The sequence below is a fragment of the Methylobacterium sp. 391_Methyba4 genome (genome assembly GCF_029691625.1).
Taxonomy (GTDB): domain Bacteria; phylum Pseudomonadota; class Alphaproteobacteria; order Rhizobiales; family Beijerinckiaceae; genus Methylobacterium; species Methylobacterium fujisawaense.
In genome coordinates this window covers 107,819-164,313 of the sequence record NZ_CP121475.1, presented here as the reverse complement: position 1 = coordinate 164,313, position 56,495 = coordinate 107,819, and the positions used below count along the sequence as shown (strand labels likewise).

The window sequence follows — 56,495 nt, the reverse complement described above, 5'->3', positions numbered from 1 at the left end:
ACACCCGGGGAGGATGGGACGCCATCCTCCCCTTCGTCGTCTTGAGGCGGTGTCCCGGAGCCGGGAACGCCGCCCTGCGAGGGCACGATGTTCCCCGATCTGACCCGTGATGACGTTTTCCGGATCGAGACGCGGCGGCTGTGGCTGCGCTGGCCGACCGCCAAGGACAGGGACGCGATCCTGAAGCTGGCCGGTGATCCGTCTGTCGCCGCGATGCTGGCGCGGGTGCCGCACCCGCTTCCGGCCCCGGTGGTGGATGCGTTCCTGCTGCAGGCGCGCGCGCAGAACACCGCCGGGTCGGCCCTCACGCTCGCCCTCGCGCCGCGGGCGGCGCCCGGCAGCCTCATCGGTGTGATCAGCATCGAGGGGCGGACCGAGGGGCCGCCGGAACTCGGCTACTGGCTCGGGCAGCCCTATTGGGGCAGCGGCCTGATGGCCGAGGCCGTGACGGCTCTGTGCCACGCCTTCTTCGCCTATACCGGCGGGACGGAACTGGCTGCGTCGGCCCGCACGGTCAACCCGGCGTCCCGGCACGTTCTGGAGACCTGTGGCTTCGTGCAGGCCGGCAGCGCGACCCGGCCCTTCCCGGCGCGCGGCGCGGATCTGCCGGTCGATCTCTTCAGCCTCGACCGGCGGCGCTGGCAGAACCCGCCGTCGGAGCCGGCGATGACGCGGGCCGCCTGAGGCGGCCTTTCGGCGCCGGGGCTGGCCGGCCGCCGTCGACAGGGTGATGGTGCGGGTCGCGAATCCGCACCCGACAAAGGATTCAGGTCGTGAAATTCCTCGACGAAGCCAAGGTCTATGTCCGCTCCGGTGACGGCGGTCCCGGCTGCGTCTCGTTCCGGCGGGAGAAGTTCATCGAGTTCGGCGGGCCGAACGGCGGCGACGGCGGCCGGGGCGGCGATGTCTGGGTGGAGTGCGTCGAGGGGCTCAACACCCTCATCGACTACCGCTACCAGCAGCACTTCAAGGCCAAGAAGGGCGAGCACGGCATGGGCTCGAACTGCCACGGCGCCAACGGCGCCGACACGGTCCTGAAGGTCCCGGCCGGCACACAGATCTTCGCCGAGGACGGCGAGACGCTGCTCGCCGACCTGACCGAGGTCGGCCAGAGGATCCGCCTCGCGAAGGGCGGCAATGGCGGCTTCGGCAACGCCTATTTCACGACGTCCACCAACCGCGCCCCGAAGCACGCCAATCCCGGCCTGGAAGGCCAGGAGATGTGGATCTGGCTCCGGCTCAAGCTGATCGCCGATGCCGGCCTCGTCGGCCTGCCGAATGCCGGCAAGTCGACCTTCCTGGCGAGCGTCACCGCCGCGAAGCCGAAGATCGCCGACTACCCGTTCACCACCCTGCATCCCGGCCTCGGCGTGGTGCGCTCGGACGGGCGCGAATTCGTGCTCGCCGACATCCCGGGCCTGATCGAGGGCGCGCATGAGGGCGTCGGCCTCGGCGACAAGTTCCTCGCCCATGTCGAGCGCTGCCGGGTGCTGCTGCACCTCGTCGACGGCACGAGCGAGCATGCCGGCAAGACCTACAAGCTGGTGCGCGGCGAGATCGAGGCCTACGGCAACGGCCTCGCGGAGAAGCCCGAGATCGTGGCGCTCTCGAAGGCCGACGCCCTCGACGCCGACACGCTCAAGAGCCAGGTGGCCAAGCTGAAGCGCGCCGCCGGCCGCGCGCCGCTGGTCCTGTCCTCGGCGAGCCGAAAGGGCGTCCCCGAGGCGCTGCGGGCGCTCCAGTCCGAGATCGATGCCAGCGCCGAGGCCGAACGGAAGCCGGTGGACGCCTGGCAGCCATAGCCGTCGACCGGTTGTCCCGAGGACGCGGCGGCCGGGACCGACAGGACCGGGTCTGAGCCCTGTCGGTCCGGATCGAGCGTCGTCTCAGCCCTGCTTCAGCTTCGCGAGCGTGTCGGCGGGGACGCCGGTGAAGTTGTTGGCGAGGAGATAGTTCGGGCTCGCCTTGATCCAGGCATCGAGGTCGATTTCCTCGAACTTGCCGTTGTCCCAGGTCTGGACGATCTCGAGATCGTCGTCGCCGACGTTCTTGATCGCGTGGCCGAACCCCATGGGGATGTAGGCGACGTCGCCGGGCTTGAACTCCGCGACCTTGCCGCGGCCGCCCGAGCCGAACAGGGCCACCTGACCCTTGCCCTTCAGGTAATAGTGCCACTCGTTGGCGTTCACGTTCCAGTGGAACTTGCGCATCTGGCCCGGCCGGATCGTCATCACGCCGCCCGACATCGACTTGGACACCGGCCACTCGTCGACTGTGGCGAGGCGGAACGTCCCACCGTCGAAGTCGCGGACCGCGCGCGGATCCTTCAGGAGCCGGAACTTGTGGGTCGATTCCTTCGGCCAGGGCGCGTCGAGCGCCTGGGCGAGCGGGATCACCGGCCCGGCCTGGATGTAGGCCTCGCCCTTCGGGAACGCGTTCAGCGCGGCTGTCGGCAGGCCGAAATCGAGGGCCAGCATGTCCTTCGGCGACACGTCGACCCAATCGGTGATCGAGAACGTGCCGTGCTCCGAGAAGGCGCCGTTGTCGAACGACAGGATGAAGTGGCACGGCTTGTCGCCGATCGTCTGGATCGAGTGGCCGTGCCCCTTGGGGAAGAACCACAGGTCGCCCGGCTCGTAGTTGTTGATCTCGCTCGCCCCCGAGGGATCGAGGACCACGGTCTGGCATCGGCCGTCGATGACGTAAGCCCACTCGGCCGCGATGGCGTGCCAGTGCAGCTCCCGCGACGCGCCGGGATCGAGGAACATGTGTACGCCCGCGATCCCCTTGCTGATGGGGAACTGGTGGACGGTCGCCTCCTTGGCCCAGCCGCCCGACGTGATCTTGGGGACGTTGCCGTCGAGCGAGAAGTGGAAGTCCGGCATGGCGCCGACATCCTTCGGGTCGTGGTAGGCGACCGGAGCGCCGGGGGGCAGCTGCTGAACGTCCCGCCCGAAGCCGCCGGCCCCGGGCGCCCCGTGATCGGTCGCCGCGGCGGCGGCCCCCTGGGTCAGGGCGACGAGACCGCCGGCCCCGAGGGCTGCGGTCCCGAGAAACGCGCGTCGATTCGCGTCCATCTTGTCTGTGTCCTGTGTGCTGAGGTCGAGCGCGCCGGGGCTCGGTGCGGTGCAGCGTCGAACCGGCCGCCGCGCTCCCGCGCCGCAATATCGATCTTTGGCATGCCACATACTCACGACCACGTGAGGGATGAGGCCGCTCGCAGGAACGTGTGCCACGGTCGTGCCGGCCAACGATCTGGACGCGCCGGCGGCCCGAACCGCCCGGGCGCCGCGAGCCATGTCGTCGGACGGCTGTTCAAGAGGCGGGTCTTGCTTCACACCCGGCGCAAACGCGCGTTTTCGCAAGAATCATGATCCCTGCCCTCGAAGAATTCCGCCGTGTGGTCATCAAGGTCGGCTCGGCCCTGCTGGTCGATCGCAGTGCCGGCCGCCTGCGCCACGCCTGGCTCGCGGCGCTGGCCGAGGACATCGCGGAGCTGCACGGGCGCGGCGTCGACGTGCTGGTGGTGTCCTCCGGCAGCATCGCCCTCGGCCGGACAGTGCTGGGCCTTCCACCCGGCGCCCTGCGCCTGGAGGAGAGCCAGGGCGCGGCCTCCGTGGGGCAGATCACGCTGGCCCGCCACTGGGCCGAGGCTCTGGGCCATCACGGCATCGTCGCCGGCCAGATTCTCGTGACGCCCCAGGATACCGAGGAGCGCCGCCGCTACCTCAACGCCCGCGCCACCGTCCTGAAACTCCTGGAGATGCGCGCCGTCCCGGTCGTGAACGAGAACGACACGGTGGCGACGTCCGAGATCCGCTACGGCGACAACGACCGGCTGGCGGCCCGGGTCGCCACCATGATCGATGCCGACGTCCTGGTCCTGTTCTCGGATATCGACGGTCTCTACACCGCGCCGCCCAAGAACGATCCGGAGGCCCGCCACCTCGCCGTCGTCGAGCGCATCACCCCGGAGATCGAAGCCATGGCCGGCGGGCCGGCCTCCGAGCTGTCGCGGGGCGGCATGCGCACCAAGGTCGAGGCCGCCAAGATCGCGGCCTCGGGCGGCACCCACTTGGTCATCGCCGACGGGCGCGGGAAGAACCCGCTCAAGGCGATGATGGAGGGCGCGCGCTGCACATGGTTCCTCTCAGGCTCCACCCCGACGGCCGCCCGCAAGACCTGGATCGCGGGATCCCTGGAGCCGCGCGGCACCCTGACGATCGATTCCGGTGCCGAGCAGGCGCTGCGGAGCGGCGCCAGCCTCCTGCCCGTCGGCGTCCGATCGATCGAGGGCAGCTTCTCCCGCGGCGACGCCGTGTTGATCCGTGATCCGGCGGGACGGATCCTCGGCCGTGGCTTGGTGGCGTATGACAGCGCCGAGGCTGCGCTCATCATCGGTCACCCGAGCGCGCATATCCCGGACTTGCTCAATTATCCGGGCCGCGCCTGGATGGTGCATCGCGATGACTTGGCACTGTTCTAGAAAATGCCGATCTAAACTAATCTATTTACAATTTTCCGCTCCGATCATTGCGCCCAATCACGAGCCGGCACTCTTGTCGGACCGGTGTCGGGTGTGCAAATACGGCGCTTTCCATCGTCTGGCCGTTCCTGCGGCCGTCGCACATCGAGGACGCCAGCGTGCCCGTCCTGAACCTGAGATCGGACTTCGCCGAGGCCGATTCCCTGCCGGAGCAGATGGCGGCCATCGGCCGTCGGGCCCGCGCGGCGGCCCGGCGTATGGCGCTGGCCTCGGCGCGAACCAAGGACGGGGCGCTCAAATCGATCGCCGAGCGGATCCGGGCGAGCCGTGACGAAATCCTGAGCGAGAACGCGCGGGACGTGGCCGCCGCCCGGAGCGCGGGCCAGAGCGCCGCCCTGATCGACCGTCTCACCCTGGATCCCGGGCGGCTCGCCGCCATGGCGGATGCCGTCGAGAAGGTCGGCTCCCTGGCCGATCCGGTCGGACGTCAGCTGGCCGCCATCGAGCGGCCGAACGGCCTGCTGATTGAGCGCATCGCGGTGCCGCTCGGCGTCGTCGGGGTGATCTTCGAGGCGCGCCCGAATGTCACTGCGGACGCGGGTGCGCTCTGCCTCAAGGCCGGCAACGCCGCGATCCTCCGCGCCGGCTCGGACAGCCATCGCACGGCTATGGCGATCGCGCGGGCCATGAGCCGCGGGCTCGCCGATGCCGGCTTGCCGGAGGACGCCATCCAGCTGGTGCCGACCCGCGACCGCGCCGCCGTCGGGCTGATGCTCGCGGGCCTCGACGGTTGCGTCGACGTCATCGTCCCGCGGGGCGGACGTGGCCTCGTGGAGCGCGTCCAGGCCGAGGCGCGCGTTCCGGTCTTCGCCCATCTCGACGGCATCAACCATGTCTACGTCGCCGCAGCGGCCGACCTCGACATGGCCCGCACCGTGCTGCTCAACAGCAAGATGCGCCGCACGAGCGTCTGCGGCGCCGCCGAGACCCTCCTGGTCGACCGCGCCTGTGCCGCGACCCATCTTGCGCCGCTCGTCCACGCGCTGCTCGAGAGCGGCTGCGCGGTCCGCGGCGATGCCGAGACGCGCGCCGTCGATCCGCGGGTGACCGCCGCCTCCGAGGAGGATTGGCATACCGAGTATCTCGACGCGATCATCGCGGTGCGGGTGGTCGACGGGATCGAAGCGGCCATCGAGCACATCGAGACCTACGGCTCGCATCACACCGACGCGATCATCACCGAGGACGACACGGCGGCGACCCGTTTCCTCGCCGAGGTCGATTCGGCCATCGTCACCCACAACGCCTCCACCCAATTTGCCGATGGAGGCGAGTTCGGCTTCGGGGCCGAGATCGGCATCGCCACGGGGCGGATGCACGCGCGTGGGCCGGTGGGTGTCGAGCAGCTGACCACATTCAAGTATCGCGTCCACGGCAACGGCCAGACGCGCCCGTGACCTGCGCTGAAGGTCCGGCGTGCGGCTGACCCTGCCGCCGAGCGCCCCCGGCATGCGGATCGGCCTTTACGGCGGGTCCTTCAACCCCGCCCATCTGGGCCACCGGCACGTGACCCTCGCGGCACTGCGTCGGCTAGGCCTGGATCGGGTCTGGTGGCTGGTGAGCCCGGGGAACCCGCTCAAGAGCCGGAACGCCCTCCCCTCGGTGGAGGTGCGGTGTGCCCAGGCCCACCGCATCGCCCGTCATCCGCGGATCGCCGTGACCGGCATCGAAGCGGCTCTGGGCGTCCGCTTCACGGTCCAGACCCTGCGCTTCCTGAAGCGCCGCTGCCCCGGCGTGCACTTCGTCTGGATCATGGGGGCGGATTCTCTCGGCACCTTTCATCGCTGGAAGGGTTTCGCCGAGATCGCCCGGCTCCTGCCGATCGTCGTCATCGACCGGCCGGGTTTCACCATGACACCGCTCAGCGCCCGGGCTGCGCGGCGCTTGGCCGACGCCCGGATTCCCGAGGAGGCGGCATCGACGCTCGCGCTGCGGCCGCCGCCGGCCTGGGTGTTTCTGCACGGGCCCCGTTCGAGCCTGTCGTCCACGCAGATTCGCGCAAGTACGGGGCCAACGACGTCACGACGGCCGCAAGCGCGGTTGCAATCGACGACCGATACCGCCAATTTCATGTCATCCCGCACGGCATGACGCCGCCGTGTGGCAGAACGAGGAACCAGGACTCTGCCCGAGACCAGCCGCACGGAGATGATCCGCACCCCCGTCCAAGCCCCGGTGGAAGCCGGTCAGGCGCGCTCGGACGACCTTAAGGCCCTTGCGCTCGAATGCCTCGATGACATGAAAGCCGAGGAGACGATCGCAATCGATCTGGCCGGCAAGACGTCGCTCGCCGACACGATGATCATCACCTCTGGGCGCTCGCAGAGGCATGTCGGCTCGATCGCCGACAAGATCGTTCAGGAAATGAAGAACCGCGGCTTCGGCAACGCCCGGGTCGAGGGCCTCCCGGCCTGCGACTGGGTGTTGATCGATGCCGGCGACGTGCTGGTGCACATTTTCCGTCCCGAGGTCCGCGGCTTCTACAACCTCGAGAAGATGTGGGGCGCCGACCGCCCGGTCGGGATCGCGGCCGGCTGATCCGGACCGCGGCCGATGCGCCTGATTCTGGCCGCAGTCGGACGTCTGAAGGCCGGTCCTGAGCGCGAGCTGGCCTCACGATATCGCGACCGCGCCGCGCAACTCGGTCGCGGGCTCGGCTTCGCCACTTGCGACAGCATCGAGATCGCGGAATCCCGTGCCCGTCGCGCCCTCGACCGATGTGCCGAGGAGGCGGCGGCCCTGACGGGCCACATGCCGCCTGGCGGTGTACTGGTCGCCTATGACGAACGGGGTCGTGCCGATATCGGAAGCGAGGCGCTGGCCGAACGCGTCGCCGCTTGGCGCGATGCCGCGCGGCCGGCACTCGTGGTGGCGATCGGGGGGCCGGACGGTCTGGACGCCTCAATTCGGACGAAGGCGGAGTTGATCCTGTCTTTCGGGGCCGCCACCCTGCCCCATGGACTCGTGCGCGTGCTCGCTCTCGAACAGCTCTACCGCAGCCTCACCATCCTGTCGGGGCACCCCTACCATCGCGGTGAGGCGGGCTGACCCCCTATGGCCATCCCTGAGATGACGGCCGGGTCGAAGTCCGCGTCGAGACGCGCGCTGCAGACGCTGACCCTGGTCGCCCTCGTCTCGATCGGCTCGGCCGCGCGGTCCGAGACGCCTCCGGCCACCGACCCCGAAGCCATTCAGCGTGCCAATGAGGAACGTGAGCGCCGGGCCGAGAATCTGAAGCGCGTCCAGGATGCGATCGCGGCCAGTGCCGGCCAGCGTTCGCAGTTCGAGTCGGAGATCGCAGCCATTGGCTCCGACCGGGCGAAGCTCGACGCCGCCCTTCTCGATGCGGGCCGACAGGCGCAGGCGACGGAAGACCGCCTGAGCCGCCTGGAGGAGCGCCTGAAGGCGATGAGCGAGAGCGAGGCAGCGATCCGCCACTCGCTGCAGGGCCGACGCGGCATCGTCGCCGAGATCCTGGCGGCGCTCCAGCGCATGGGGCGCAGGCCGCCGCCGGCCGTTCTGGTGAGCCCTGAAGACGTGCTCGCGGCAATCCGGACCTCGATGCTGCTTGGCGCGGTGGTGCCGGAACTGCGCGGCGAGGTCGACACCCTGGCGGCCGATCTCGCGGAAATGATCAGGCTGCGCGGATTGATCGCGCAGGACAAGGAAGGGCTGTCCAATGACCTTGCCGGATGGGCGCGCGAACAGCAGCGCCTGCAGGCGCTGGTCGCCGCCCGCCGCGCCCGTCAGGCCGAGATCGAGAGCGGCCTCACGGCAGAGCGCCGCAGGGCCGCCGAACTCGGTGCCCAGGCCAAGAACCTGAAGGACCTTCTCGATCGCACGGAGGCAGAGGTCGCAGCGGCGAAGCGCTCCGCCGAGGAGGCCAAGGCAGCGGCCGAGCGGGAGGCGCGCATCACCCAGGAGCGCTTCGCCGCGGCCGGCTTCCGCGACCCCGCCCGATTGGCACCCAAAGTCCACTTCGCCGAGGCGCGGGGCGAAGTGCCGCGGCCGGTGAGCGGACGCGTCGCACGCGGCTTCAACCAGCCCGATGGCAATGGTGGCACCACCCGCGGCGTGTCGTTTACGACCCGTCCCAAGGCGTCCGTCTCGTCCCCGGCCGACGGGTGGGTGCAGTTCGCCGGGCCGTTTCGGTCCTACGGGCAACTCTTGATCATCAACGCTGGCGACGGCTACTATCTTTTGCTAGCGGGGATGGATCAGATCAGCGTCGAGGTCGGTCAGTTCGTGCTCGCGGGCGAGCCGGTCGGCACCATGGGCGAGAAGAGCGCAGGTCCCGGCGGGTCCGAGGGTGATCCCACCCTGTACGTCGAGTTCAAGAAGGACGGCGGCTCCATCGATCCGGAGCCGTGGTGGGCGAAGAGCCCGAACAATACGGTACTTGGCGAGAAGGTTCGCGGCTGATGCGCAAGACTTCCCTGATCATGCTCGGCGCCTTCCTCGGTGCCGGCACCTCCATGGTGGCCACCCAGACCGACTTCCTGTCGGGCCCGCGGGCGGTGGCTGCCTCGGCCGAGACCTATCGCCAGCTCAGCCTGTTCGGCGACGTTTTCGAGAAGGTCCGCACGGACTACGTCGAGAAGCCCGACGAATCGAAGATGATCGAGGCGGCCGTCAACGGCATGCTGACGTCGCTCGACCCGCATTCGAGCTACATGGACGCCAAGGCGTTCCGTGACATGCAGACCACGACGCGCGGCGAGTTCGGCGGTCTCGGCATCGAGGTCACGATGGAGGACGGCCTGATCAAGGTCGTCACGCCGATCGACGATACGCCGGCTGCCAAGGCGGGGCTGCTCGCCAACGACATCATCACGCAGATCGATGACGATCAGGTTCAGGGCCTCACCCTGAATCAGGCGGTCGACAAGATGCGCGGCCCGGTGAATTCGAGCGTCAAGCTCAAGATCACCCGCAAGGAGTCGAAGGATCCGATCGACGTTACGCTCACCCGCGACGTCATCAAGATCAAGCCGGTACGCTCGAAGGTCGAAGGCGGCGACGTCGCCTATATCCGCCTGACCCAGTTCAACGAGCAGACCTTCGACGGCATGCGGGCTGCGATCGACAAGCTGTCGAGCGAGATCGGGGCCGACAAGATCAAGGGCTACATCGTCGACCTGCGCAACAACCCGGGCGGCCTGCTCGATCAGGCCGTGATGGTGTCCGACGCCTTCCTGGATCGCGGCGAGATCGTCTCCACCCGCGGCCGCAATCCGGACGAGACCCAGCGCTTCTCCGCCAAGGCGGGCGACCTGACCAAGGGCAAGCCGATCGTGGTGCTCGTCAACGGCGGCTCGGCCTCGGCCTCCGAGATCGTGGCCGGCGCCCTGCAGGATCACAAGCGCGCGACCATCATGGGTACGCGCTCCTTCGGCAAGGGATCGGTGCAGTCGATCATCCCCCTCGGCGGTTCGGGCGCCCTGCGTCTGACCACGGCGCGCTACTACACGCCGTCGGGTCGCTCGATCCAGGCCAAGGGCATCGAGCCGGATGTCGAGGTCCTGCAGGAGGTCCCGGACGAGCTGAAGGGCAAGGACGAGACCAAGGGTGAGGCAGGGCTGAAGGGTCACCTGAAGCAGAAGGATACCGACGAGCGCGGTGGATCCTCCGCCTACGTTCCGCCGGATCCGGCCAAGGACAAGCAGCTGATCTCGGCGGTCGACTTCCTGCACGGCATCCAGAAGGGCGCCGCCAACGGCACGCCTTCGGCGCAGCAGCAGAAGCCCAGCCTGCCGAACTGACGGCGTTCGGAATGCCCTGACGACCCGATCCCGCCCGGCGCCGCGCCGGGCGGGATTTTCCGTTCCGGGACCGGGCATTAGCGGAACGTTAACCATAACCGCCGGCAATGGACGGAAGGATTGGCGCATTGCCGATCGGCGCAGCAATCGTGATCCCGCATCGAGAGCCGCTTGACCGAGTCCACGGACGATATCCTCACGCGCCCCCTCGGGGTGCCTGAGGCGGTGCCGGCGCAGCCCACGAGCCGGCTCGGGCAGCTGATCGCGGCTGCCCGGCGGCCCCGTATCGCTGCTGCCGCGATCGCGGCCGGCTTTGCAGTGGCAGCCGGCCTTGTCCTCGCCCTCGGGGATCCCGACGGCGGCGAACCGCGCGTGCAGGTCGCGATCGCGATGCGCGAGCCCACGATGCGTCCGGCCACACAGGCGCCTCCCACCCTGCAGCCCCAGGTCCTTGCGACTGCCCCCAGCACGGCCCCGCTTCAGCGCAGCGCCGAGGAGGTTGAGACCGCGTCCGGCGTGACGGTGGTGCGGCCGCCCGGCAGCGGTCCGAGCGATGCGGTGGTGATCCGCGTACCGCCGCCGAATGCACCGCGGCTCGTCCCGGCGCCTGATCCGCGGATCAGCGAGGCCGGACGCCACGGGCTGATGCCGAAGCTCGGCGAGGGGCGCATCCGCCCGCTCGACGTCTATGCCCGCTCCGAGGAACCCGGCACCGGTCCGCGCATCGCCATCGTGGTGACCGGGCTGGGCATCGGCCAAGCCACGACGGCCGTGGCCACCGCTCGCTTGCCCGCCGCCGTCAGCCTTGCCTTCCTCCCCTATGGCGGCGAGGCCGAGCACGCGGCCGCACGTGCGCGGGATGCCGGCCACGAGATCTTCCTGCAGCTGCCGATGGAGCCGTTCGATTACCCCGACAGCGATCCGGGGCCCCAGACTCTGCTGACGGCCCTGAGGGGACCGGAGAATGCCGATCGTCTTGCCTGGGCGATGACGCGCTTCTCGGGCTATGTGGGCCTCGTGAATTTCATGGGCGCCAAGATGATGGCCGATGCGGCCTTCGAGCCGGTGCTGCGCGAGATCGGCGCCCGTGGCCTGGGGTTCCTCGACGACGGAACGGCGCCCAAGGCCGCGACGATGCCCGCCAACAAGGGCAAGACACCGATCGCCCGCGCCGAGATCGTCCTCGACACCACGCCGCGCGCCGACGCCATCGATGCGGCCCTGGCGCAGGCGGAAGCCCGGGCGCGTGCCAATGGCTTCGTCCTCGTCTCGGCGACCGGAACGGCACTGAGCGTCGACCGGATCGCCCGCTGGGCCAAGGACATCGACGCCCGCGGTCTGCGCTTGGTCCCGGCGAGCGTTGCGCTGCGCGGCGTCCGCGACAAGCGGGTCTCGACGGCAGATTGAGGACGCGCGTGATTATAGTCAGCGCAAGTAGATCCACCCCCACCGGGATCGGGAAAGACTTGCGCGGCGTTGCCGCAACGGCCACCCCTGACCTATGGTCGTCTCGATGGTAACGGATTCGGACCTGGGCACCGCCCTGCCCTACCGCCCCTGCGTGGGCATCGCGCTGATTGCGCCATCGGGCGGCGTGTTCGTCGGACGGCGCAAGAAGGGTGCGGGTTCTGAGCATGTGGCCGGCCCGCACATGTGGCAGATGCCTCAGGGCGGCATCGATCCCGGCGAGGATCCCGAGGCCGCCGCGCGCCGCGAACTTTACGAGGAGACGAACGTACCGCCGGAGGCCGTGAAGCTCCTCGCCGAGATCCCCGAATGGCTCGCCTATGACCTGCCCCCGGCCGTGATGAAGCAGGCCTGGAAGGGTCGGTATCGTGGCCAGACGCAGAAATGGTTCGCCTACGGCTTTGTGGGCAGCGAGGACGTGATCGACGTGCTCAATCCCGGGGGCGGCGCCGACAAGCCGGAATTCGATGCCTGGCGCTGGGCGCAGTTCGCCGAACTTCCCGATCTGATCGTCCCCTTCAAGCGGCCGGTCTACGAGGGGGTCGTCGCGGCCTTCTCCGGTCTCGATCGATGGTCGGCGCAGCGTTGACCGCGCGGACGGGGCGCTGAGGCCATGCGCTGGCTCGCGATCCCGCTCGCCCTGGCCGTCGCGTGGCTTGCCTTCACCATGAGCCCGCTGTGGTCGCTCTACGACCTCGCGCAGGCGGTCCGCCGGCACGATGCCGCCTATGTCGAGGGCCATGTGAACTTCAGGACCCTGCGACTTTCGCTGGTCCGGCAGATCACCGCGGCAATGCGCACGGCATCCGAGACCGATCCTGACCTCGAGCCCCGCGACCGCCAGCGCCTCAACGACGCCGCCTACGGCCTGGCGCTTGCACTCTCCGAAACGATGGTGACGCCGGAAACGGTGATGGACCTTCTGGCCAATGGCTGGCCCGACAAGCTCGATGTCGAGCGGCCGGCCGGCGCTCATCCCGAGGGCTTGGCGATCCGCGGTTTGGGGCGGCTCGTGTCATACTATACGGCGTTGGAGATGCGGGGCTTTCGCGCCGTCGTGATCCCGATCCCGCCCGAGGGATCGCGCGCCGAGCGCACGCGCATCCGGCTGCGGCTGCGCGGGTTGAGCTGGCGCCTCGTGGATATCGAGATGGCCGATGTTCTGCGCGAGCAGATCGCCGCCAAGTTGAGCCGGGCTCTGGCCCGCGCCAAGATCGGCGCCAGCGCCGGCGAGGAGCGTTAGACGGCGGGCCCTCGACGCGTCCGGCCGACTTCCGCGCCCGCCTATTCGGGTCGACGCGGAATTGCGCCTGACCCGTGCCGTACGGAGCGGGGCATGGCTACTTCGCCGTCGGGGTGCCGCCGGCAGCCTTGGGCTGGCGCGCCTCGTTCAGATCCTCGGCCTTCTCCTCATCGGTGTCGCCGCTCTGCTCGATGGTCTTGCTCGGGTTGGCGAGGAGCGACCGGACGATGCCGAGAAGCACTTCGCACTCGCCGGGAAACTTGTAGCTCTCGAGGACGATCGCGGCATCGCGCAGGGTCCGCAGGTCGCGCACCAGCTGAGCATTGGCATCCTCGCGCAGCTCGCTCTTCTTGGCGATCGCCTCCTCGATCTGCGCGCCTTTCACGTCGCAGGCGGCTCGGGCCGGCGATGCAGCGATCGCGGCGGCGAAGGCGAAGCCGATTGCGGGAAGGGAGCGCCACATGGCGGATGTCCTCGAAGGTCCAGTTCAGACGGCATGAAGGAGCGCGGCGCGCAGGACGTCCTGCGTCAGCGCCACGAGTTGGCTCGGACGATAGGGCTTCGGCACGAACACCGAGCCTGGAACGGCCTCGCACGGCGGAAGGCAAGCCCGGCCGCCGGAGGTGTAGACGACCGGGAGGTCGGGAGACAGCTCGCGGGCACAACGCGCCAGCGACAGGCCGTTCGTATTGCGGGCGAGGTCGATATCCGTGAAGAGCAGGTCGACGCTCTCGCGAGCCAGGATGGACTCGGCTTCCCAGGCATCCGCAGCGGTGAGCACCCGATACCCTTCCTCGAGCAGCGCCTCGGCGGCCAGTTCGCACACGGTCGGCTCATCCTCGACGATCAGGATCGTGGCGGCCCGGTCCGGGACGGGCATGGACGGGCAGACGAATGCGGCGGCGAACGGAACCATGACGCAACTCCCACTCACCCGGCGGGGGCTCGATGGCCCCGGGCCGGATCGTAAGGGCAACGGCCCCTTCCGACGCGGCGTTCACCGTGTTTGCATCGAATTGCTCGGGTTTGGTGAGCGGCGCGTTAACCGCGGCCCGGCGTCCCTCAACGAAGCCGTCCGAATGGTTAATGGTTCGTTACCGCGCCGTGACGGGGAGGCTTGGTCGTGAGGCGTCCCTGGCAGCTCGGCTCCGGCCTGCTCCTCACGGGCCTCGCCGGTTATGTCGATGCCCTCGGCTTCGTGCGTCTCGGCGGCCTGTACATGTCGTTCATGAGCGGCAACACCACGCAGCTCGCGGTCCTAGGCGCCGGGGCCGAGCTGCATCGCATGATCCTGCCCGCGACCCTGATCGTCGCCTTCCTGGCGGGGTCGGTTCTCGGCAGCGGGCTGGCCATCCTGGTCCCGGCCCGGTGGACGACGCCCGCGGTGCTGGCCTACGAAACCCTGCTGATCCTCGCCGGTCTGGGGCTCGGTCTCGAGTCGCCCGAGCTGGGCCTCGCGGCCTTCTTCGTCGCCTTGGCGATGGGGTCGCAGAACGCCGTCCTGGCGCAGGTCACGGGCTTCCGAGCCGGGACCACCTTCGTGACCGGGGCGCTGTTCAGCCTCGGCCAGAAGATCGCGCAGGCCCTGACCCGCACCGGCGATCCGCTGGGGTGGATCGGCGATGCTCTGGTCTGGATGTCGCTGCTGTTCGGCGCCTTTCTCGGTGCCCACGCCTATCAGCAATTCGGCCTGTACGCGTTGGTCGCCCCGGCGGCCGTCTCGGGCGGCCTGGCGTTGATTACCGCCTTCATGGTCTTGCGCGCCGCGCCGCCGGCCGCAAATGTCCCCCCGACATGAGCAGCGCCATCAGCAATCCCTCCCTCACCAGTCACGTCGCCGCGCTGGAGCCCGGCGAACACGTGCTCGCGACGCATTTCCTCAAGGATGTGCCGGCTCTGGCGCTGAGCGACGGCAACGTCGTCCTGGCGAAGGACGACGGCCTGACCCGCCTCGCGGCCCATCCCGACGGCGGCATCCTCGTGGCTGCCGGTGGCGGCGACCGCCTGCTCACGGGCGGCGACGACGGCCGCGTGGTGGCGATCCGCGCGGATGGGACGATGGAGCCGGTCGGCCTCTCCAAGGGTGGGGCGTGGATCGATGCGCTCGCCGTCCATCCCGACGGCGCCGTGGCATGGTCGGCGGGCCGCACGGTCGTGGCCCGGGACGCGAAGGGGCGCGAGAAGACCTTCGAAGCGCCTTCCTCCGCCCGCGGCCTCGTCTTCGCGCCCAAGGGGTATCGCCTCGGGGTCGCCCACTACAACGGCGTGAGCCTCTGGTACCCGAACCTGGAGACGCCCGCCGAGGTGATCGGCTGGAAGGGTTCGCATATCGACGTGACGTGGTCGCCGGATGGGCGGTTCGTGGTCTCCACCATGCAGGAGAACAGCCTGCACGGCTGGCGGCTCCAGCCGGATCGCGGCCACATGCGGATGTCGGGCTATCCCGGCAAGGTCCGCTCGATGTCCTGGTCGTTCGATGGTCATTGGCTCGCCACGAGCGGCGCCGAGGCGGCGATCATTTGGCCGTTCGACTCCAAGGAGGGACCGACCGGCAAGGCTCCGCGGGAATGCGGCGTCCGTCCGGCCCGCGTGTCCCGGGTGGCGTTCCACCCGAAGGCGCCGGTTCTGGCCATGGGCTACGAGGATGGCTGCATCCTGCTGGTCCGCTTCACCGACGCGGCCGAACTCCTGGTCCGTCCGGCCGTATCGGGCAGCGGCGTGACCGCGCTCGCCTGGGATGGCCGCGGCGGCCGATTGCTGTTCGGCTGTGCCGACGGCAAGGCGGGCTTGCTGACGCTGCCCGGCTGACGCTGCCGGGCTGAAGCCTGTCGCGGCTCCGGCTGGAACCGCGACCATCGGCATGTTCTTTGTCCGGGGTCGATTCCCCCACCAGAGGCCAGACATGTTTCGCGTGTTCCGCACCTTCGGCCTCGCGCTCGGCCTGTTGGGCGGCGTCGTCGCCGCGCAGGCGCCGGAATTCGCTCAGCAATACGCCCAGCGGCTCGGCGGCGCCGCCGACGAGCTGCGTCGCCAGGTGGCCGTGCTCGAATCTGACGCGCAGGCATCCGGCACGACCCGCGACGGCGCCGTCGATCGGCTGCGCGCCAATCCGGATCAGCTGGTCGCCCGCCGCGGCGACGCTGCCCAGGCGGACATCGCGCGTCTCGCCCGCCTGAGCGCCCAGCAGCAGGCCCTGGCCTCGGCGACGAGCCCCCTCGGGCGCGTCGTGGCGATGCTGCGCGATCCCGACCTGCCCGTGGCCGAGGCGGCCTATCGGGACTTCAGCCCGGCCATCCCCACCAGCGCCGACGGCCTCGCCGCGGGCCTGATCGGGTTCTTCGTCGCGTGGGGCGGCTGGCGCGTCGCCTCGGATGTGGGCCGGAGGGCGGTGCGTCGGCGCCCGCGGGAGACTGCAACCGTCGCCTGAGCGCGGTTCACGCGCCCGAGAGTGTGGCGCCACGTCTACAGCAGCTTGCGCGAGCCTTGCGTATCGAGCAGGGATCCGGCCGTCCCGGTCCGGAAGAAGGCGCATGATGCCGCGCGCGTCGACCTCCACCACCATCGATCCGGCGCTCGACGCCGCAGCCTTGCTGCGGCGCATCGGCTTCTTCGGTCTGTTCGTGGTTCTCCCGGTCCTGGCGCAGGTCGCCCGCCGCGCCTCGGTGATCCTCGCACCGATCGCCGTGATCCTGCTGATCATCGCGAGCGTCATCGACCGGCGCCAGCGTCCGGTGCGCCCGGCGACCTACCGCCTCCTGACCGCTCCGGCCTTCCTGGCCGGGATGCTGGTGGTCCTGTGGTCGGCTCTTTCGCTGACGTGGACCCCGTTCCTCGGGCCGGCCCTGGAGCGGCTGGCCAATCTGGGCGCCACGATCGGCCTCGCCCTCCTCGGCTATCTCGCGCTCCCAGACCGGATGCGTTCGGCGAATCTCTACCTCCTGCCCCTCGGCGTCGTGGCAGGCGGGATCGTGGCGATCATGCTCGGGTTGTTCGGCGCCCACATGGCGCCGTCCGGTGTCGAGGATAACGGCGCGCTGGATCGCGGCCTCGTCCTGCTGATCCTTCTGCTCTGGCCCGCGCTCGCATGGCTGCGATCCCGGCGCCGAGACCGGGAGGCGCTCGGCCTCGCGCTGCTGGTCGCCCTCGCCCTGACGGTCCAGCCGGACGGGACCCAGATCGCCGCACTGTCGGTCGGCGCCGTCGCCTTCGCGGTGACGAGCTACCGGCCGCGGTTGGGCGTGATGCTCACCGCCGTCCTCTCGGCGGCTCTCCTCGCGGCTGCGCCGCTTCTGCCCTTCCTGGCGCGGCCGGTGGGCGCCGCCCTCATGGGGCCGCTCGCGCCCGCCGTGCTGTCGCTGAAGAGCTGGCAGAAGGTGGTGGCCGCCGATCCGGTGCGGCTGATCACCGGGCACGGCTTCGAGACGGCCCTGCGCGGCCGCCTGGTCGGCCTCCTGCCGGCCAATGCTCCGACCACGGCGTTGTTCGAGTTCTGGTACGAGCTCGGGATCGTCGGTGCGCTGGCCGCCGCCTTCGCCCTGTATGCATCGATTCGGCGGGCTGGGCGGGACGGGCCGGCCCTGGTGCCGGGGGCGATGGGCTGCTTCGCGGCCGCCTTCACGGTGGCCTGCCTGAGCGTGGGGCTGACGGCGGTGTGGTGGCTGACGACCGTCGCCATCGCCATCGTGGTCTTCGTCGCTGTGGAGCGAGGTCAGTTCCGAACCAGCCGGCCGAAGGTGGCCAAGCTGCCCAGGATCCAGGCCCGCGAGGAGTAAGCGGTCAGGCGCGCAGGAAGCCGTGCAGGCGGATCCAGGCCAGGAACAGGCCGGGCCACGCCGCCACGGGGGTACCGGGCGCACCGAGGCCGAACCCGTGGCCGCCGCGCTCGAACAGGTGCAACTCGGCCGGAACCCGCGCCTTCCGCAGGGCCGAGAACATCAGCAGCGGATGGTCGGCCACGGCGATGGGATCGTCGATGGCCTGAACCAGGAAGGTCGGCGGCGTCTCGGGCCCGACCTGCAGGTCCACCGAGTAGGTCTTCATCTCGTCGGGGGTGACGTCGTCGCCGACCAGGATGCGGCGGGTCGCGGTCCGGTCGAACGGCTTGCGCATGGTGATGACCGGGTAGATCAGCCCGGCCAGCGCCGGCCGGATCGGCAGGGCATCGGCGGTGTCGACGCCCGCGTACAGGTCCCGGGCGCTGCCCACCGCGGTTTCGCCCATCAGGTGGCCGCCCGCCGAGAACCCGAGGACGCCGACCCTGCCGGGATCGATGCCGAACTCCGCGCCGCGCGCCCGGACGAGCCGCAGGGCGCGTTGGGCGTCCTGCCGCGGCGCGTCCGGTCCCGAACCCCAGCCCTCCGCCGGCAGTCGGTAGACGAGGAGGAAGACCGTGATCCCGGCGGCGTTCAGGACCCGTCCGACCGGCACGCCCTCGTTGCCGAGCGAGATGAACTCGTATCCGCCACCCGCGGCGACGATCATGGCGGCGCCGTTCGGATTGGCCGGTCGCATGACCAGCAAACAGGGCCGCGACACCCGGGTGATGTCCCCGAATCGGCCCTCGACGTAGCGGTAACCGTCCGCCTTCGGCCCGTCGCCGCCGCCGGGCGCTTCGCCGGGCCACAGATCGATCACCTGCAGATCCGCGCCGGGCAGGGAGCGCGGAAGCGCCCGGACCGCCTCGTGCGGCGCCGGCTGGGGCGCCGTCTCCCCGGGGACCTCCGCGCGGGCGGTGCGAAGGCCCAGGACGCTTCCGAGGCCCGCGAGCAGGAAACGGCGGTCGAGCCGCAAGGGCATCCCCTCTGATCAAGCCGCGCACGGGGCCGCTCGTCGGCGGTCCCGACTCCCTAAGGAGCGCGGGTCAAACGCCCCGGCAACCGCCGTCGGTTCCGTCATGTCCGCGCGCGTCAGGCCTTGCGCGCGATGATCGCGACATAGAAACCGTCGGTCCCGGTCCGAAGCGGGCTCATCTGGATCCCGTGAGCGGTTCTCCGCACCGCCGCCCGGAGCGAATCCGGTCCTGCCGCCAGCACCTCCTCCGCCGGGACGACGTCGAAGCGACCGCGCCAGCGCGAGAGCAAACCGGACACGGCTGCGTCGTTCTCCGCCGACAGCAGCGAGCAGGTGATGTAGACGATCCGGCCGCCGGGCCTGACGAGCCGCGCCGCCCGGTCCAGGACCTGCGCCTGTTCGGCGGTGCGCAGCGCGAGGCTTCCCGGCCGCAGGCGCCATTTGGCGTCCGGATTCCGGCGCCACGTCCCGGATCCGGTGCAGGGCGCATCGACCACGACCCGATCGACTTTACCGTCGAGATCCTCCAGCATGTCGGCCCGTGCCTTGCCGCTCCGCGGGGTCCGCACCTCGGCCACCGCGCCGGACCGGCGCAGGCGTTCGTGGATCGGCGCGAGCCGGCGTGGATCGCCATCGGTGGCGATCAGTCGGGCCTCGTTCCGGGTCTCGGCCGCCAGGGCCAGGGTCTTGCCGCCACCGCCGGCGCATAGGTCGACGATGATCTCGCCGGCCCGGGGGGCGGCCAGGAGTGCGGCGAGCTGCGATCCTTCGTCCTGGATCTCGTACCAGCCGTCCAGGAACTCCGCCTCCACGTGCAGCGCCGGACCGCGCCCATCGGCACCGATCGGAATGCGCAGACCCGCCGGCGCGTGGGGTGTCGGCGCGGCATCGAAGGCCGCCAGCGCCGGCAACACCGCGTCGCGGTCGCCGCGCAGGGCGTTCACCCGGATATCGAGGGGGGCCCGCCGCGCCAGTGCCTTCAGCTCCGGGACGAGGTCGTCGCCGAGCGTGGCCGCAAGATCCGGAAGCACGAAGGCCGGGGCGTCGCCCGCGACTTCGGGAGGAGCGTCGTGCAGCGTCCCACCGTCGAGGCGCGCGCGCTCGTCGTCGCTGAGGGGTGCGGGCGCGAAACGCTCCCCGGTGAACAACGCCGCCACCGAAGCGGCGGCGAGGCCCTGCTGGAGTCGCAGCGTGCCGATCAGGATGGCGCGCGGCGTCTCCGCGCCCATGATCCAGGCCGCCGAAGCCCGGCGCCGCAGAGCATCGTAGACGAGGCTGGCGATGCCCGCACGGTCACCCGAACCGGCGAAACGATGGGCGAGGCCCCAGTCCTTGAGGGCGTCGGCGGCCGGCCGGCGACGCTCGGCGATATCGGTCAGGACTTCGATGGCGGCGGAGCAGCGAGCGGCGGGAGTCAGGGGTCGGATCCTCCGGAATGAGTCGGCGACGACGCGAAACGGCCACGCTTGGCCCACGATGCCGCCACGATACGGCCGAGCTTCCTGCACCTTCAGGGCGCAGATCGTGCCGCGGTTGGGCCGCCGTGCGGGCCGCCACGTGTCGTATGGCATCCGCCCGTCCCGGACCAGTGTGGTCCGCCGCCGGGCGCATACCGGGAGTACCTCAGCCCATGACGTCCATTGTACGCGTCGCCCTCGCGGCCCTGGTGACCGCCTCCCTCGCCGCCTGCGCGAGCGCCCCCGCCGCACAGCCGGACCTGACGCCGCCGCCGCGTCCACGGGTCGATGCCAAGACGCAGCTGGAATACGGCACGCCGCCCGCGCCGCCCCCCGGCCGCTACTGAGACGTCAGCGCGGGGCGCGGCTCAGGCCGTTTCCCGCACCCGCCGAGCCTCGTAAGCCTTGAGGCCGGTATAGACCGCGGTCAGGACCGGGAACGAAACCTCCGGCGCAAGCCGCTGGCCGCGGGCGATCAGATCGCCGATCACGTGATCCGCCTCGATCCGACCCTTGCTCTCGATGTCGCGCAGCATCGAGGCCGTGAAGGTGGATCCGGCCGCCGTCAGCTGCGCCCGCGCCCGCTCGGCCACGATGGCGCGCGGCTCGAAGCCGCTCGATGCGGCCACGATCGTGCATTCGGCATGGAGCGCTTCGATCAGGGCGGTCCCCTCGGGCGCCGCCACGATGTCGCCGACCGCGGCGCGCATAAGCGTGGTCGCTCCGGCGAGCGTCGCCAGGAACACCCATTTCTCCCACATCTCCTGCAGGATCACGTCGCTCAGGCGCGGCTGGAACTTCAGGCCGCGCATCATGGCGTCGACGGCCTCGATCCGCGCCGAGCGCGACCCGTCCCGCTCGCCGTAGGTGATGCTGCACAATTCGCTCATGTGGCGGATCGCACCGTCCGGCGCGACCGTCGCCGCGATGGCGCAGGAGCCGCCAAGCACGCGCTCGGCGCCGAACCGGGCGTCGAGCGCGTCGAGATGCGACATGCCGTTCAGCACAGGCAGGATCGCCGTGTCCGCCCCCACCGCCGGCGCCAGATCCGAGATGGCGCTGTCGAGGTCGTAGGCCTTGCAGGACAACAGGATCAGGTCGAAACGCCCGGCCTCGACCAGACGGTCGGCCGTCACGGTGGGCGGATCGGGCAGGTGCAGGTCGCCGAGCGGGGAGCGGACGTTCAGGCCGTCCGCGGCGAGCTTCGCCGCCCGGGCCGGCCGGACCAGGAAGGTCACGTCGGCCCCCGCCTCGGCGAGGCGCGCCCCGTAATAGCCGCCGGTCGCGCCGGCCCCGACGATCAGCGTGCGCATCGGTCCCTCAGGTCCGCGACGGATAGTTCGGGCTCTCGCGGGTGATCGTCACGTCGTGGACGTGGCTCTCGCGCAGTCCGGCATTGGTGATGCGGATGAACTGCGCCCGCTCCTGGAACTCGGGGATCGTGGCGCCGCCGACATAGCCCATGGCGGCGCGCAGGCCGCCGGCGAGCTGGTGCAGGACGTTGCCCACGGGGCCCTTGTAGGGGACCTGCCCCTCGATGCCCTCCGGCACGAGCTTGTGGGTGTCGTTCACCTCGGCCTGGAAGTAGCGATCGGCCGAGCCGCGGGCCATGGCGCCCACCGAGCCCATGCCCCGGTACGACTTGTACGAGCGGCCCTGGTAGAGGAACACCTCGCCCGGCGCCTCGTCGGTGCCGGCGAGCAGCGAGCCGAGCATCGCCACAGAGGCACCGGCCGCGATCGCCTTGGCGAGGTCGCCCGAGTACTTGATGCCGCCGTCGGCGATGACCGGAATGCCGGCCTCGCTGGCGGCCTCGACGGCCTCCATCAGGGCGGTGAGCTGCGGCACGCCGACGCCCGCGACGATGCGGGTGGTGCAGATCGAGCCCGGCCCGATGCCGACCTTGATGGCGTCCGCGCCGGCATCGATCAACGCCTTGGCGCCGTCCCGCGTCGCCACGTTGCCGGCGATGACCTGCACGGCGTTCGAGAGCTGCTTCACCCGGGCGACGGCGTCGAGCACCTTGATCGAGTGGCCGTGGGCGGTGTCGACCACGATGACGTCGCAGCCGGCGTCAATCAGGCGCTCGGCCCGCTCGAAGCCGCTGTCACCGGTCGTCGTGGCGGCGGCGACCCGCAGGCGACCCTGCTCGTCCTTGACGGCGTGCGGGTAGGCGACCCGCTTCTCGATATCCTTGACGGTGATCAGGCCGATGCACCGGTAATGGTCGTCGACGACCAGCAGCTTCTCGATCCGGAACTGGTGGAGCAGGCGCTTGGCCTCGTCCTGGGTCACGCCCTCGCGGACCGTGATCAGGCGGTCGCGGGTCATGAGCTCGGCAACCGGCTGGGCCGAATTCGTCGCGAAGCGGACGTCGCGATTGGTGAGGATGCCGACGAGCTTGCCCCGCGAACCGTTCGGGCCGCGCTCGACCACCGGAATTCCGGAGATCCGATTGAGCTTCATCACCTCGAAGGCGTCGGCCAGCGTCTCGTCGGGATGGATGGTGATGGGATTCATCACCATGCCGGACTCGTACTTCTTGACGAGGCGGACCTGCTCGGCCTGCTCCGGCGGCTCCAGGTTGCGGTGGATGACACCCATGCCGCCATTGGCCGCCATGGCGATGGCCATCGGGGCTTCCGTCACCGTGTCCATGGCCGAGGCCAGGATCGGCAGGTTCAGGGGGATCGTGCGGGTGAGCCGGGAGGCCACGTTCACTTCTGTGGGCATCACCGAGGAGGCGGCGGGCCGCAGGAGCACATCGTCGAAGGTGAGGCCCTCGATGATCGATGCGGTTTCTACTCGGGCCATGTGCCAACTTTCCTCGGACGGGGGCGCGCAGGGATCGCGCTGCGGGATCGGGTTGGCAAGTGCCAGTATCACGGGCTCCGCGACTGCGCCAATGCGCGCGCGACGCGTCGCAACCCGAAAACACGCAGGGCTCGCGGCTTATCCACGTCCGGTCGGGTCGCGGGGCGGTGCGCGCAGTCCCCGCGACGGTTGATCGCAACCGTTAGCCGCCCTTCGTCTCGGATGAAGCCAAGCAACGCAGTGCGGCGCCTTCGCGTGTGGCGCCGTCGTGGATTGCTTCGCCCGCGAAGACCGGGTTGGCGACGTGCGCCCTAGCGCATGGCCGGCGTGGCCGGCCCCTTGTCGGTATATTCGGGCGGCAGGCCGATATAATCGCCGAGCATGCCGTCGATGCCGGGCGCGCGGCCGAAGGCCTCGCAATCGGGGTCCAGCGGCGCCTCACCGAGCGTCGTGACGCGGATCCGGTCCCAGGTCGGCAGCGTGTTGGGGGCCGTGAACGGGTCCTCGCCGGTCGCCAGCATGTAGCCGAAATCCTGGCCGAACTCGCCGGCGAGGTCGTAGGCGTCGCTGGCGCGGGAGAAGCGCGGCTGGCTGGTGAAGGAATTCGCCGCTCCGCCCCAGACCATGGCGGCCCGCTGCTCGCGACGCCGGTCCAGAGCCTCGGCCTCGACGGTCAGGCTCCCGAGCCCGATCGGCACCCGCGGGATCGGCACGCGCCCGACCCCTTCCGCGAAGCTGAGACCCAGCTGCGAGGCCACGGTCACGCCCGCCGAGCCCGCGATGGTCGCGCCGGCGCCGAGGAGATCCGTCGGATCGACGCGGGTCACCTGCGCGCGCACGGTCAGATCCGCGTCGCGGCTGGTGACGATGTCGTACTTCAGCGACAGGTCATAGCAGAGCGCCCGGTCGGCGGCGTTCGCGATGAGCCGGCGCTCGGCCGCGGTCAGGGGCGCCGCACCGGAGACGTCGGCGTGGAACGCCGTCGGGATGATGCGGACCGTGCGCGCCTTCGCCAGCGCGGGCCGGTCGACGTAGATCCGCGAGGCCGACGCGACCTGATCGCTGGACTTCAGCCGGTCGTAGCGCGTCAGCGAGCCGCGATCGTTGAGCAGGACGGTGCCGCAGGCGGCGACCATCGAGAGAAGGGCGACGCCGGCGGCGATCCGCGCCACGGAGCGGACCTTGCTGGGGCTGGGCTGCATCGAAATCCTCGCGCGCCGGCCCCGGGCCGGCTGGAGCGGCCTCACGGACGCGTGATGGAAACTTAGCCATTGGCGCACCCGCAAAAAAGGTGGCTCCGCGCCGCGGCTCAACCTCTGTTGCACGATGGATACATTCGCGAAACACGAGGGTGCGAGGTGGCCGCGCTGCCGTGCAACCGCGGCGGTGCGACACGCGTCTGCTGTGTGATGCCTGCGACCGCTCAAAGACCGCTCTGGATCGTCCCGCTGACGGTCGCTACCGCCCTGTTCATGGAGAACACCGATTCCACGGTGATCGCCACGGCGCTCCCGAGCATCGCGGCGAGTCTTCAAGAGGACCCGATCGCCCTCAAGCTCGCGCTGACCTCCTATCTGGTCAGCCTCGCGATCTTCATCCCGGTGAGCGGCTGGATGGCCGACCGCTACGGGTCGCGGACCGTGTTCCGCGCGGCCCTCGTGGTGTTCATGGCGGGCTCGCTGGCCTGTGCGGCCGCGAACGGGCTCGCGTGGTTCGTCGCCGCGCGGTTCCTCCAGGGAATGGGCGGCGCCATGATGGTGCCGGTCGGGCGGCTCGTGGTCCTGCGCAGCGTGCCGAAATCGCAGCTCGTCACCGCCCTCGCCTATCTCACCTTTCCGGCTCTCGTCGGCCCGGTACTGGGTCCGCCGGTCGGCGGCCTGATCACGACATGGTTCGACTGGCGGTGGATCTTCTTCATCAACCTGCCGATCGGCTGTGCCGGGATCGTGCTGGCGAGCCTGTACTTCGAGGACATCCGCGAGGCGGAACGGCCGCCCCTCGACCTGCTCGGCTTCGCCCTGCTCGGCACCGGGCTGGCGGCGCTGATGCTCGGGCTGGCCTCGCTGGGCCGACATCTGCTGCCGGCCACGATCTCCTGGGGCTGCCTCGCAGCGGGCGCGATCCTGCTGCCGCTCTACTGGGCGCATGCCAGGCGCATCGCCCACCCGATCGTGCGCCTCGACCTGATGCAGCGGCCGACCTTCCGCGTCGCCGTGCTCGGCGGCAGCCTGTTCCGGATCGGCACCGGCGCGATCCCGTTCCTGCTGCCGCTGATGCTGCAGGTCGGCTTCGGCCTCGATGCCCTGCAGTCCGGCCTGATCACCTTCGCGGCGGCAGCCGGCGCGATGTTCGTGAAGACCCTGGGTCCGCGGATCCTGCGCCGCACCGGATTCCGCGCGCTGATGGTCTGGAACGCCGTGCTGGCGTCGGCCTTTCTGGCGGTGAACGGGTTCTACACGGCGCAGACGCCGCACTGGATCATGGTGGGCCTGCTGTTCATCGGCGGCTGCGCGCGCTCGATCCAGTTCACCTGCATCAACGCCATCGCATATGCCGACCTCGAATCGCGCGAGATGAGCGCGGCCACGAGCTTCGCCAGCGTCTGCCAGCAATTGTCGCTGAGCCTCGGCGTGACGCTCGGCGCGCTGGCCCTGGAAGGAACGGCCCATTGGCATGGCCGAACGCAGATCACGGCCGCGGATTTCGGGCCGGCTTTCTTCGCCGTGGCGGTGATCTCGGCAGCCTCCGTGCTGGCGTTCCGCAATTTGTCGCACGATGCCGGCGCGGAGATCTCCGGGCGCAAGACGGTCGCGCCGTCGCCGTCCGCGACCGCCGAGATGAGGCCCCGCCACGGCTGATCAGGCGGCAGCCCGGGCGGGCGGGCGCCCGGCCGCCCGCTTGCCTCCGCCCCGCGACGCGGCGGCCTTGCCGGACGCCTTCGCGGACGCGGGCTTCGGGCTCGGCGGCGGGGCGCGGTTTCCGGCACGCCAGCCCTGCCAGCTCAGGGCGCCCGGGCCGCTCAGGGCGTACATGAGGAATCCGCCCGCGAGACCGAGATCGGCGAGCATCAGCGTGCGCTCGGCGATCGCGGCGGGTCCGACGTAGTGCCAGAACGGGTGGAGCACGAAGGCCGTCACGGCGGCGAAGACGGCGAGCGCCAGACCGGTCAGCCGCGGCAGCACGCCGAGGATGAGCGCCAGCGGGCCGAAGACCTGCACCACGACGGCGGCCGTGGCGACACCGTTCGGGAAGGGCATGCCGGCGCCGGCAAGCGTCAGCGCGAAGCCCGAGACGTTGAGCGCCCGCGCGATGCCGGTCGGCAGGAGCGCGGCGGCGAGCAGCAGACGCGCAGCGAGGAGGGTTCCGTCCTGGGCGCGGGCAAGCATGGGCGGGTCCGGTCGGCTGGGATCAGGCGTGGAGCTTGACGCCTTCCCGCTGAAGACCGCGTTAAGGCGTCCGGATCAGCCGCCGACACCGCCGCGGAACAGCCGGCCGCGCTCCGTCCAGGCCACCACGAGCAACGACAATGCACCGAGGCTCGCATAGCCGACAGCCACCGGCATGACGCTGCCGTCGAAGGCCTGTCCGATCAGGAAGCCGCAGAAGGCGCCCAGGATCGTCGTGTAGAAGCCGAGGAACGACGAGGCCGTGCCGGCGATGGCCCCGAGCGGCTCGAGCGCGAGCGCGTTGAAGTTCGGCATCGCGAAGCTGATCAGGAACTGGTTGACCGCCAGGATCGACAGGAACAGCGCGAGCGGCGGATGCCCGTGATAGGCGAGCCCGGCGGCGATCTGCACGAGCCCCACCAACGTGAAGGCGATGACGCCACTGTGCGACATCGCCCGCATCCCGAGCCGCCGGACGACGCGGGCGTTGATCAGCGTCGCGACGCCCATGGCGCCGGCCACGAGCCCGAAGGCCAGGGGAAAGAGCGGGCCGAGGTGATACAGGCCGGTGTCGAACAGCTGCTGGGCCGAGCCGACGTAGCCCATGATGCACCCGGTCATCAGGCCGAGCGCGGTGGCATAACCGACGGCGACGCGGGTCTTCAGGGTCAGGCGGATCGCCTCCCAGGTGGCGGCGGGCGAGAGCGGCCGGCGGTATTCCGGGTGCAGCGTCTCGGGCATGCGCAGGGAGAACCAGACGGTCAGCCAGAAGGCCAGGATCAGCATCGAGACGAAGACATAGACCCAGGAGCCCAGCGCCAGCATCATGCCGCCGATCGCCGGTGCGATCATCGGGACGATCAGGAACACCATCATGGTGAACGACATCACGCTCGCCATCTCCCGGCCGGCGAAGCGGTCGCGCACGATCGCCACCGAGAGAACGCGCCCGCCGGCTGCACCGATGCCCTGGATGATCCGCGCGGCCAGCAGCCAGCCGAAGCTCGGCGCCATCATCGCGAGCCCGCAGCCGACCACGTAGACGGCGAGGCTCGCGAGCAGCACCGGGCGCCGCCCGAGGGCATCGGAGACCGGTCCGTAGACGATCTGCGCGAAGCCGAAGCCGATCATGTAGACGTAGACGAGGAGTTGCAGCCGGTTCGGATCCGGCACTCCGAACCGCGCCTCGATGGCCGGGAAGGCCGGCAACAGATTGTCGATCGAGATGGCCGTCACCGCCATCATCAGCGCGATGATGGCGACGAACTCGGCAAATCCCGGTCCGGACCAGGGGCGCGGGGTCCGGACCTCCTGGACCGGCGGCAGGGGCCGGATCGCGACTGTCAAAACGGGCTCTCGGGATGCGCTGGGAGGAGCCGATCAGGGCTCCTCCTTCGCGGCACACTTATGACGACCGCGCTCACCCCGCGCAGTTCAGGCCGGCAGCGGATGCAGGGCCGGCGCGGCCGGCTTGCGGCCCACGAAGGTCGCCATGAGAGCGGCGACGAGGCAGAGCAGGCCGGCCGAGATGAAGGCGCCGAAATAGGTGCCGCTCTCGGTGCGGATCATCCCGCCGAGCCAGGCTGCGGAAGCCGCACCGATCTGGTGAGCTGCCGCGATCCAGCCGAACATCAGGGCCGCGTTCTCTTCGCCGAACGACTTGCCGGCCAGCTGCACGGTGGGTGGCACGGTGGCGATCCAGTCGAGCCCGTAGAACACCGCGAAGAGGGACAGGCCGTAGAAGCTGAAGTCGAAGGAATAGGGCAGAAAGATCAGCGAGAGGCCGCGCAGGCCGTAATACCACGCGAGCAGCTTGCGCGAGTCGAACCGGTCGGTGAGCCAGCCCGAAGCCGTGGTGCCGATCAGGTCGCAGATCCCCATGAGGGCCAACAGGCCGGCAGCCGTCACTTCGGCGATGCCGTGATCGATACAGGCCGGGATCAGATGCGTGCCGACCAGGCCGTTGGTAGAGGCGCCGCAGATGAAGAACGTGCCGGCGAGCAGCCAGAAATCCCGGGAGCGCAGTCCGATCCGCAGGCCGCGCAGCGCCCGCAGGGCCGGATTCTCGGTGAGGACCGGCGTCGGCGTCACCACGGTCTCGCCGTAGCGGGGCAGGCCGAGATCGGCCGGGCGATCCCGCATCAGCAGGGCCACCAACGGGATCAGGGCCAGGGTCGCGGCCGCGACCACCAGGGAGACCGAGCGCCAGCCCTGGCCGACCGCGAGGGAGGCGAGCATCGGCAGGAAGACGAGCTGCCCGGTGGCGCTGCTCGCCGTCAGCATGCCGAGCACGAGACCGCGCCGCTTGGCGAACCAGCGTCCCGCCACGGTGGCGCCGAGGACGTTGGCGACCATGCCGGAGCCCGACCCGACGACGATGCCCCACAGCAGCACCATCTGCCAGGGCGCGGTCATGAGGCTCGTTGCGGCGGTGCCGAGCGCCAGGATGAGGAGCGCGCCACAGATGCAGCGCCGCAGCCCGAACCGCTCGATGATGGCGACCGCGAAGGGCCCGATCATCCCGTAGAGGAAGATGTTGAGCGCGATACCGACGCCGATCGTCGCCGCGGTCCAGCCGAATTCCCGCTCCCACGGCACGATCAACACGCTCGGGGTGGCTCGGACGCCGGCGCCGACAAGCAGCACCAGGAAGGTCACCGCGGCGATGATCCAGGCATAATGCAGCGGCGGCTTGGCGTGCGTGTCGGCGATGACGGACATGAACGGCCTCTGGAAAGGGCGGATTGCGGCGGATCGGTCAGGAGACGGAGGTCAGGGCGTCGGCGAGGGCAGCCACGGCCGCTGGCTCGACCCGCGCGTTGATGCGCGCCTGGGCGTCGCGCCAGTACGGCGTCGCCGCCGCGATCGCCTCGCCGCCGGCCTCGGTCAGCACGACCACGCGTTCGCGGGCGTCGGCCGCGCCGGGCGCGATTCGCACGAGGCCGCGACGCTCCAGCGGATCGAGGTTGCGGCCCATCGTGGTCCGCTCCAGGGCCGCCTCCGCGGCAAGTCGCGTCACCGGCGTCGGTCCGAGCCGCTGCAGCAGGCGCAGGATCGCGAACTGCGTCACGCGCAAGCCCACCGGCCGCAACGCGGCGTCGTAGGTCGTGGTCACCGCCCGTGTCGCCCGCCGCAGGGCTGAGCAGGTGCAGAGCTCTTGAGGACCATCGCCGGAATGAATGTCGGCCATAATATGTGCATATACACCCTTCTCGTCGGCGGCAAGGCGCATCTGCGGTGAGCCTGACGGTTTGCGCCGATCGATACTGGCGGGCCGGCAAACCGGCGGGGGTGTCATCGACACGGCGGAAGACGCTGCTATCGCTTGGATGAGTGACCCGGTTCGGGAGACGCGCGATGACACTCGAAACCGCCACGGCCTTGTCTTCCTCGGAGCAGAAGACGGCCCGAACGGGACTGATCGAGGCGGCCGCCGACATCGTGACCGAGCAGGGCGGACCGGGCGGCTTCGTGCGCGACCTGTTCGGCCGCGTGACACCGGAGGATCTGGCCTCCTACGACGCGGGGACTCTCGCCGATCTCGCCGCGCGCGCCCGTGCCTTCCTGGCTGAGCCGCGCCGGCCCGGTGAACCGGCGCGGTTGCGCCTCAGCGAAGGGGCCCTCGTCCGCGGTGGCCGGGCGCGCGAGATGACGATCCTCGAAGTCGTCAACGACAACCGGCCCTTCCTCCTCGACTCGACCCTCGCCGAACTGACCGAGCAGGGCCTGTCCCCGCACCTCGTCGCGCACCCGATTCTCGGCATCGAGCGGGATGGCGGCGGCGGTCTGATACGGGTCGTCGGCGAAACGACGGCCGATGCCCAGGGCAGCCTGGCGCGCGAGAGCTTCATCCACATCCACCTCGACCGGCTGGCGGCCGAGGCCGGCGAGCGGCTGCTGGACGCCCTCGCGGCGGTCTACCGGGACGTCGCTCTGGCGACCGACGATCACGACGCCATGCTGGCGCGCGTGGCGGAACTCGCGACCGATCTCGGCCGCGCCCCGACGCCGATGCCCGAAAGCGAGACCGAGGAAGCACGCGCTTTTCTGGAGTGGCTGACAGAGGGCCAGTTCCTGCTCCTCGGCATGCAGCAGCACGGTATCGACGGTGAGGGGCATCCCCTGGTCGAGGGGTCGAGCCTCGGCGTGCTGCGCGATCCCGGCGCCACGCCCCTGCGCCGGGGCCGGACCCCCGTGGACTACACCCCCGAGATTCTCGCCTTCCTGGAGGAGCCGCAGCCCCTCATCATCACGAAGGCGAGTGTGAAATCCCGCGTCCACCGCTCGGCCTTCCTGGACTATGTGGGCGTCAAGCTCTTCTCCGGGCTCGGGAAGCTGTCCGGTGAGGTGCGGATCGTCGGCCTGTTCACAGCGTCGGCCTATACCAGCCCCGCCCGCGAGGTTCCGGTCCTGCGCCGGAAGGTGGAGGCGGTGGTCCAGCGCGCCGGTCTCGACCCGACGAGCCATGCCGGGCGAAGCCTCCTCGCGGTACTGGAGAGCTATCCGCGCGACGATCTGTTCCAGATCGACATCGAGCGGCTCTACCGGTTCACCCTGGCCATCGCAGCCCTGGCCGACAGGCCGCGGGTGCGCGTGCTCTCGCGCCCGGACCGGTTCGGCCGCTTCGTGTCGCTCCTCGTCTACGTTCCGAAGGACCGCTACGATTCTGCGGTACGAGGCCGGATCGGCACCTACCTCGCCGAGGCCTATGGCGGCCGGCTGAGTGCCGCCCACCCGGACTATCCGGAGGGCTCCCTCGCCCGGATCCACTACATCATCGGCCTGTCCGACACGGGCAGCCCGGAGCAGGACCCAGCGGCCCTCGAAGCCGGCATCACCGCCCTGGTCCGGACCTGGGGCGACGCATTGCGCGAGGCGCTCGCGGAGGCTCACGGCGGCGACCAGGCGCGCATGCTGGCCGCCCGCTACGGCGACGCGTTCTCGGCCGCCTACCGGGACAATTTCCAGCCGGAGGTCGCAGTCGCCGACGTGGCGATCCTCGAGCGCCTCGGCGACAGCCAGCCGCGGGCCGTGCAGCTCGGCCGCCGACAGAGCGACTCGGCCGCGCAGGTCCGGCTGAAGGTCTTCTCGCGGGGCGCCGCCATCGCGTTGTCCGACCGGGTGCCCGGCCTGGAGAATCTCGGCTTCCGCGTCATCAACGAGCGCACCTATCGGGTCGTGCCGACAGGGGTCGAAGACGGCGCCCGAATCTGGCTGCACGACATGCTGATCGAGCGCGCCACCGGTGTCGCGATCGATCTCGACGCCCTGGAACGGCCTCTCGAGACTGCGATGCTCGCCATCGCCGACGGAACCGCGGAATCCGATGGCTACAACCGCCTCGTCCTCGAAGCCGCCCTCCCCTGGCGGGAGGCCGCCCTCCTCCGGGCGCTCGGTCGCTACCTGCGTCAGCTGCGCATCCGGTACGGACAGGACTATCTCGCCGGTACGCTGAGCCGGCATGCCGGGATCACGCGGGACATCGTCGCCTTGTTCCGCGCCCGGTTCGATCCGGCACTCGTCGGCGACAGGGCCGCCCGAGAGGCCGAGATACGCGCCGGCATCGAGACCGCGCTCGCCGAGGTCACCAGCCTCGACGACGACCGGATCCTGCGCCGGTTTGTGAACCTCGTCGAGGCCGCGGTGCGGACCAACTTCTTCCAGAGGGGTGCCGACGGCCATCCCCGCGAGACGATCAGCTTCAAGTTCGCCTGCGCCCGGGTGACGGCGATGCCGCTGCCGAGGCCCCTCTTCGAGATTTTCGTCTACGCCCCCCGCGTCGAGGGCGTGCACCTGCGCTTCGGCTATGTCGCCCGCGGCGGCCTGCGCTGGTCTGACCGGCCGGAGGATTTCCGCACCGAAATCCTCGGGCTGGTGAAGGCTCAGCAGGTGAAGAACGCCGTGATCGTGCCGGTGGGCGCCAAGGGCGGCTTCTTCCCCAAGCGCCTGCCTCCGGCGTCAGACCGCGCCGCCTGGATGCAGGAGGGCACCGAGAGCTACCGGATCTTCATCCGGACCCTCCTGGAACTCACCGACAACATCGTCGACAACGCCATCGTGCCGCCGCCGGACACGGTGCGGCACGATCCCGATGACGCCTATCTCGTGGTCGCCGCCGACAAGGGCACCGCCACGTTTTCGGACATCGCCAACGCGCTTTCCCTCGAGAAGGGTCACTGGCTGGGTGACGCCTTCGCGTCCGGCGGCAGCCAGGGCTACGACCACAAGGGCATGGGCATCACTGCCCGCGGCGCCTGGGAGGCCGTGCGCCGGCATTTCCGCGAGATCGACGTGGACGTGCAGACCGATCCGATCGCCACGGTCGGCGTCGGCGACATGTCGGGGGACGTGTTCGGCAACGGCATGCTGCTCTCGAAGAGCATCCGCCTCATCGCCGCCTTCGATCACCGCGACATCTTTCTCGATCCGGCCCCGGATGCGGCCACGAGCTTCGTCGAGCGGCGGCGGCTGTTCGATCTGGGGCGGTCCTCCTGGGCGGATTACGACAAGAGCCTGATCTCGGAGGGCGGCGGCGTGTTCTCGCGCAGCCTGAAGACGGTCCCGCTCTCCGCGGCGGTCCGGGCCGCCCTCGGTTTCGACCGCGCCGAGGCGACGCCAACCGAACTGATGCAGGCGATCCTGCGGGCGCCGGCCGACCTCCTGTGGTTCGGCGGTATCGGAACCTATGTTCGCGCGACCACCGAGACCGACGAGGATGCCGGCGATCGCGCCAACGACGCCGTCCGGATCACCGGGGCGGAGCTGCGCGCGAAGGTCGTCGGCGAAGGTGCCAATCTCGGCCTGACGCAGCGCGGACGAATCGAGGCGGCGCGCGCGGGCGTCCGGCTGAACACCGACGCCATCGACAACTCCGCCGGCGTGAACACCTCGGATGTCGAGGTGAACATCAAGATCGCCCTCATGACGCCGGAGCGGGACGGCCGGCTGAGCTACGAGGCGCGCAACGCCCTGCTCGCCGACATGACCGACGAGGTCGGACGTCTGGTCCTCCGCAACAACGAGTTGCAGACGCTCGCCCTGTCGCTCGCCCAGCGCGGCGGACTCGGCGAGACCGGCTTCGCCGTGCGGACCATGCAGGCGCTGGAGGCGGAAGGCCGCCTCGACCGGACGGTGGAGTTTCTTCCCGACGACGCGACGCTCGCCGAACGCATGCGCCGGAACGAGGGCCTGACCCGGCCGGAATACGCGGTGCTGCTCGCCTACGCGAAGCTGTCTCTGCACGACGCCATCCTCGACAGCACCGTGCCGAACGATCCCTATTTCGACCGGGAGCTGCAGCGCTACTTCCCGAAGGCCCTGCGCGAGCGCTTCCCGGACGCCGTGAAGGCACACCGCTTGCGCCGCGAGATCATCGCCACGGCGCTCGCCAACATCATCGTCAACCGCGGCGGGCCCTCGCTGGTGACACGGCTCGTGGACGGCACCGGCGCCGACGCCGCGATCATCGCCAAGGCCTACGCGATGACCCGGGACGCCTTCGGGCTGATGGAGCTGAACCTTGCCATCGACGGTCTGGCGGGCCGCGTTTCGGGGCGGGAGCAGCTCGATCTCTATGCGGAGGTGCAGGATCTGCTGCTGAACCGGATCGTCTGGTTCATCCGCAACCTCGATCTGAGCGGAGGGCTCGCCCCCATGGTCGCCCGCTACCGGGACGGCATTGCCGCCGTCGAGGCGGCGCTGCCCGAGGTGCTCGGGGATGAGGCCCGCGCAGCCATCGACGCCCGCGAGGCGGAACTAACGGGGCACGGCATGGCCCCGGCCCAGGCCCGGCGGCTGGCCTCACTCACCGCGCTCGGATCCGCACCCGATGTCGTCCGCGTCGCAGAGGCGAGTGGCCGACCGGTCGCGGAGGTGGCCGCGACCCATTTCGCCCTGGAGCATGCCTTCCGGCTCGACGATCTGGCGGCCGCGGCGCGGACTGTGCCGGTGGCCGACACGTTCGACCGCGTCGCGCTGGAGCGCGCGGTCGCCGGCATCGCCGCCGCCCATCGCAAACTCACCGCCGAGGTGGTGGCGGATCTGGGCGCGGGCCCCGACGCGGTGGAGGCTTGGGTGAAGGCGCGCGGCGCTCCGCTGGCCCGGATCCGCGACGCGGTGGACGCAATCGGTGCGTCCGGCCTCACCGTCTCCAAGGCGACCGTGGCCGCCAGCCTGCTGGGCGACCTCGTTCGGGCCGACTGATTGTTCAGGCCCCGGGCACGGAAGCCGACGCAACTTCGTGGCGACGGCGGCTGACCGCGGTGAGGACCAGGCCGAGCCCGGCGAGGGACATCGCCGCGGCGATCAACGGAAGCTCGCGGTAGCTCGCGCCGAGGGTCAGAGCGGTACCACCGATCCAGGCGCCAACGGCATTGCCGAGGTTGAATGCGCCCTGGTTGAGCGTGGAGGCGAGGTTCGGCGCATCGGTCGCGGCTTCGACAACCCAGATCTGCAGCGGCGAAACCAGCGCGAAGACGAGTCCTGACCAGAGGACCATCACGGGAACGGTCAGAACGGGATCGTGCGCGACGGCCGCCAGGGCCAGCAAGGCGGCCACGATGCCGAGGAAGCTGCCGATGATCGTCGCCATCGGACTCCGATCGGCAAGATGACCGCCGGCGAGGTTGCCGATGGTCAGGCCCAGTCCGGCCGAAAACAGCACACCCGTCACGCCACGCGGAGAGAAGCCGGACACCCCGGTCAGGAACGGTGTGATGTAGGTGAATACGGTGAAGAAGCTCACCGATGACAGGGTCGAGATCAACATCGGCCGCAAGACCGGCCAGCGGCCGAGCGCCCTGAACTCGCTGGCGAGACGGCCATGCGTTCCCGGAAGGCCGGTGGGCACACAGAGCTGGATCGCGAGGCCCGCCGCGAGGCCGATCGCCACCACCGCCCAGAAGGTCGACCGCCATCCCGCGACCTGGCCGAGGGCGGTCCCAAGGGGCACACCCAGAACGTTGGCAAGCGTCAGGCCGGCGAACATTAGCGAGACCGCCTGCGTGCGCCTCTCTCGCGGCACGAGGTCCCGCGCCACCACCGCGCCGATTCCGAAGAACGCGCCGTGGGCGAAGGCGGTCAGGACGCGCGCCGTCATCAGCAAGGCGTAGCTCGGTGCCAACGCGCAGCCGAGATTCCCTGCCAGGAACACGGCCATCAGCGCGAGAAGCGCGGTCTTGCGCGGCAGGCCCGCGGTGGCGATCGCCACGATCGGCGCCCCCACGACCACGCCCATGGCATAGCCCGACACCAGATAGCCGGCCTGCGGGATGGTGACACCGAAGCTCTGCGCCACCTCCGGGAGCAGGCCCATGATGACGAACTCGGTGGTGCCGATCCCAAACGAGGCGACGGCAAGGGCGAGGATCGGCAGAGGCAGCACGGCAAAGTCCTTCGGCACGGGCAAGATCCGATGGTGCAGAGCAGCATCGCAGCGCGTCAGCGATTGGATAGCGCCGTTGACGCGGCGCACACTTGCGCGACGCGCAGAGAGCCCGCCGGTGCAGATCGGCCTGGCCGGAGCGGAGGAGCAGGGAGTTCCCGGTGGACGGGGGCGCGCGAACACGGGTCGCTGCGGCTGGGATGCCGCACCTGCGGCTCACCCGCGCCGCGAGCTTCCGGATGGCCGGAGCCGCCTTCGATCAGGTCGAGACAGCGCCAGCCCAGCGCCGCGCTTGGCCTAGGCGTCCGTCGGAACGTGAAGTGGAGATTGCCTCGTCCGGCGCCCCGGCGCCTGTCTTGCGAGGCCAGAAGTCGCGGCGTGACCGGAGACCACCCCCGAGTGCGGCCGCGGCAATCGATCGGTGGGATCGGCTTAAAGACGATGGAGGCCAAGTAGGCCTGAACCGAGGCAGTGTCGAAGCAACGACACCGCCTCGTTGAGCCGAGGTCATTACAACACTGTCTTCGCAGACGTCAGCATCGCAAGTCAGGTAGGTAGACGGGTCCTGGCCGCGGGGGCCGCCCGAGCTGCGGGACGCGTCCGACGTGACTGAGCGATCCGGGCCACGAGATCCATCGTGCCTGAGCCTAAGTGGCACCGGCGGACATCGAGAGTCGAAGTCGCCGGCCCAGCGGAGCCACGCCAGCGCAGAAGGCAAGACTCCACCCAGCCAATCGAGCGAGGTAATCTGTGCGGCAAGCCGCTCAGTAGTCTTGTGTCATCGCCCGACACATTGATCGCAATGGATCGTTTCCGTCGATTCGGCCGACTACTCCGCCACGACCTTTTTCCGTCCGCGCGGCTTGGAAGCAGGCGCGACCACGGCTTCCGGTGTCGGCGCTGGCGCTGGCGCCCCGACGTTCTTGCGGCGCTGCTGCCCGAGGCCCAGAGCCCGAGCCAGCTCGGAGCGTTGGGCGGAGTAGCTTGCAGCGGTCATGGGATAGTCCCGCGGCAAGCCCCACTTCTCACGGTAGGCCTCGGGCGTCAGACCTCGCAACGTAAGGTGACGGCGAAGCGTCTTGTACGGCTTCCCGTCCTCGAAGCTGATGATATGATCCGCCGTGACCGACTTGCGGATCTGGGACGGGCTCATCTTTTCAACGGGCGAATTCGCGGCACGACTTTGAGTTGTCAAACCACTCAATGCCGCATGGATGCCGCCAATCAACCCGGGAAGCTCCGAAGCCGGCACGGAATTGTTCGACACATAAGCCGCCACGATATCTACCGTGAGATCGACCGACGGGCTGTGCTCGTTAGCTGCGCTGTCACTCACGATAAACTCCATGAGTACAAATCACCAAGTCGATCAATCCAGGTCGGATGCGATCGAATTCATCATAACGATAGCAGAGTATACAAAAAATCTCAATCATAATTGCGGAGGCGCGGAGAGATCGAAACCGCTCGGCGTCGATGCCAGGGGGATGCCAGGGGATGTCAGGGCGATGCCGTCGTTGACCGGGCATTAACCATGCCGTCGCTAGGGTTCGTTAACCATGCCGGCGACCCGTTTCTGGGCGGCATGATCGATGACCTTCGGACTTCGGTGCCGGAGATGTGGGCGGAGACCGGGATCAGGTGCGGACGGCGGCTGACCGGCGGAAACGGCAGAACTCGCGGCTGGCCGTCGCGGCGCTGAGCTTAACGCTCGCGACGCCGGCGCTGGCTCAACGCTTCGACGCGACGAGTCCCGTCACGGGTCAGCCCGACAATCCCGGCATCGGGCAGGAGGCGGCGCCGAACGGCCTGCCAGCCCTCAAGCGGAGCATCCCTGACGGCCTGACCCGCGATTCAGGACGCAGCTCGCTCGGCGGGGACACGACGGGCGGCGAGCAAACCGGAGGCGACAGCCTTCGGTCCCCGCTGTCGCCTCCGATACCGCGACAGACGCTGGGCCAGCCCGGCCAGTCTCAGCTCGACACTCGGATCACGACGGGCGGCCGGCGGACCGGCGGAAGCTCGACGGCTCCGGCCAACCTCGCCCCTTCGACACTCCTGCGCACCCGAGCCGCTCCCCCCCGGCGGATCGGGTCCGCGACCCGGCGCGTCACCCAGAGCGTGACGCAGGTTCCGCCCCCGGCGCTGCGGTTGTCGCCGGTGGTTCAGCAACCGGTGGTCGGCGTACCGAATCCGTCGACGGTGACGCCGATCCGGCCCCTGTTCCCTCTGCAGGCCATCGGACCGACACTCGGCCTCCTGACGCCGGGCTTCATCCTCGGCACCGACTTGGCGCGCGCGATCCCCACCGATCCAGCCTTCGCGCCCATCGGCTATCAGGTCGGCACCTTCACGGTGCTCCCGACCTTCGCACAGAGCATCGGCTACGACTCGAATCCGGACCAGACCAGCCGGCAGATCGCAAAGGGCTCGGTCGCCCTGCGCACAGACGCCACGGTCGACTTCCGCAGCAACTGGTCCTCGAGTTCCCTACAGGGTTCGCTCAGGGGTTCTTACCTCGAAACGCCGCAGAACGAGGCCGCGAGCCGCCCCACAGCGGACGGCACCGTGCGCCTGCGGATCGACGCCAACCGGGATCTGCGCATCGACGCGGAGGGACGCTTCCTGGTGGACACGCAGCGCACGTCGAGCGCCAACCTGCAGGCCCCCGCGGCGACGAGCCGGCCGCTTCTAGCTGTTTACGGCGGATCGCTGGGCGCCACGGAGACGTTCAACCGTCTGTCGGTGACGCTGCGCGGATCCATCGACCGGTCGGAATTCGACAATGCCCGCTTGGCCAATGGGACGACCATCAATCAGTCCGACCGGAACTTGAATCAGTACAGTCTCCAATTGCGCACGGCCTACGAGGTCAACCCTGATTTCAGCCCATTCATCGACCTCCTCGGCGACACCCGCGTCTACGATCGGCGGTTCGACCTGACGGGTGTGCGCCGGGATTCGGACGGCATCGCGCTCGCCTTCGGCACGAGCATCGGGCTCGCGCGCTCCGTGACGGGTGAGATCTCGGCCGGCATTCAGCATCGGACCTACGTCGACCCGACCCTCCGCGACATCAATGCGCCGTTGCTCAACGCGGCCCTGGTCTGGGCCGCAAGCCCGCTCACCACCGTCCGGCTCACCGCCGCGACGGGCGTCACCGAGACGACGATCCCGGGCTCCAGCGGCGTGCTGACCGAGGTCGCAACGCTGGAAGTGCAGCACGATCTCCTGCGCAACCTGTCGATCGTCCTGGGCGGGTCCTACCTCCGCAACGATTATCAGAACAGCACCATCCGCGAGAACGGCTTCTCGGCAACCGCGCGCGTCGACTACCACTTCACGCGCTGGCTGACTCTGCGAGGCACTTATCTCTACCAGAAATTCGACAGCACCGTCGCCGGATCGAGCTTCCAGGAGAACACGTTCCTGCTCGGATTGCGGGTGAACCCATGAGGCGCCGCTCGCATCGCGGTCGTTAGGGCCGGCGTCATCGCCTCGTCTCGCCGCGCCGTTCGAGGCCATCGAGACCAGCGCGGCTGATCCGCCGTTCAACCGCGGCGCTGGGCGAAGAAATCCTGGAGCAGGGCCGCGGCTTCACGCTCGCGGAAGCCGCCATAGACTTCCGGCGCGTGATGGCAGGTGGGCTGATCGAAGACGCGCGGGCCGTGCTCGACCCCACCGCCCTTCGGGTCCGACGCGCCGTAATAGAGCCGCCGTATCCGCGCGATGGATATGGCCCCCGCACACATCGGGCACGGTTCTAGCGTGACATAGAGATCGCAGCCGGTGAGGCGTTCCTCACCGAGGACCGCACAGGCTGCCCGGATCGCCAGGATTTCCGCGTGCGCGGTCGGGTCGTTGAGCCGCCGCGGTTGATTGTGCGCGACCGCGAGGACGATCCCGTCCCGGACCACCGCGGCGCCGACGGGGACTTCCCCGGCCTCGGCGGCGGCGCGGGCGGCGGCGAAAGCGTGATCCAGTGCGGTCAGCGCTCCGGACGATGGGCGGTCCGGACGATGGATCGGATCGGAAGCTACCATGCCCTCAAGCCCGGGCCTGCACGGAGGCGCGGCGGCGTCCCGGCCTGATCCCCGTCAATGTTAAGGGCTGGAACATTCGACCGACCGTGACCGTTTCTTGAACCATTGCGGCACCGCCGCAGGTCGAACAAGAGGACAACGCCATGAGCAGCACCACCGACAAGATCAAGGGCGTCGCCAACGAGGCTCTTGGGAAGGCCAAGCAGGGCATCGGCGACGTGACCAACAACGACAAGCTCAAGGCTGAGGGCGCGGCTCAGGAACTCAAGGGCAAGGCGCAGGGTACGGTCGGCGACGCGAAGAGCGCGGTGAAGTCGGCCACCGACAAGCTCTGAACGTCAAGCACAACCGGAACGGAACCCGCCTCGCGCGGGTTCCAGTCTTGAACTGAACCGGACTAAGCGAGGATGCCATGATCGGCTGGGCTGTCACATTTCTCGTCGTCGCTCTCGTGGCGGCGCTCCTCGGCTTCGGCGGCATCGCCGGAACGGCCATGGAAGCTGCCAAGATCGTCTTCTTCGTGGCGATCGCCCTGTTCCTGATCTCCGCCGTGTTCGGCGTGATGCGCGGTCGCTCACCCCGGATCTGACGGCACACTCGCGCATCAATCTTCGAGGCGGTCCCCATGGGCCGCCTTCGTCGTTTCAGCCTCGGCTCAACCGCACGTGCCGTCTCGCCTGGAGAGTGTGGCTCTGATAAGCGGCAGGCATGACCGATCTGCCGAACGACGATAAGCCCGAGGCGGGCGCTGCCCGCCCGGCCCCCGAGGCAAACCAGGGCCAGGGCTGGACCCCGCCGACCGATGCGGGCAGTGCCGCGGACGCCCCTGACGCTCCGAGGAAGCCGACAGCCAAGGCGAAGGCGGGTGCCAAGACTGCGCAGCCGCTGCCGGCAACCCCGACCGAGGACGAGGGCGCTATCGAGACGCCGCCCGGTGAGCGTATCGCCAAGGCTATGGCACGGGCCGGCATCGCCTCACGGCGGGATGCTGAAGCGATGATTCTCGCCGGTCGCGTCAGCGTCAACGGCGAGACGCTGACCTCCCCCGCCCGCAACGTCACCGAGAACGACCGCATCCTGATCGACGGCGAACCGATGCCGTCGCGCGAGCGGAGCCGACTGTGGATCTTCCACAAGCCTCGGGGGGTGGTGACCACGGCCCGCGATCCCGAGGGTCGCCAGACCGTCTTCGAGGCGCTGCCCGAAGAACTGCCGCGGGTCGTCGCGGTGGGACGCCTCGACATCAACACCGAGGGTCTCCTGCTCCTGACCAACGACGGCGGCTTGGCCAAGGTGATCGCGCATCCCGACACGGGCTGGCTGCGCCGGTACCGGGTCCGTGCGCACGGCGACACCGATCAGGCGCAGCTCGACAGGCTGGCCAAGGGCGTGACCATCGATGGCATGGAATACGGCCCGGTGGAGGCCACCCTCGACCGCGTCCAGGGCGACAACGTCTGGCTGACGCTCGGCCTTCGCGAAGGCAAGAACCGCGAGGTCAAGCGTATCCTTGAGCATCTCGGCCTCTCGGTGAACCGGCTGATCCGGCTGTCCTTCGGCCCGTTCCAGCTGGGCGATCTGGAGGTCGGGCTGGTGGAAGAGGTGCGCACGCGCGTGCTGAAGGACCAGCTCGGCAAGAGCCTCGCCGAACAGGCGGGCGTGGATTTCGACAGCCCGGTCCGGGAACCGATCGCGCCCTTCGGCGAATCGCGACCGGCCGACCGGGAAGCCCGGGCTGCACAACAAGCTCCATCCCGGCGCAATGCTGCGCGTCCGGCACCGACGCCTCGGGTCTCGACGGGCGGTACCGGACCCGGACCCCGCAACTCCGCGTGGCGCGACGAGGACGCGACGAAGCCGCGGGGGACGCGCATCCCCCGCCGCGGTGCGGACCCTCGTGCGGCGCAGGCCGCCGCGGCCGAGCGGGGTCGCGAACGTGTCGGCTCGATCCGCACGGGCGAGCGCCGCGTCGTCGTCGAGCGCCTGACGGCGACGCCTGCGGAGCCAGCGCCCGTCGAGAAGCCGCGGCGCCGCTTTGCCGACAAGGCCGGACAGGAACGGCCGGAGCGCAATGCCGGCCCACGCGGCGAACGCGGCACCGGCGAGTGGAAGCGCCGGGAGACAGGGCGAGACGACCGGCCGCGCGGGGATGCGCGCTTCGAGGATCGCCGCGACGGCAAGGCTGGCGATCGGCGCGAACGCGCATTCGACGCCAAGCCGGCCGACGGAGCGGCCCGAAAGGCCGGTTCGTTCCCGCCCCGGAAACCCGCCGCCGGTGGCGGCAAGCCGGCCTTCGGAGGCCCGAAGCCGGGAGGCGCACGTCCCGGTGGATCCCGTCCCGGCGGCAAGCCGGGCGGCTTCTCTGGCGGCGCGCCCGGCAAGGGCGGCGGGCGACCGGGTGGTCGTCCCGGTGCCCCGCGCGGCGGAGCCAAGCCCGGCGGTGGCCGACCGCCACGCGGGACGCGATGAGGATCGTCGGTGGCGCTTGGCGGGGCCGCAGGCTCACCACGCCGCGCACCGAAGCGATCCGGCCGACTTCGGATCGACTCCGGGAATCGCTGTTCAACGTGCTGACCCATGCCTACGAGCACGCTGTCGAGGGCGCTCAGGTTCTCGACCTGTTTGCCGGGACGGGCGCTCTCGGATTCGAGGCACTGTCGCGGGGTGCCGCCTACGCGTTGCTCGTCGATGAGGGCGCCGAAGCCCGCGCGGTGATCCGCACCAATATCGAGGCGCTCGGGGCCGAAGGCGTGACGCGCCTGTTCCGTCGGGATGCGACCCGGCTTGGGCCTGCCGCCTCGGCGGGCCCTTTCTCGCTCGTCTTCTGCGATCCACCCTACGGCAAAGATCTGGCGCCGCGCGCCCTCGAGAGCGCTGCCGCGGGCGGATGGCTCGCCCCTGGGGCTCTTGTCGTGGTCGAGGAGGCCGCAGCCGTCCAACTGGTCTGGCCCGCGGGCTTCGAATCGGTGGAACGACGCGTCTACGGCGACACGGCGGTGGCGATCGCTCGATTTGGCGCCTGAGCCCCTCTAGGGAGCTTCGACCATTTCCTCCGCGGAAACCGTCAGCTCAGCGCCGAAATGGATAGCCAGCCAGACGGTGGGAGACGCGGTCCAGTGGACCCGGTGCCAACGGTGCGGAGCGATCATCACGGCATCGCCAGCGACGAGGCGACGCGGGGCCGTCTCGTCGGCGAACAGGAGGTCGGCCGCGCCCGTCAGGACGGCGACCCACTCGGCGTGCGGCTGGTCGTAGTAGAAGCCCGGCGGACTCGCTTGCCCGGTCGAGACGATGCGCTCCACCCGGAGACCCGGGCTGGCCACCAAGACCGACACGACCTCATCGGCTGCGCCGAGCGGCAGATCGGCCAGCAGATTGGTCACGGTCGTCGGTCGTTCGGCCATGATCCATCCCCGGCAGATCTCGCGCGGCGCTGGGCTGGAGCGCCGCGCCGGCCCGATCTCACGCGTTGCGCGTTGCGGTGGGAGACTGAGGCGCCGCTTCGTCCGCCGATCGCAGCTGGCCGATCCGCGCGGCGGATTTCACCAGCGAGAGCACGTCGCGGCGCATCTGATCGTCGGCGATCTGATTGTAGGCGCGCAGGATCTCGACGGCGCCGGCAACACGAAGCAGCGCCGGGCCATTCTCCGTCGAAGCCTCGGGCTCGGGCTCGAAGAAGCTTGAGACCGGAACGCCGAGTCGCTCGGCGATTGCCTGCAGACGGCCGGCTCCGACCCGGTTCTTGCCGGTCTCGTACTTCTGGACCTGCTGGAAGCTGACACCCAATGCACTGGCCAGGGCCGACTGGCTCAATCCGTTAGCGGCCCGAAGGAACGCGATGCGGCTGCCGACCCCGTGATCAATGGCTGTCGTCTGCTTCGGCTTGGGGGTTGGGTTCGCCATCGTTGGTAGTCCGGATGTTCTTAAATGTTGGCAGGCTTGCTCGCCCGGATCCGGGGCGCCAATCACAACTGACAGGTGCAACATTGCGCCGCGAAGATCCAGACGTGACATCTGTTAGTGCCACAGGTCAGCCGCGCGTGCAACGAATGGTTACGCTTTCAAAATCTTGAGCCCGGAAGACTCCCGGGCGGGCCTCTCAATGACCACGACATGAACAACTAAACGATCATCCGCGATCATACAAAAGTGATCGAAATCGACTAGAGCCCCGCATTCGAAAACTGCAGCGCGCTATTGGGTTGCCTGCTCCACGTTGGCCCGGGAATGCCGATCCACGGGGACACGGCGTGACACACAGAGGTTCGACCCGGAAATCGCAGCCGTTCGGTCGCGATGTGTTCACGCCGCAGGACCGAGCCAGTCGGTGACGATTCGCAACTGCTCGTCGTCCAGCAATGCAGGCGCGTGGCCGCACTGGGGGATCTCGACGCGCCGTGTCGGAGGTCCCCTGCGGGTCATCTCGTCGGCGGTCGAAGCGAGGAGCAAGTCCGAATGCTCTCCGCGCAGGAGCAGGACGGGACAGGTTATGACGTCCCAGTCGCGCCACATGCTGACGCTGTAAACCCGGCCGGGCCGGAACGCGTCGCCGATCCCGGGATCGTAGTGGGGCCGCCAGCCGCCGTTCGGCTCCTGGTGGAAGCTGTACTTGGCGATGTGGCGCCATTGCTCGTCGGTGAGCGGTCCGAATGCGCCCAGCACCGTGCGCAGGCGCGACTCGCCCGAGGCCAGGTTATGGTGAAGCCGGGGCGCGTCGCGCAGGCGCGAGCCGATCTCGCGGATGGGCGCCCAGGGTAGAAACGGGCCGATATCGTTGATCACCATCCGGCGGATCGGAGAGCGTGCGGCGGCGGCCAGGACCATTCCGGTGAGGCCGCCGAGGGAGGTGCCGACCCAGTCGATCTTCCCTGGAACCCGGAGATGCGCGATGAGCGCCGCCATGTCGGCGGCGTATTGCGGCAGGCCGTAGAGTTCCGGATCCTTCAACCAGCCGCTGAGACCGCGCCCGGGCAGGTCGGGACAGACGACCCGGTAGCCCAGCTTCGCCAGCCGATAGCCGAGCGCGTCGAAGTCGCGACCCTGGCGGCTCAGGCCGTGCACGCAGATCACCACGTGCGGGCTGTCCGCTTCGCCCCATTCCACGTAAGCGATGCGATGGAAGTCGTGCGGCGCATAGGCTTGGAAATGGCCTGTCCGGAACGGCACATCGGCGCGACTCAGATCGTCGAGCCGCAGCTTCGTCTCGGGTCCGGAAACCGGCGCCGCGCCGGCGGCGGTCACGGAGTCTCCGTGCGCGCGGCGACCTCGCGGGCGAGGCGGCTGGCCGTCTGATGGAGGTCGACCATCTGGTCGGTGAGCCGACGCGCCTGCTCCTGCAGGAACGCGATGTTCAGCGCCACGACCTCGCGGGCATCGGCTGCCGCGGCAAGGCGGTCCGCGAAATCGAGGCCCGCACGGACATTCGTGTCCGAAGCCACGAGCATCCGGTGGCTGATCTCCCGCATCGCCGCCATGGTATGGACGGCGTTGTCCTCAACGGCATTGTAGAGCCGCGCGCCGGCATCGTCCCATTGCTCGCGCAACGTGCGGGCACCGGCCGCATGACGATCGGCGAGATTGTGCGCGGTCTCGCGGCTCGAGCCCATGACCGCGCGCCAGCCCTCGAAACTCTGTGCCGCCGACGCCTCGAAGGCGTTCAGCGCCATCTCGCCGGCCTCGGCGAAGCGCTCATACGCCTCGCGCGCCCGGGCGACACTGCTCTCGGCCATGGCACGGCCGGTCTCTTTGGAGACCACCGGCAGGTTGTCGTTCCCCACTGTCGTCTCCCGCAGATCGGACGATCGCATCCGGCCTCGGCCGCGCACGGCCAAGGATAGGGCATCCGACAGGGTTGTCTTCCCGTCAATCGCGCCCGGTAACAGAATCCGCGCGCGGCCCACGCTGTCACGGCAATCGCAATTGACAGGTGTGACGGCCGCGAAATCATCGTCGCACGGAGCGCACGCCACGCTCACCGCCCGCTCAGAAGGCAGCAAGTGTCGATGATGGAGACCGGACCGATCCCCGCCGAGGCTCGCGAGGCCGGCCTCCATCCGTTCGAGGTCGGGCTCGGCCGCCGGCCAGCCAACTACGTCGCGCTGACCCCGGTGAGCCTGCTGGCGCGCGCCGCCGCCGCATGCGGGGCACGGATTGCGGTCATCGACGGAAGCCGCCGCTTCACCTATGCGGACCTGTACGGGCGCTGCCGCCGCCTCGCAGCGGGCCTCGCCGGTCGGGGCATCGGATCGCTCGACACCGTCGCGATCCTGGCACCGAACGTGTCCGAGATGATCGAGGCGCATTTCGCCGTCCCGATGCTCGGCGCGGTCCTCAATCCGCTGAACACCCGTCTGGACCCGGCGACGATCGCGTTCTCGCTCCGGCACGGTGGAGCCCGGGCGCTCATCGTCGAGGCCGAGTACGCCGCGCTAGCCGCGCGGGCGCTCGGCGATTTCGCCGAGCCCGTCCTGGTGGTGGCGATCGGCGAGACCGGCATCGACGGGGCTGTGCCCTACGATTCCCTGCTCGCCGAAGGCGATCCGGACTATGCCTGGGTCGGTCCAGTGGACGAATGGCAGTCGCTCTGCCTGCTCTACACGTCGGGAACGACCGGAGATCCGAAAGGCGCCGTCTACAGCCATCGCGGCGGCTATCTCCAGGCTCTCGGCAACGCCGTGACTTTCGGGCTCACCGACGCGAGCGTGTATCTCTGGACGCTGCCGATGTTCCATTGCAGCGGCTGGTCGTATCCCTGGGCCAGCGTTGCCGCCTGCGCCACGCAGGTCTGCCTCCGGAAGGTCGAGCCGGCGGCCATCTTCCGGCTGATCGCCGAGCACCGGGTGACGCATCTGTGCGGTGCACCGATCGTCCTGTCCATGATCGCCCACGCGCCGGCCCACGACCGCGTGCCGTTCCCGCAAACGGTGCGCTGCGCGGTCGGCGGCGCGGCGCCCTCCTCGACGATCATCCGCACCATGGAGGATCTGGGCTTCCAGGTGACGCATCTCTACGGGGCCACCGAGAGCTACGGGCCCGCGACGGTCTGCCTGGCACAGCCGGATTGGGCCGACCTTCCCGAAACCGAACGATACGCCCGCATGGCCCGTCAAGGCGTGCCGCTGGCGACCCTGGAGGCCGTAAGCGTCGCCGACCCGGCGACCGACGCGCCGGTGCCGCGCGACGGCGTATCGGTCGGCGAGATCCGGCTGCGTGGCAACACGGTGATGAAAGGCTATCTCGGCAACCCGGACGCGACGGAGCAGGCGCTCGCGGGCGGCTGGTACCGGACCGGCGACCTCGCGGTCTGGCACCCGGACGGGTCGGTGGAGATCAAGGACCGGGCGAAGGACATCATCATTTCGGGCGGCGAGAACATCTCCAGCCTGGAAGTGGAGGAGGTGCTGATGCGCCACCCCGCGGTGATGCTCGCGGCCGTCGTGGCCAAGCCGGACCCGACCTGGGGCGAGAGCCCCTGCGCCTTCCTGGAGCTGAAGCCCGGCGCGACGGAACCCGCCGACCAGGAGTTGATCGCCTTCTGTCGCGAGCGGATGGCGCGCTTCAAGGTGCCGAAATCCGTCGTGTTCGGACCGTTGCCGAAGACGTCGACGGGCAAGATCCAGAAGTTCGTCCTGCGCGAGCAGGCGCGGGCTCTCTGAGCCACGCCCGTCCGGCGCGTCGGAACGGATCACGTCACCATGCAGCCCCTAGAGGCCGGAGACGAGGTGGCCCCCGTCGACCGCCACGACGCTGCCGGTCATGTAGGCGCCGGCATCCGAGGCGAGCAGCAGCAGCGGCCCATCGAGTTCCGCCGCTTCGCCCAACCGACGCTGCGGCACGCGCTTGATCAGCGCCTTGCCGGCGTCGGATTCGAAGAAGGCGTCATTCAGCTCGGTCTTGATGTAGCCCGGAGCGAGCGCGTTCACCCGAATCCCGTGGCGCGCCCATTCGAGTGCCAGACTCTTGGTGAGCTGCACCACGGCCGCCTTGGAGGCGGCGTAGGGCGCCAGTCCACCGGTCACCCGCAGCCCGAGGATCGAGGCGATGTTGACGATGCTGCCGCCCGCGCCGTGTCGGACCATGCGCCGCCCGGTTGCCTGAGCCACGAGCCAAACCCCCTTGAGGTTCGTGTCGAGCACGGCGTCCCAGTCGGCCTCGTCGAGATCGAGGGCCGGTTTCGTCGCCGTCACACCGGCATTGTTCACCAGGACCGCCACGGGTCCGAACCGCGATTCAGCGGCATCGAGCGCCCGCTCGACGCTCGCGGCGTCGGTGACGTCCATGACGACGGCATGGGCCTCTCCGCCTTCGGACGCGACGCGGGTGACGGTTTCGGCGAGGGCATCGGCCCGGCGGGCCCCCAGCGACAGGCGGGCCCCGGCGCGGGCGAGAGTTCCGGCGAAGTGACGGCCGAGGCCGCTTGAGGCACCGGTGATGAGGACGTGACGTCCGGCGAGATCGAATGGGCCCGTCATCTCAGCGCACCGACGCGACGGCCGGAGCCGCGCTCCGCTTGCGTTCGGCGTCGCGGCACGGGCCGGTGATGAGGATATCGGTCATGGCTCTGCGCCTCCCCTGCATGCACCGGCGATCCGCGGCCGCCGGCTCCCCGGTCTTCGCGCCGAGGCATCGACCGTTCTTTTGGACCGCCCCTGCCCGGTAGGCCAGCCGGACCGGCGAAGCCGTCACCTCATCGGCGGCCAAACAGCCGCTCGATATCGGCGAGCTTCAGTTCGATCGAGGTGGGACGTCCATGGTTGCACTGCCCGGAATTGGGCGTGGCTTCCATCTCGCGCAGGAGGGCGTTCATCTCCTCCGGTCGCAGCCGCCGCCCGGCGCGGATCGAGCCGTGACAGCTCATGCGCGACAGGACCGCGTCGAGGCGCCGGCCGAGCGGGCCGCCCTCCGCAGCCGGGACGCCGCCCTCCTCGTCGCCGCTGGCCTCCAGGGCGTCGAGGATGTCGGTGACGAGGTCGCGAGTCGAAGCGCCGAGCAGCACGGCCGGCACCTCGCGCACGAGCACCGCCCCCGGTCCGAAGGCCTCGATGGCGAGACCCAGCCGCTCGAGGTCCGGCGCCGCGGCGACCAGCCGGTCCGCCTCCTCGGGGCTCATCTCGACCACGTCGGGGATCAGCAAGCCCTGGCGGGCGATGCCGCCCGTTTCCCGCTCGGCCTTCATCCGCTCGTAGACGAGCCGCTCGTGCGCGGCGTGCTGATCGACGATGACGAGGCCGTCGCGGGTCTGGGCGAGGATGTAGGTTTCGTGAATCTGCGCCCGGGCCGCGCCGAGGGGATGATCCAGCGTCTCCGTCGCATCGTCGGCGACGCGGATATCGGCCTGGGGCGGTGCCGACACCGGGGCCGGATCCGGGCCCGCGAACACGGCCTGCGCAGCCTCGCCGAAGCCCGCCGGCGCGGCCGGCACAGGCTGCGGCGCCCGCCACGCGGTCTGCGGACGGTAGCCTGACGGTGCCGCGACCGACGGCGTGCCCACCGGAAACAGGCCCGGTCGCGTCGGTCGGAACAGGCTCGGGGCGGCAGCGCCGCTATGGGTCGCGAGCGGCGGACCGGCGGGGCGCAGGGCGTCGAGAGTCCGCGCGGCGCCGGTGGTGGCCGAACGGGCGCCGCCGCGCCGCAGGGCGTCGTGGATCGCGCTCACGATCAGCGCCCGCACGAGGCCCGGCTCGCGGAAGCGCACCTCGGTCTTGGCCGGGTGGACGTTGACGTCGACGCGGTCCGGGTCGCACGCGATGGAAAGGCCGAGCACCGGATGGCGGTCGGAGGCCAGGGTGTCGGCGTAGGCGCCGCGGATCGCGCCCAGCAGGAGCCGGTCGCGCACGGGGCGCCCGTTGACGGCAAGATGGATATGGGTCGCCGCGCCGCGATGATAGGTCGGCAGGCCGACATGGCCGGTCACGGCAAAGCCCTCCCGGGCCAGGGAGACCGGCAGCGCATTGGCGAAAAAATCCGGCCCCAGAACAGCGGCGAGCCGGCGCAGCTCCGCCTCGGGTCCGGTCTCCGCGGGCAGGACCAGGGGCTGCCCGGCATCGGCGCGAAGGGTGAAGCGGATCCCGGGCTGCGTCGCGGCGAGCCGGCGCAGCGTTTCGGCGACGGCGGTGTTCTCCGCCCGGTCCGATTTCAGAAACTTGAGCCGTGCCGGTGTCGCGGCGAACAACTCGGTCACTTCGATCCGGGTCCCACGCTGCGCCGGTGCCGGACGGACCTGACCCTTCAGCCCCGCCTCGACCGTCAGGCTGGCCCCGGCCTCGGCATCCGGGGTCCGGGTGACGATGGCGAGCCGCGACACCGCGCCGATCGACGGCAGCGCTTCGCCGCGGAACCCGAGGGTGGCGATCGCCGTGAGGTCGCCGCCTGGAAGCTTTGAGGTGGCGTGCCGCTCCACCGCGAGGTCAAGATCGTCCGGCGTCATGCCACGGCCGTCATCGACGACCCGGATCAGCCGCCGTCCCCCGGCCTCGATGGTGACCTCGATGGCACCGGCCCCGGCATCGATGGCATTCTCGACCAGCTCCTTCACGGCCGAGGCGGGACGCTCAACGACTTCGCCGGCCGCGATGCGATCGACGAGCACGGGGTCGAGGCGACGGACGGACGGCGCGGTCAGGGCGGTGGACATCGCCACGGAGAATAGTCCCTGCGCCGCGGTGATCCAATCACGCTGCGCAGTGCGGACTGGGAATCAGGCGCGGCGCAGCGATCCGCCCAGAGAAATCCGGCCGCCGCCGCTGCGCGTCCCCTGGCTTGTCGCCACCTGGGGCCGGCGCGACAGGTCTAACAATGCGTTGCCGACGACGCCTGCCGTCCGCCGCAGGGTGGCACCGTCGCAGGTCGACGCAACGCGAACGCCGATCGCATGGGTGTGACTGCGGCCGTAGAGCCAGACCGCGAGCCGCGCCCGGGTCGCCTCCGGGATGCCCTCAAGGAGAAAGACCGCGCCCTCAGGATCGGCCTTGATCAGGCGACCGACAACGTCCGGTGCCACCGGGCACTCGAGGGCGGGATCGTCGATGCTGAGCGTCCGGTCCTGAGTCATAGCGCCCCCTGGCAGCGTCAAGCCGTCAGCGTGGGCGGTCTTGGTTAACGAATGCTCACCGCGCGACGTCGGAAACGCAGTCCGCCTGCGAAGCCGCTCATCTTCGGCTCGCCGTGATGCAGCCCGACGCCATGCGCCCACATCTTCGGAACCCTAGTCAGTCCGTCTCCGGTGACGGTGCGGGCGCTACAACGGCCGGCGGACAACCCGGGCGATCAGCCCGATGATGCCCTCCCGGAACAGCAGCACGCAGAGCACGAACACACAGCCCTGGATGATCGTCACCCAGGCCCCGAACTGCGCGAGGTAGGTCTCCATGGTGACGATCACCAAGGCCCCCACGATCGGTCCGAAGACCGTGCCCATGCCGCCCACGAGCGTCATCAGTACGACCTCGCCGGACATCGACCAGTGCACGTCGGTGAGCGAGGCGAGCTGGAAGACGATCGCCTTGGTGGAGCCCGCGAGTCCCGCGAGGGTCGCGGAGAGGACGAAGACCGCGAGCTTGTACTGGCTCGCTCTGTAGCCGAGGGAGATCGCCCGGGGTTCGTTGTCGCGGATCGCCTTCAGCACCTGCCCGAAGGGCGAGTGGATGATCCGGTAGATCAGCAGCATCCCCGCCATGAAGATTACGGCGACGACGGCGTACATCGCCCGGTCGTCCGCGAGGCTGATCGCGCCGAACAGGTTGCCGCGGGGCACCGCCTGGATGCCGTCCTCGCCGCCGGTGAACTTCGCCTGCAGGGAGAAGAAGAACACCATCTGGGCGAGCGCCAGGGTGATCATCGAGAAGTAGATGCCCTGCCGGCGGATCGCCAGGGCGCCGAAGACCAGACCCAGCAGGGCCGCCGTCACCGTGCCGCTGAGGATCGCCAGTTCCGGCGTGAAGCCGAGCTGCTTGGCCGTGTAGGCGCAGAGGTAGCTCGCCATGCCGAAATAGGCGGCATGACCGAAGGACAGCAGGCCGCCGTAGCCGAGCAGCAGGTTGAAGGCGAGCGCGAACAGCGCGAAGCACAGCACCTTCATCAGATAGACGGGGTACAGGACGAGCGGCGCTACGATCAGCAGCAGCGCGATGCCGATGAAGATCAGGCGATGGAGCGCCTTGTCGTCCCGGCTCGTCGGGAGCGCGGCGGCGATCGGGGCGGCCTCGAGGGCGGCGGTGTCGGCCATGGGTGTCGAGCCTCAGTTCGCGGTCAGGCCGTGCGCCCGAACAGGCCGGCGGGTTTGACGAGCAGCACCAGCACCATGATCACGAAGATCACGGTGGCCGACGCCTCCGGATAGAACACCTTGGTCAGCCCCTCGACGAGGCCCAGGGCGAAGCCCGTGATCACCGACCCGATGATCGAGCCCATGCCGCCGATCACCACCACGGCGAAGACCACGATGATGATGTCGGCGCCCATGTTGGGGTTCACCGAGTAGATCGGCGCGGCGAGCACCCCGGCGAAGCCTGCGAGCGCGACGCCGAACCCGTAGGTCAGCGTCAGGAACAGCGGCACGTTCACCCCGAAGGCCTGGACGAGCGTCGGATTCTCGGTGGCGGCCCGGAGATACGCGCCGAGCTTGGTCTTCTCGATGACGAGCCAGGTGGCGATGCAGACGGTCAGCGACGCGACCACCACCCAGGCCCGGTAGTTCGGCAGGAACATGAAGGGCAGCCGCTGGCCGCCGGAGAGCTCCGCCGGGATCGCGTAGGGCAGCCCCGAGACGCCGTACTGGTCGCGGAACAGGCCCTGGATGATCAGCGCCAGCCCGAAGGTCAGCAGAAGTCCGTAGAGGTGGTCGAGCTTGTAGAGCCGGGCGATGAGCACCCGCTCCAGCACGATGCCGAAGGCGCCCACCACGAGGGGCGCGAGACCCAGCGCCCACCAGTAGCCCAGGCCCACATAGGTGAGCAGCATCCAGGCCACGAACGCGCCCATCATGTAGAGCGCGCCGTGGGCGAAGTTGATGATGTTCAGGAGCCCGAAAATGATGGCGAGCCCCAGCGACAGGATCGCGTAGAACGAGCCGTTGATCAGGCCGAGCAGCAATTGCCCGAACAGGGCCTGCGTCGGCACTCCGAAGATCGTGGTCATGGCCGTTCTCCGCGCCCCGATCCCACCGTCAACCCTTCACGAGGGGGCAATTGCCCTCGTTGAGCGGCCGGAAGACCTGATCGCCCGGGATCGTCTCGAGCTTCTTGTAAAGATCCCACTCGCCCTTCGACTCGGCGGGCTTCTTGACCTCGAACAGGTACATGTCGTGGATCTTGCGGCCGTCCGCGCGGATCACGCCCTTGCCGAACAGAGGATCGTCGGTCGGCATCGCCTTCATCTTGGCGACCGTGGCGGCGCCGTCGGTGGTGGATTTCAGCTCGGCCACCGCCTTCAGGTAATGGAGCACGTCCGAGTAGACGCCGGCATGGTTGGCGGTGGGCTTCGAGCCACCCTTCATCTGCTTGGCGAAGCGGTCCGAGAAGGCGCGGGTTTGATCGTTCAGGTCCCAGTAGAACGGCTCGGTGAGCACGAGACCCTGGGCGACCTTGGTGCCCAGCGAATGCACGTCGGAGGAGAAGACCAGAAGGCCGGCCAGCGCCTGCCCGCCCTCGGTGATGCCGAACTCGCCCGCCTGCTTGATCGCGTTGATCGTGTCGGTTCCGGCATTGGCCAGGCCGATGACCTTGGCGCCCGAGCCCTGCGCCTGAAGCAGGAAGGACGAGAAGTCCGAGGTCGGGAACGGGGTCTTCACCGAGCCCACGACCTTGCCGCCGTTCTTGGTGACGACCGCGCTGGTGTCGCGCTGAAGCGTCTGTCCGAAAACGTAATCGGCGGTCAGGAAGAACCACGTATTGCCGCCGCGCTTCACCATCGCGCCGCCGGTGCCGTTGGCCAGCGCCACAGTGTCGTAGACCCAATGGATGGTGTTGGGCGTGCATTGCGGGCCGGTCAGGTCGGCCGTGCCGGCGCCGGTATCGATGAAGACCTTGTTCTTTTCCTTGGTGACCTGGCTGATGGCCAGCGCCACCGAGGAGGTCACCCCGTCGGTGATCATGTCGACGTTGTCGCGGTCATACCATTGCCGGGCGATGGCCGCCCCGACATCCGGCTTGTTCTGGTGATCGGCCGAGACGATCTCGACCTTCAGGCCGTGAGCGTCCGGCTTGAAGTCTTCGACGGCGAGCTTCGCGGCCACGACCGAGCCCTCGCCGCTGATGTCGGAATAGGCGCCCGATCGATCGCCCAGGATGCCGATCTTCACGTTCGTCTGCGCAGCAGCGGTGCCCATCATCAGGGCGCCGGCAAGGGCGGCGAGGGTCGCGGGCCGGGCGATACGTCCGAACATTTTCGTTTCCATCCTTGTAACGGCACGGCGGATCTCCGCCAGCCGAGTATCGGGGCGCCGATTGTTGGCGCTTCTACGGTTTTTGCGAACGGGCTTCAGACGCCGAGATAGGCGTGGAGCTTGTCGATATTGGCGTCAAGCTCGGCATTGGGGATCATATCGACCACCCGCCCCTGCTCGATCACGAAATGCCGGTCCGCCAGGGTCTGGGCGAAGCGGAAGTTCTGCTCCACCAGAACGATGGTGTAGCCTTTCGCCTTCAATTGCTGGATGGTCCGGCCGATCTGCTGGACGATGACCGGCGCCAGTCCCTCCGTCGGTTCGTCGAGGAGGATCAGCTTGGCACCGGTGCGCAGGATGCGTCCGATCGCCAGCATCTGCTGCTCGCCGCCGGAGAGCTTGGTGCCCTGGCTGCCGGCGCGCTCCTTCAGGTTCGGGAAGAGCTGATGGATCTCGTCCACCGACATGCCCCCCGGCTTCACCCGCGGCGGCAGCATCAGGTTCTCGTGGACCGTGAGGCTCGCGAAGATGCCCCGCTCCTCCGGGACGTAGCCGATTCCGAGGCGGGCGATGTTCCGGGACGCCATGCGGATGGTCTCGACACCGTCGTAGACGATCGAGCCGGCGCGCTTGCCGAGGATGCCGATGATGGCCCTCAGCGTCGTGGTCTTTCCGGCGCCGTTGCGCCCGAGCAGCGTGATGACTTCACCGGTCCGGACGTCGATGTCGATCCCGTGGAGCACGTGGCTCTCGCCGTACCAGCCTTCCAATCCGCGGACGGTGAGGAGCGCGCCGGTCGCGGCCGCCGGAGGTGTCTTGAGAGCCGCCTCACGCATGTCCCGCCCCGATATACGCTTCGACCACACGCGGATCCTTCGAGACCGTGGCGTAGTCCCCCTCGGCCAGCACCTGGCCGCGGGCCAGCACGGTGATCCGGTCCGAAAGGGAAGCGACCACCGACAGGTTGTGCTCGACCATCAGGATCGTCCGGTCCTTCGAGACGCGCCGAATGAGCGCGGCGGTCCGGTCCACATCCTCGTGGCCCATGCCGGCCATCGGCTCGTCGAGGAGCAGCATCTCGGGATCGAGAGCGAGCGTGGTTGCGATCTCCAGCGCGCGCTTGCGGCCATAGGACAGCTCGACCGCCAGCACGTCGGCGAACTCCGAGAGTCCGACCGCGTCGACCAGTTCGAGCGCCTCGCCGTTCAGCGCACGCAGGACCCGCTCGGGCCGCCAGAAATCGAAGGAATCGCCGCGCCGCCGCCGCTGCAGGGCGATGCGGACATTCTCCATCACGGTGAGATGCGGGAAGACCGCCGAAATCTGGAACGAGCGGACGAGCCCCAGCCGGGCGACATCCGCCGCCTTGAGGCCGGTGATGTCGCGATCCTTGTAGCGGATCGTCCCCGAGGTCGGGATCAGGAACTTGGTGAGCAGATTGAAGCAGGTGGTCTTGCCGGCGCCGTTCGGCCCGATGAGTGCGTGAATCGTGCCGCGCTCCACCTGCAACGCCACGCCGTTGACGGCCCGGAATCCACGGAATTCCATCGTCAGGCCATCGGTCGCCAGGATTACATCCCGTGCCAAGCGTGTCCCTCCCGGGTTTGATTTCTTGCCGCCATATCGCCGATCCGTGACGGTACAGTCCATCGCAATCGCCGGGGACCACGCGACAATCCCCCGTCAGTGATATCTGTCGCCGACCGTGTCGCGACGGTCGCTCGACCGAACTTGACCACGCGCCGCCCTCCGATTAACTCAGACAAATTACGGTGGCGCTATTCTGGGGAGACAAGGCATGGACGGTCGCGCGGCCTACATCGCCGTCGACTGGGGCACCACGAACCGCCGGGCCTTCGCCGTGTCGGGCTCGGGAGCGGTGCTCGACAGCCTGCAGGACGGACGCGGGATCCTCTCCCTGGCGCCCGGCGACTACCCCGCGGAGATCGCGGATCTGCGCGCGCGGCTGGGGCCTCACTTGGTCATCGCGGTCGGCATGGTCGGATCCAACCGGGGCTGGCTGTCGGCGCCCTACATCGCCGCGCCGGCAACCCTCGCGGCCCTGGCGAAAGCCTGCGTGGAACCCGCGCCCGACGTGCGGATCGTCCCCGGCGTCGCCCTGCGGGACGGACAGCGTCCCGATGTGATGCGGGGGGAAGAGGTCCAGGTCTTCGGTGCGATCGAAGCGGGTTCAGCGCCGCCGACGGCCTTGTTCTGTCAGCCGG

General features: G+C 69.5%; 53 protein-coding genes (1 of these 53 cut by a window edge). 26 read left to right on the top strand and 27 right to left on the bottom strand.

The genetic code is table 11. The annotated features are described in order from the left end of the window. Positions 1 to 87 precede the first annotated feature (87 nt). Together P9K36_RS00870 and obgE are read left to right on the top strand one after the other, a co-directional pair. Complete coding sequence (locus P9K36_RS00870) at positions 88 to 684, top strand: GNAT family N-acetyltransferase (RefSeq protein WP_043754990.1); 597 nt, start codon at positions 88 to 90, stop codon at positions 682 to 684. Positions 685 to 773: 89 nt separating this feature from the next. Further along, a complete protein-coding gene (gene obgE / locus P9K36_RS00865; protein WP_043754988.1) occupies positions 774 to 1,802 on the top strand; it encodes a GTPase ObgE in 1,029 nt (342 codons plus the stop codon). Positions 1,803 to 1,886: 84 nt separating this feature from the next. Here the strand turns inward: obgE and P9K36_RS00860 are convergent, their stop codons facing one another. After that, on the bottom strand, positions 1,887 to 3,077 hold the full coding sequence (locus P9K36_RS00860) for a cupin domain-containing protein (protein ID WP_043754985.1): 1,191 nt from the start codon (positions 3,075 to 3,077) through the stop codon (positions 1,887 to 1,889). Between the two features lie 293 nt (positions 3,078 to 3,370). Here P9K36_RS00860 and proB point away from each other — a divergent pair, with 293 nt between their 5' ends. The 10 genes from proB to P9K36_RS00810 all read left to right on the top strand — a co-directional run bounded on the left by proB (position 3,371) and on the right by P9K36_RS00810 (position 13,018). Further along, positions 3,371 to 4,486, top strand: coding sequence for a glutamate 5-kinase (gene proB, locus P9K36_RS00855; protein WP_043358093.1), 1,116 nt, complete (start codon positions 3,371 to 3,373; stop codon positions 4,484 to 4,486). 158 nt (positions 4,487 to 4,644) lie between these two features. Continuing rightward, the gene (locus tag P9K36_RS00850) at positions 4,645 to 5,943 is read left to right on the top strand and encodes a glutamate-5-semialdehyde dehydrogenase (protein WP_043754983.1); all 1,299 of its coding nucleotides are present in this window, start codon (positions 4,645 to 4,647) and stop codon (positions 5,941 to 5,943) included. A 52-nt stretch (positions 5,944 to 5,995) separates the two neighbouring features. Beyond that, entirely contained in the window at positions 5,996 to 6,637 is a 642-nt protein-coding gene (locus tag P9K36_RS00845) for a nicotinate-nucleotide adenylyltransferase (RefSeq protein WP_043760589.1), read from the top strand. Between the two features lie 57 nt (positions 6,638 to 6,694). Further along, positions 6,695 to 7,084: a ribosome silencing factor gene (gene rsfS, locus P9K36_RS00840; RefSeq protein WP_075381505.1), complete on the top strand. Its 390-nt coding sequence runs from the start codon at positions 6,695 to 6,697 to the stop codon at positions 7,082 to 7,084. 15 nt (positions 7,085 to 7,099) lie between these two features. Continuing rightward, a complete protein-coding gene (gene rlmH, locus P9K36_RS00835; protein ID WP_043754982.1) occupies positions 7,100 to 7,594 on the top strand; it encodes a 23S rRNA (pseudouridine(1915)-N(3))-methyltransferase RlmH in 495 nt (164 codons plus the stop codon). A gap of 6 nt (positions 7,595 to 7,600) precedes the next feature. Beyond that, on the top strand, positions 7,601 to 8,968 hold the full coding sequence (locus P9K36_RS00830) for a peptidoglycan DD-metalloendopeptidase family protein (RefSeq protein WP_091994723.1): 1,368 nt from the start codon (positions 7,601 to 7,603) through the stop codon (positions 8,966 to 8,968). Next, positions 8,968 to 10,308 (top strand): S41 family peptidase, encoded by a 1,341-nt coding sequence (locus P9K36_RS00825; protein ID WP_043358098.1) that lies wholly within the window; start codon positions 8,968 to 8,970, stop codon positions 10,306 to 10,308. Before P9K36_RS00830 ends, P9K36_RS00825 begins: the two co-directional genes overlap by 1 nt. A gap of 171 nt (positions 10,309 to 10,479) precedes the next feature. After that, entirely contained in the window at positions 10,480 to 11,715 is a 1,236-nt protein-coding gene (locus P9K36_RS00820) for a divergent polysaccharide deacetylase family protein (protein ID WP_043754979.1), read from the top strand. Positions 11,716 to 11,809: 94 nt separating this feature from the next. Next, positions 11,810 to 12,364 (top strand): RNA pyrophosphohydrolase, encoded by a 555-nt coding sequence (locus P9K36_RS00815; protein ID WP_043754976.1) that lies wholly within the window; start codon positions 11,810 to 11,812, stop codon positions 12,362 to 12,364. 24 nt (positions 12,365 to 12,388) lie between these two features. Beyond that, positions 12,389 to 13,018, top strand: coding sequence for a DUF2939 domain-containing protein (locus P9K36_RS00810; protein WP_043754973.1), 630 nt, complete (start codon positions 12,389 to 12,391; stop codon positions 13,016 to 13,018). 97 nt (positions 13,019 to 13,115) lie between these two features. On the opposite strand, the gene P9K36_RS00805 is transcribed toward P9K36_RS00810, so the two are convergent. Then, entirely contained in the window at positions 13,116 to 13,481 is a 366-nt protein-coding gene (locus P9K36_RS00805) for a hypothetical protein (RefSeq protein WP_052083507.1), read from the bottom strand. A 24-nt stretch (positions 13,482 to 13,505) separates the two neighbouring features. Then, positions 13,506 to 13,934 (bottom strand): response regulator, encoded by a 429-nt coding sequence (locus tag P9K36_RS00800; RefSeq protein ID WP_043754970.1) that lies wholly within the window; start codon positions 13,932 to 13,934, stop codon positions 13,506 to 13,508. Between the two features lie 207 nt (positions 13,935 to 14,141). On the opposite strand from P9K36_RS00800, the gene P9K36_RS00795 reads away from it, so the two are divergent. From P9K36_RS00795 to P9K36_RS00780, 4 genes are all read left to right on the top strand, one after another. Beyond that, on the top strand, positions 14,142 to 14,816 hold the full coding sequence (locus tag P9K36_RS00795) for a YoaK family protein (protein WP_043760585.1): 675 nt from the start codon (positions 14,142 to 14,144) through the stop codon (positions 14,814 to 14,816). Beyond that, positions 14,813 to 15,826, top strand: coding sequence for a WD-repeat family protein (locus P9K36_RS00790; protein WP_043754966.1), 1,014 nt, complete (start codon positions 14,813 to 14,815; stop codon positions 15,824 to 15,826). The genes P9K36_RS00795 and P9K36_RS00790 overlap by 4 nt, the downstream gene beginning before the upstream one ends. A 94-nt stretch (positions 15,827 to 15,920) precedes the next feature. Next, on the top strand, positions 15,921 to 16,445 hold the full coding sequence (locus P9K36_RS00785; RefSeq protein WP_043754964.1) for a DUF2937 family protein: 525 nt from the start codon (positions 15,921 to 15,923) through the stop codon (positions 16,443 to 16,445). Positions 16,446 to 16,551: 106 nt separating this feature from the next. Beyond that, positions 16,552 to 17,790: a peptide ABC transporter permease gene (locus tag P9K36_RS00780; protein ID WP_278307333.1), complete on the top strand. Its 1,239-nt coding sequence runs from the start codon at positions 16,552 to 16,554 to the stop codon at positions 17,788 to 17,790. 4 nt (positions 17,791 to 17,794) lie between these two features. Here the strand turns inward: P9K36_RS00780 and P9K36_RS00775 are convergent, their stop codons facing one another. Together P9K36_RS00775 and P9K36_RS00770 are read right to left on the bottom strand one after the other, a co-directional pair. Beyond that, positions 17,795 to 18,808, bottom strand: coding sequence for an alpha/beta hydrolase (locus P9K36_RS00775; RefSeq protein ID WP_043760583.1), 1,014 nt, complete (start codon positions 18,806 to 18,808; stop codon positions 17,795 to 17,797). Positions 18,809 to 18,924: 116 nt separating this feature from the next. Then, positions 18,925 to 20,226 carry an RsmB/NOP family class I SAM-dependent RNA methyltransferase gene (locus P9K36_RS00770; protein ID WP_043760582.1) on the bottom strand — a complete coding sequence of 434 codons (1,302 nt, stop codon included), beginning with the start codon at positions 20,224 to 20,226 and terminating at the stop codon, positions 18,925 to 18,927. Positions 20,227 to 20,438: 212 nt separating this feature from the next. Between P9K36_RS00770 and P9K36_RS00765 the strand changes: the two genes are divergently transcribed. Further along, positions 20,439 to 20,612 (top strand): hypothetical protein, encoded by a 174-nt coding sequence (locus P9K36_RS00765; RefSeq protein ID WP_164706329.1) that lies wholly within the window; start codon positions 20,439 to 20,441, stop codon positions 20,610 to 20,612. A gap of 21 nt (positions 20,613 to 20,633) precedes the next feature. Here the strand turns inward: P9K36_RS00765 and panE are convergent, their stop codons facing one another. The 3 genes from panE to P9K36_RS00750 all read right to left on the bottom strand — a co-directional run bounded on the left by panE (position 20,634) and on the right by P9K36_RS00750 (position 24,281). Beyond that, a complete protein-coding gene (gene panE, locus P9K36_RS00760; protein ID WP_043754961.1) occupies positions 20,634 to 21,578 on the bottom strand; it encodes a 2-dehydropantoate 2-reductase in 945 nt (314 codons plus the stop codon). A 7-nt stretch (positions 21,579 to 21,585) separates the two neighbouring features. Continuing rightward, entirely contained in the window at positions 21,586 to 23,079 is a 1,494-nt protein-coding gene (gene guaB / locus P9K36_RS00755; protein ID WP_043351032.1) for an IMP dehydrogenase, read from the bottom strand. 311 nt (positions 23,080 to 23,390) lie between these two features. Beyond that, positions 23,391 to 24,281, bottom strand: coding sequence for a DUF3313 domain-containing protein (locus P9K36_RS00750; protein ID WP_043351034.1), 891 nt, complete (start codon positions 24,279 to 24,281; stop codon positions 23,391 to 23,393). A gap of 207 nt (positions 24,282 to 24,488) precedes the next feature. Here P9K36_RS00750 and P9K36_RS00745 point away from each other — a divergent pair, with 207 nt between their 5' ends. Beyond that, positions 24,489 to 25,937, top strand: coding sequence for an MFS transporter (locus P9K36_RS00745; RefSeq protein ID WP_043760581.1), 1,449 nt, complete (start codon positions 24,489 to 24,491; stop codon positions 25,935 to 25,937). Here the strand turns inward: P9K36_RS00745 and P9K36_RS00740 are convergent, their stop codons facing one another. The 4 genes from P9K36_RS00740 to P9K36_RS00725 form a co-directional block, all read right to left on the bottom strand. Next, positions 25,938 to 26,465, bottom strand: coding sequence for a DoxX family protein (locus P9K36_RS00740; RefSeq protein WP_043754957.1), 528 nt, complete (start codon positions 26,463 to 26,465; stop codon positions 25,938 to 25,940). A 75-nt stretch (positions 26,466 to 26,540) separates the two neighbouring features. Next, positions 26,541 to 27,812, bottom strand: a complete 1,272-nt coding sequence (locus P9K36_RS00735) for a multidrug effflux MFS transporter (RefSeq protein ID WP_052083506.1) — start codon at positions 27,810 to 27,812, stop codon at positions 26,541 to 26,543. Positions 27,813 to 27,899: 87 nt separating this feature from the next. Then, positions 27,900 to 29,186: an MFS transporter gene (locus tag P9K36_RS00730; protein ID WP_043356721.1), complete on the bottom strand. Its 1,287-nt coding sequence runs from the start codon at positions 29,184 to 29,186 to the stop codon at positions 27,900 to 27,902. A gap of 37 nt (positions 29,187 to 29,223) precedes the next feature. Then, positions 29,224 to 29,580 (bottom strand): MarR family winged helix-turn-helix transcriptional regulator, encoded by a 357-nt coding sequence (locus tag P9K36_RS00725; protein ID WP_236952810.1) that lies wholly within the window; start codon positions 29,578 to 29,580, stop codon positions 29,224 to 29,226. Between the two features lie 242 nt (positions 29,581 to 29,822). Here P9K36_RS00725 and P9K36_RS00720 point away from each other — a divergent pair, with 242 nt between their 5' ends. Further along, positions 29,823 to 34,667 (top strand): NAD-glutamate dehydrogenase, encoded by a 4,845-nt coding sequence (locus P9K36_RS00720; protein WP_111473165.1) that lies wholly within the window; start codon positions 29,823 to 29,825, stop codon positions 34,665 to 34,667. Between the two features lie 4 nt (positions 34,668 to 34,671). Here the strand turns inward: P9K36_RS00720 and P9K36_RS00715 are convergent, their stop codons facing one another. Both P9K36_RS00715 and P9K36_RS00710 read right to left on the bottom strand, forming a co-directional pair. Further along, positions 34,672 to 35,847, bottom strand: coding sequence for an MFS transporter (locus P9K36_RS00715; RefSeq protein ID WP_043760578.1), 1,176 nt, complete (start codon positions 35,845 to 35,847; stop codon positions 34,672 to 34,674). Positions 35,848 to 36,676: 829 nt separating this feature from the next. Beyond that, positions 36,677 to 37,195 carry a MucR family transcriptional regulator gene (locus P9K36_RS00710; protein ID WP_193376710.1) on the bottom strand — a complete coding sequence of 173 codons (519 nt, stop codon included), beginning with the start codon at positions 37,193 to 37,195 and terminating at the stop codon, positions 36,677 to 36,679. An 812-nt stretch (positions 37,196 to 38,007) separates the two neighbouring features. On the opposite strand from P9K36_RS00710, the gene P9K36_RS00705 reads away from it, so the two are divergent. Beyond that, a complete protein-coding gene (locus tag P9K36_RS00705) occupies positions 38,008 to 39,303 on the top strand; it encodes an outer membrane beta-barrel protein (RefSeq protein ID WP_278306475.1) in 1,296 nt (431 codons plus the stop codon). A gap of 95 nt (positions 39,304 to 39,398) precedes the next feature. On the opposite strand, the gene P9K36_RS00700 is transcribed toward P9K36_RS00705, so the two are convergent. Next, positions 39,399 to 39,890, bottom strand: a complete 492-nt coding sequence (locus P9K36_RS00700; RefSeq protein WP_052083505.1) for a nucleoside deaminase — start codon at positions 39,888 to 39,890, stop codon at positions 39,399 to 39,401. A 143-nt stretch (positions 39,891 to 40,033) separates the two neighbouring features. On the opposite strand from P9K36_RS00700, the gene P9K36_RS00695 reads away from it, so the two are divergent. The 4 genes from P9K36_RS00695 (at position 40,034) to rsmD (ending at position 42,913) form a co-directional block, all read left to right on the top strand. Next, a complete protein-coding gene (locus tag P9K36_RS00695; RefSeq protein WP_043754943.1) occupies positions 40,034 to 40,225 on the top strand; it encodes a CsbD family protein in 192 nt (63 codons plus the stop codon). 77 nt (positions 40,226 to 40,302) lie between these two features. Further along, positions 40,303 to 40,479 carry a DUF1328 domain-containing protein gene (locus P9K36_RS00690; protein WP_043348682.1) on the top strand — a complete coding sequence of 59 codons (177 nt, stop codon included), beginning with the start codon at positions 40,303 to 40,305 and terminating at the stop codon, positions 40,477 to 40,479. A 119-nt stretch (positions 40,480 to 40,598) separates the two neighbouring features. Then, positions 40,599 to 42,359 carry a pseudouridine synthase gene (locus P9K36_RS00685; RefSeq protein ID WP_052083504.1) on the top strand — a complete coding sequence of 587 codons (1,761 nt, stop codon included), beginning with the start codon at positions 40,599 to 40,601 and terminating at the stop codon, positions 42,357 to 42,359. After that, positions 42,356 to 42,913 carry a 16S rRNA (guanine(966)-N(2))-methyltransferase RsmD gene (gene rsmD, locus P9K36_RS00680; RefSeq protein ID WP_043754941.1) on the top strand — a complete coding sequence of 186 codons (558 nt, stop codon included), beginning with the start codon at positions 42,356 to 42,358 and terminating at the stop codon, positions 42,911 to 42,913. Before P9K36_RS00685 ends, rsmD begins: the two co-directional genes overlap by 4 nt. Positions 42,914 to 42,919: 6 nt before the next feature. On the opposite strand, the gene P9K36_RS00675 is transcribed toward rsmD, so the two are convergent. The 4 genes from P9K36_RS00675 to P9K36_RS00660 form a co-directional block, all read right to left on the bottom strand. Next, positions 42,920 to 43,294 (bottom strand): cupin domain-containing protein, encoded by a 375-nt coding sequence (locus P9K36_RS00675; protein WP_052083503.1) that lies wholly within the window; start codon positions 43,292 to 43,294, stop codon positions 42,920 to 42,922. Positions 43,295 to 43,352: 58 nt separating this feature from the next. Further along, positions 43,353 to 43,793, bottom strand: coding sequence for a helix-turn-helix transcriptional regulator (locus P9K36_RS00670; RefSeq protein ID WP_043754937.1), 441 nt, complete (start codon positions 43,791 to 43,793; stop codon positions 43,353 to 43,355). A gap of 399 nt (positions 43,794 to 44,192) precedes the next feature. After that, entirely contained in the window at positions 44,193 to 45,131 is a 939-nt protein-coding gene (locus tag P9K36_RS00665; RefSeq protein WP_043754934.1) for an alpha/beta hydrolase, read from the bottom strand. After that, a complete protein-coding gene (locus P9K36_RS00660; protein ID WP_043760568.1) occupies positions 45,128 to 45,667 on the bottom strand; it encodes a phasin family protein in 540 nt (179 codons plus the stop codon). The genes P9K36_RS00665 and P9K36_RS00660 overlap by 4 nt, the downstream gene beginning before the upstream one ends. A gap of 225 nt (positions 45,668 to 45,892) precedes the next feature. Between P9K36_RS00660 and P9K36_RS00655 the strand changes: the two genes are divergently transcribed. Then, positions 45,893 to 47,545, top strand: a complete 1,653-nt coding sequence (locus P9K36_RS00655) for an AMP-binding protein (RefSeq protein WP_043754932.1) — start codon at positions 45,893 to 45,895, stop codon at positions 47,543 to 47,545. Positions 47,546 to 47,593: 48 nt separating this feature from the next. Here the strand turns inward: P9K36_RS00655 and P9K36_RS00650 are convergent, their stop codons facing one another. The 8 genes from P9K36_RS00650 to P9K36_RS00615 all read right to left on the bottom strand — a co-directional run bounded on the left by P9K36_RS00650 (position 47,594) and on the right by P9K36_RS00615 (position 55,857). Then, positions 47,594 to 48,361: a glucose 1-dehydrogenase gene (locus P9K36_RS00650; protein WP_043380387.1), complete on the bottom strand. Its 768-nt coding sequence runs from the start codon at positions 48,359 to 48,361 to the stop codon at positions 47,594 to 47,596. Between the two features lie 215 nt (positions 48,362 to 48,576). Continuing rightward, complete coding sequence (gene mutL, locus P9K36_RS00645; protein ID WP_043754927.1) at positions 48,577 to 50,523, bottom strand: DNA mismatch repair endonuclease MutL; 1,947 nt, start codon at positions 50,521 to 50,523, stop codon at positions 48,577 to 48,579. 63 nt (positions 50,524 to 50,586) lie between these two features. Then, positions 50,587 to 50,940, bottom strand: a complete 354-nt coding sequence (locus P9K36_RS00640) for a hypothetical protein (RefSeq protein WP_278306474.1) — start codon at positions 50,938 to 50,940, stop codon at positions 50,587 to 50,589. A 186-nt stretch (positions 50,941 to 51,126) separates the two neighbouring features. Beyond that, positions 51,127 to 52,113: a branched-chain amino acid ABC transporter permease gene (locus P9K36_RS00635; RefSeq protein WP_278306473.1), complete on the bottom strand. Its 987-nt coding sequence runs from the start codon at positions 52,111 to 52,113 to the stop codon at positions 51,127 to 51,129. Positions 52,114 to 52,136: 23 nt separating this feature from the next. Continuing rightward, entirely contained in the window at positions 52,137 to 53,024 is an 888-nt protein-coding gene (locus tag P9K36_RS00630) for a branched-chain amino acid ABC transporter permease (protein WP_278306472.1), read from the bottom strand. Positions 53,025 to 53,052: 28 nt separating this feature from the next. Next, on the bottom strand, positions 53,053 to 54,270 hold the full coding sequence (locus tag P9K36_RS00625) for an ABC transporter substrate-binding protein (protein WP_043754922.1): 1,218 nt from the start codon (positions 54,268 to 54,270) through the stop codon (positions 53,053 to 53,055). Between the two features lie 95 nt (positions 54,271 to 54,365). After that, positions 54,366 to 55,106: an ABC transporter ATP-binding protein gene (locus P9K36_RS00620; protein ID WP_043380399.1), complete on the bottom strand. Its 741-nt coding sequence runs from the start codon at positions 55,104 to 55,106 to the stop codon at positions 54,366 to 54,368. Beyond that, positions 55,099 to 55,857 (bottom strand): ABC transporter ATP-binding protein, encoded by a 759-nt coding sequence (locus P9K36_RS00615; RefSeq protein WP_043348639.1) that lies wholly within the window; start codon positions 55,855 to 55,857, stop codon positions 55,099 to 55,101. The genes P9K36_RS00620 and P9K36_RS00615 overlap by 8 nt, the downstream gene beginning before the upstream one ends. A gap of 211 nt (positions 55,858 to 56,068) precedes the next feature. Here P9K36_RS00615 and P9K36_RS00610 point away from each other — a divergent pair, with 211 nt between their 5' ends. After that, positions 56,069 to 56,495, top strand: the beginning of a protein-coding gene (locus tag P9K36_RS00610; RefSeq protein WP_278306471.1) for a 2-dehydro-3-deoxygalactonokinase. The gene runs 452 nt beyond the window's last position; only the first 427 of its 879 coding nucleotides appear in the window; the start codon lies at positions 56,069 to 56,071; its stop codon lies off the right edge, out of view.

Coding starts and splice junctions, on each gene's coding strand:
- P9K36_RS00815 (WP_043754976.1), top strand. CDS start 11,810: ATGGTCGTCTCGATGGTAACGGATTCGGACCTGGGCACCGCCCTGCCC.
- P9K36_RS00740 (WP_043754957.1), bottom strand. CDS start 26,465: ATGCTTGCCCGCGCCCAGGACGGAACCCTCCTCGCTGCGCGTCTGCTG.
- P9K36_RS00790 (WP_043754966.1), top strand. CDS start 14,813: ATGAGCAGCGCCATCAGCAATCCCTCCCTCACCAGTCACGTCGCCGCG.
- P9K36_RS00750 (WP_043351034.1), bottom strand. CDS start 24,281: ATGCAGCCCAGCCCCAGCAAGGTCCGCTCCGTGGCGCGGATCGCCGCC.
- P9K36_RS00675 (WP_052083503.1), bottom strand. CDS start 43,294: ATGGCCGAACGACCGACGACCGTGACCAATCTGCTGGCCGATCTGCCG.
- P9K36_RS00730 (WP_043356721.1), bottom strand. CDS start 29,186: ATGTCCGTCATCGCCGACACGCACGCCAAGCCGCCGCTGCATTATGCC.
- P9K36_RS00650 (WP_043380387.1), bottom strand. CDS start 48,361: ATGACGGGCCCATTCGATCTCGCCGGACGTCACGTCCTCATCACCGGT.
- P9K36_RS00765 (WP_164706329.1), top strand. CDS start 20,439: ATGACGTCCATTGTACGCGTCGCCCTCGCGGCCCTGGTGACCGCCTCC.
- P9K36_RS00785 (WP_043754964.1), top strand. CDS start 15,921: ATGTTTCGCGTGTTCCGCACCTTCGGCCTCGCGCTCGGCCTGTTGGGC.
- P9K36_RS00800 (WP_043754970.1), bottom strand. CDS start 13,934: ATGGTTCCGTTCGCCGCCGCATTCGTCTGCCCGTCCATGCCCGTCCCG.
- rlmH (WP_043754982.1), top strand. CDS start 7,100: ATGCGCCTGATTCTGGCCGCAGTCGGACGTCTGAAGGCCGGTCCTGAG.
- P9K36_RS00635 (WP_278306473.1), bottom strand. CDS start 52,113: ATGGCCGACACCGCCGCCCTCGAGGCCGCCCCGATCGCCGCCGCGCTC.
- P9K36_RS00690 (WP_043348682.1), top strand. CDS start 40,303: ATGATCGGCTGGGCTGTCACATTTCTCGTCGTCGCTCTCGTGGCGGCG.
- P9K36_RS00805 (WP_052083507.1), bottom strand. CDS start 13,481: ATGTGGCGCTCCCTTCCCGCAATCGGCTTCGCCTTCGCCGCCGCGATC.
- rsmD (WP_043754941.1), top strand. CDS start 42,356: ATGAGGATCGTCGGTGGCGCTTGGCGGGGCCGCAGGCTCACCACGCCG.
- P9K36_RS00700 (WP_052083505.1), bottom strand. CDS start 39,890: ATGGTAGCTTCCGATCCGATCCATCGTCCGGACCGCCCATCGTCCGGA.
- P9K36_RS00810 (WP_043754973.1), top strand. CDS start 12,389: ATGCGCTGGCTCGCGATCCCGCTCGCCCTGGCCGTCGCGTGGCTTGCC.
- P9K36_RS00720 (WP_111473165.1), top strand. CDS start 29,823: ATGACACTCGAAACCGCCACGGCCTTGTCTTCCTCGGAGCAGAAGACG.
- P9K36_RS00620 (WP_043380399.1), bottom strand. CDS start 55,106: ATGCGTGAGGCGGCTCTCAAGACACCTCCGGCGGCCGCGACCGGCGCG.
- P9K36_RS00695 (WP_043754943.1), top strand. CDS start 40,034: ATGAGCAGCACCACCGACAAGATCAAGGGCGTCGCCAACGAGGCTCTT.
- P9K36_RS00625 (WP_043754922.1), bottom strand. CDS start 54,270: ATGTTCGGACGTATCGCCCGGCCCGCGACCCTCGCCGCCCTTGCCGGC.
- P9K36_RS00845 (WP_043760589.1), top strand. CDS start 5,996: ATGCGGATCGGCCTTTACGGCGGGTCCTTCAACCCCGCCCATCTGGGC.
- P9K36_RS00745 (WP_043760581.1), top strand. CDS start 24,489: ATGCCTGCGACCGCTCAAAGACCGCTCTGGATCGTCCCGCTGACGGTC.
- guaB (WP_043351032.1), bottom strand. CDS start 23,079: ATGGCCCGAGTAGAAACCGCATCGATCATCGAGGGCCTCACCTTCGAC.
- P9K36_RS00830 (WP_091994723.1), top strand. CDS start 7,601: ATGGCCATCCCTGAGATGACGGCCGGGTCGAAGTCCGCGTCGAGACGC.
- P9K36_RS00710 (WP_193376710.1), bottom strand. CDS start 37,195: ATGGAGTTTATCGTGAGTGACAGCGCAGCTAACGAGCACAGCCCGTCG.
- P9K36_RS00640 (WP_278306474.1), bottom strand. CDS start 50,940: ATGACTCAGGACCGGACGCTCAGCATCGACGATCCCGCCCTCGAGTGC.
- P9K36_RS00825 (WP_043358098.1), top strand. CDS start 8,968: ATGCGCAAGACTTCCCTGATCATGCTCGGCGCCTTCCTCGGTGCCGGC.
- P9K36_RS00685 (WP_052083504.1), top strand. CDS start 40,599: ATGACCGATCTGCCGAACGACGATAAGCCCGAGGCGGGCGCTGCCCGC.
- P9K36_RS00630 (WP_278306472.1), bottom strand. CDS start 53,024: ATGACCACGATCTTCGGAGTGCCGACGCAGGCCCTGTTCGGGCAATTG.
- panE (WP_043754961.1), bottom strand. CDS start 21,578: ATGCGCACGCTGATCGTCGGGGCCGGCGCGACCGGCGGCTATTACGGG.
- proB (WP_043358093.1), top strand. CDS start 3,371: ATGATCCCTGCCCTCGAAGAATTCCGCCGTGTGGTCATCAAGGTCGGC.
- rsfS (WP_075381505.1), top strand. CDS start 6,695: ATGATCCGCACCCCCGTCCAAGCCCCGGTGGAAGCCGGTCAGGCGCGC.
- P9K36_RS00780 (WP_278307333.1), top strand. CDS start 16,552: ATGCCGCGCGCGTCGACCTCCACCACCATCGATCCGGCGCTCGACGCC.
- mutL (WP_043754927.1), bottom strand. CDS start 50,523: ATGTCCACCGCCCTGACCGCGCCGTCCGTCCGTCGCCTCGACCCCGTG.
- P9K36_RS00655 (WP_043754932.1), top strand. CDS start 45,893: ATGATGGAGACCGGACCGATCCCCGCCGAGGCTCGCGAGGCCGGCCTC.
- P9K36_RS00870 (WP_043754990.1), top strand. CDS start 88: ATGTTCCCCGATCTGACCCGTGATGACGTTTTCCGGATCGAGACGCGG.
- P9K36_RS00670 (WP_043754937.1), bottom strand. CDS start 43,793: ATGGCGAACCCAACCCCCAAGCCGAAGCAGACGACAGCCATTGATCAC.
- P9K36_RS00860 (WP_043754985.1), bottom strand. CDS start 3,077: ATGGACGCGAATCGACGCGCGTTTCTCGGGACCGCAGCCCTCGGGGCC.